Raw genomic sequence first — 57,076 nt, 5'->3', positions numbered from 1 at the left:
AGGCCAAGGCCCGGCGGGTGTCGCTGGGCGTCTCGGCGGTGTTCGGGGCCCTGGGGGCGGTGCTGCTGTTCCAGCACTACATCATCGGGCCGGTGTATGTCATCAAGTAACATAAAGAAAGGAGGCGGCGCCCTTGCCGCTTTTCAGTGGGATACTGGCGCTTGCGGCTGTGAGCCTCTACTGCGCCGCCCTGGCCCGCCGCTTTAAACTGGACGCGGGCCTGCTGGCCCTGCCGGTGATCGCCGGCGCCTCCCTCTGGCTGTGCCTGTGGGGGGGGGTCGGCCTGCTCAGGGCCGGCGGCTGGGCCTTTTATCTGGCCGCCGCGGCGCTGGCGGCGTGGCTGGCGTATAAAAGAGAGCTGGCCGGCGCGCTCAGGGAACTGCTGACCCCCGGGTTTGCGACCTTTGTGCTGGCGGCCGCCTTCTTTTTGGTCGTGTTCGCCGCCACGCAGCCCATGTTCACCCAGACCGACGAGTTCAGCCTCTGGGGCTCGGCGGCCAAACTCACCAAACTCCACGACATGCTGCACCCGGCGGCGCCGGGCAACCTGCTGGCCCGCACCGCCACCCCGGCGCTGATGCTGGTGAGCTACCTCTTCCAGTTCTTTGGCGCGGGCTTCTCCGAGTGGTCGGCCTATTTCGCCGTCGACGCGCTGCTGGCCGCCGCGGTGGCCGCCGTGGCCAGCCTGCCCTGCCTTTCCAAAGCGGGGGCCGCCGTGGCCGCCGCCTGCGGCTTTCTGGTGCCCTACTTCTTCAGCGCGCCGTCCCTGGGCGGCATCTCCAACATCTATCTCTCCTTCATGGGCGATCTGCCCCTGGGGTTTGTGTTCGGGGCCACCCTCTGCGTCTATTTTTCGCTGCGGGAGCGCCCTGTCGCGGCCCTCGCCCTCACCGCGCTGCTGGCGGCCTTCCTGGTGCTCACCAAGGACGTGGGCCTTGCCTACGGGTGCATCGCCGTGGGGCTGGTCTGCGCCGACCGGCTCTTCTGCGCGCCCAAACGCCGGCTGCCGCGGCGGCTGAAGGACGCCGCCCTCGCCCTGCTGACCATCCTGCCCGGCGGCCTTGCCTACCTTGGCTGGAGCCGCTATGTGGCGGCGGTGACGGGTCTCGGCAAGACCACCGTGGGCAGCGAGATCCACGAGGTCACCCAGGGGCAGGCCATGGCCGAGGGGGTGGCGCAGCTGCTGGGCCTTATGGAGCCCACCGAAAAGTTCGCCCAGGTGCGAAACGCGATGCTGGCCAGCCCCTTCACCATCCCGGTTTGCCTGCTGGGGGGCGGCGCGCTGGCCCTTGCCCTCATCTGGCTGGTGCTGGCCGCGGCGGCGCTGGCGGCGCCCAAAGGCGAACGGCTGCGCCCGGTGTGCCTGGGAGTGTTCGGCACCCTGGCGCTGGGGGCGTTCCTCGTCTTCCATCTGTTCCTCTATGTCTACAACTTCCGGGAGACCGACGCGGCCAACCTCCAGGACTACATCCGCTACATCGGGCCCTATTACATGGGCTTTTTCCTGATGGCGCTGGGCCTGCTGGCCCGGTACGCCGCCGCCGAAAGCCGGATGGCGAAGCTGGCGGGGGCTCTGCCCGCGGCGGTGCTGGCGGGCTTCTGCGTACTCATCGCCTGGCGGGGCCTGCCCACCGCGGGCTTCTGGAACTACCCCCGCTCGGTGTACTCGGTGCGCCAGGATGTGAAACAGCGGGCCGAGGCGGTGAACGGCCTTCTCGACTGGTCGGACACCGTGCTGCTCATCAGCCAGGGGGATACCGCAATCCGCTGGAACTACTACGGCTTTGAACTGAACGCCACCCTGGCCCGGGGCTTCGGCGGCTTCGGCTACGGCCACGAGGGTGACTATAACTGGGACACCACCCACATGAACCTCGTTCCGCCCGAGGCGGCGGGGGAGGGGGTGCCGGAGGTGTACAGCTATCAGACGGTGGCGGACGCCGACGACCTGCGTCTCTTCCTGCTGGACAAAAAATACACGCACATCCTGGTGGACGCCAGCGACGACTACATCGCCGACGTGATCGGCCCCGCTTTCGGCTGCGAGGGCCTGCCGGACGACAAGCCCGACGAGCCGGTGCTGCTGTCCATCCAGTACGACGGTGACACCGTGCGCTGGACACCGGTGGAAGGAGGCGCGGCATGAAAAAACTGAGACCTCTCCTCCTGGCCTGGGCGGCGGGCCTTGCGATCTGGCTTTTGCTGGGCTGCGCCAGCCTTGCAAAGACCGCCTGGCACGCCCGGCAGGGCCTGGCGGCCACCCAAAGCCTTTCGCTGGAGGACTTCACCCCTGTGGGCATCGAGCCCTACGACGCGGGGGAGGAGGGCCCGTGGTACATCTCCACCGACGGCGACGCCCAGCTGCTGTGGCAGGGGGATGCCTATCTCAACACCGTCTGGCTTTTTATCGAGCACGAGAGCCCGCCCCAGGCGGTGATGCTCTACTGGAAAACGCCGGGCCAGGCGGACTTTTCCCCCCGCCAGTCGGTCTACGGCACCCTGACCGCCCCCGACGTCTACACCTTCGATCTGGGCGGCGTGCGGGTGAGCGAGGTGCGCATCGACCCGGACAGCCAGGGCGGCGTGGTCACCCGGCTGGACGGGGTGGTGTTTAACCCCGATCAGTGGCCGCTGGCGGCCTTCGTGCCCGGCCGGGGCGCGGCGCTGCTGCTGCTTTTGGCGCCCCCGGCGGCGCTGGCGGCGGCCTGCCAGCTGCGGCGGGCGCTGGGCGCACTTCTGAAAAAAGACGATGAAACTAAATAAAAGCGAGGTCTTAACGATGAGCGAGTTCATTCCCCTTTCGGTGCCCAACTTCTGCGGCAACGAGCGCAAGTATGTGGACGAAGCGCTGGAGGGCGCCTGGGTGTCCACCAGCGGGGCCAAGGTGGGCGAGATGGAGCAGTGCATGGCCAAATACCTGGGTATGCCCGAGGCGGTATGCTGCGCCTCCGGCTCGGCGGCGCTGCATCTGGCGGCGCTGGCGGCGGGCATCCGCCCCGGCGACGAGGTGATCGTGCCGGCGCTGACCTTCATCGCTTCGGTGAACCCCACCACCCGGTATGTGGGGGCCGAGCCGGTGTTCTTCGGCTGCGACGAGACCGCCACCATGGACCCGGACGCGGTGGAGGACTTCTGCGCAAACCGGTGCGAACTGAAGGCGGACGGCCTGTACAACAAGCGCACCGGGGCCAAGGTGTCGGCGCTGGTGCTGGTGCATGTGTTCGGCAACATGGCGGACATGCCCCGCTTTTTGCGCATCGCGAAAAACTATAAACTCACCCTCATCGAGGACGCCGCCGAGGCCCTGGGCACCAAATACACGGAAGGGGAGTTTGCGGGCAAATTCGCCGGCACCATGGGCGACGTGGGCGCCTTCAGCTTCAACGGCAACAAGATCATCACCACCGGCAGCGGCGGCACCCTGGTCTCCAATCACCCGGAGTGGGCGGCGCGGGCAAAGCACCTGTCCACCCAGGCCAAGACCGACCTGTTGCAGTTCAGGCACGACGAAGTGGGCTACAATTACCGCATGACCAACATCGACGCCTGCCTGGGCCTTGCCCAGATGGAGCTGCTGGAGGGCTTCATCGACCACAAGACCGTCCGCTATGAGCAGTACAAGGCTGCCCTGGACGGGGTGAAGGGTTTTTCCATGCTGCCCTTCCGGGCGGGCACCCGGTCGAACCACTGGTTCTACAGCCTGCTGCTGCCCGACCGCCTGGAGCGGGACGATGTGATCGCCCGGCTGCAGGCCCAGGGCATCCAGACACGCCCGGTGTGGTCCCTCATCAACGAGCAGTGCGACTATGGCCGCAACGAGACGCACGCCATGGGCATCGCCCGGGACTACCGCCGGCGCATCGTGAACATCCCCTGCTCCACGAACCTCACCGAGGCCCAGTGCGACCGGGTGATCGAGGCCATTCTGGCCCTGTGAAAAAACACAACGAAGGAAGGGAGGGCCTGCCGTGGCCTGGGGCGAACTGATCGGCCTGCTGGTGATGCTGGCGGCCCTCTTCGGCGGCAGCGCGCTGCTCACCCGCCGCGGGGGACTTCCCACCGCCGCCGCGCCGCTGGCGGCGCTGGCCCTGGCGGAACTCTGGCTGCTGGCGGCGGGGATGTTGGGCGCGCTGCGCCCGGCGGGCCTTGCGCTGGCGGCGCTGGGCATCCTGGGCGGCGGCCTCGAGGCCGCGCTGGCAAGGAAAAAGGGGCAGCGCTGCCCGCTGGCCGGGGCGCTGGCAGACCCCGCCGCAAAGCTGTTCTGGGCGCTGGCGCTGGCCCTGGCCGTGGGCCTTTTTGCCCTGCGGCCGGAGTTTTTAAACTTTGACGAATACTCCTTCTGGGGCACCGCCGCGAAACTCACCAGCGAGACGGGCGCTCTTTACACCGTCTGCGACACCGGCCTGCCCTGGCAGATGACCGAACTGGCGGCGCTGCCGCTGGCCAGCTTCTTCTTCCAGCTGTTCGGCTCGTTCGCCCCCTGGCGGGCCATCTTCGCCGCCGACCTTTTGCTGCTGGCCGCGGTGGCCGCCGCAGCGGGCTGCGCGAAAAAGGCCCGGCTGGCCGGGCCGCTCTTTCTGGCGGGCCTGACGGTGCCCACGCTGGTGACGGTGGCGGGCCATACCGCCCTGTTGAACACCTCCTGGCTGGAATTTCTGGGTGACCTGCCCGCCGGCATGCTCTTTGGCGGGGCCGTGGCCTTCTGGCTGGCCGCGAAGGAACAGGGCCCCGCCGCCCGGTGGCTCACCCTGCCGGTGCTGCTGCTGGCGGCGAACGTGAAAAGCAACACCTTTGTGCTGGGCCTTGCCGCGGCCGGGCTGGTGGCGCTGGACGCGGCGCTGTTTGCCGCCGGAGAGCAGCGCGGGAGAAAAGCCCTGACCGCCCGGCTGGGCTTTGCCGCCGCCTGCCTTGCCGCGCCCGCCGCCCAATACCTGCTCTGGAACAACTACATCACGGGCCTGGTGCGGCGCAACGCCGCCGCCGGCGGCATGGGCGACACCGCTTCCGCCAGCCTGCCCGCGGTGGTGGCCAATGGACTCAAACTGCTGCTGGGCCTGCCGGCGGAGAGCTACTTCGAGGCCCGGCGTGACCTGTTCTGGCAGTACGGCGGCGCTTTGGCGGACGCCTTTTTCCACCGCAAGGTGTCGGTGTTTGGCACCGGCGCGGCGGTGGCGGCGCTGACGCTGGCCGTCTTTCTGGCCGCGGTGCTGCTGGCTCCGGGCAAGCGGGCGCGGCTGCGGGCCACCATCTTCGCCGCGGGCAGTTCCTTTTGCTTTGCGGGCTATTGGCTGATGCTCTGGCTCAGCTACGCCTTCCTTTTAAAGGACTCCACCCCGGAAAATCTCGCCAGCTATCCCCGGTATTTCGCTTCTTATTACAGCGGCTGGCTGCTGCTGGCCCTGGCGGTGCTGGCCCTCAGCTGCGCGGCGGCGGCGCGCCCGGTGCTGGGCCGGGCCGCGGCGCTGGCGGCGGGGGCGGTGTTCGCCGCGGCGCTGGCCGTGGGGGTCGAGCCCCAGTTCACCCTGCTGGGGGTGGGCGGCGGCGAGTACGCGGCGGTGCGCGGCGAACTGGCGGTGGCAAAGGCCGCCAAAGAAGCCATCGAGCCGGGGCAGAAAGCCTTCCTCATCCGCCAGGGGGACGAGGGCTTTTCCTGGTTTTTGTTCAACCAGCAGCTCTGCCCCGCCCTTGTCTACGGCGCGGGGGGCGCCACCTACGGTGCGCCGGCCCTGGTGGAGGGCATGGCATACAGCGCCCCCTACACGGCGGAGGAATTTGCCGCCCTGCTGGAAGAGGAGCAGGTGGACTGCCTTGTGGTGGCGGCCATCGACGACATTTTTGAGGAGAGTTATGCCGCCCTTTTCGCCGACGGCCTGGCCGCCGCGAAGGGAGGCCCCGCCCTCTACGAAAAAAGCGAAGCGGGCTGGGCGCCCGCCGCGTCTTTGAACGGGGAGGTGACGGGATGAAGGCGCTCAAAACTCTTTGGGCGACGGCGCGCCGCCGCCCCTTCCGGGCGCTCTACGCCCTGGGCGTCTGCCTGCTGGCGCTGACGCTGGTTGAAAATTTCGCCCTGGACCAGGCACTCTATGCCGCCGGCCTTTTGGAAGAAAAGACCGTCACGCTGGCGGATGCCGGGCAATATACCCTTGTGAACATGGAAAACGCCGACGGGACGCTCACCAGCACCACCGGCGACGCCCAGCTGCTGCTGCAGCCCGGCACGCTGGTGCGGCGGCTGCGCCTGGTGGCCCGGTACGACAGCGAGGCCGGCAACGAAAAGGATCTGTACTACCATCTGCCGGGCTTTGGCTACACGCCCCTTCTGCGGGTGTGGCCCAAGGCCCGGGCGGACGGCAGCGTTTCATACACCCTGCCCCGTGTTGCCGGGCGGGGGCTGCGGCTGGATCTGGCGGACACCGCCGGCGTGGCGGTGGAACTGGACGCCATCGTGCTCAACGAGCGGCCGGCGTGGCAGCAATACTTCATCCCGTCGGCGTGGCAGCTGTTCTGGCTGGCGGCGCTGCCCGGCCTTGCCGGGTGCGCCGTGACGCTGAAACGGGAAAAGGGGGAAGACGAGTGAAACTGGAAGAACTGTTCATCGGCGAGGAGGCCACCATCCTCGAGACCATGAAGCAGCTGGACGAGACCGGCCAGCGCATCCTGTTCATCGCCCCGCAGGGCAAGCTGAAAGCGGTGCTCACCGACGGCGACCTGCGCAAGTTCCTTTTGCGGGGAGGCAGGCTGGAGGACCCGGTGCGCCTTGCGGCGAACTATTCGCCCAAGAGCCTGCCGCTGGAGCAGCGGGGCGCGGCCCGGGCCATGCTGGAAAAATACACCATTGACGCGCTGCCCCTGCTGGACCGGGACGGAAAGGTGGCGGACGTGGTGTTCGCCACGGGCCTCGATGTGGACAACCGCAAGCAGGCGAACATCCCGGTGGTGGTGATGGCGGGGGGTCTCGGCACCCGGCTTTACCCCTACACCAAGATCCTGCCCAAGCCCCTGATCCCGGTGGGGGAGAAACCCATCTGTGAGCTGATCCTGGAGCGGTTCTCCGATTTCGGTTGTCGGCGGATGGTTTTGGTGGTAAACTACAAAAAGAATATGATCAAGTCCTACTTCAGCGACCTGGAGGACCTGCGCTACCAGGTGGAGTATGTGGATGAGACGGAATTTTTGGGCACCGGCGGCGGCCTGAGCCTTTTGAAGGGCAAGCTGGACAGCACCTTCTTCTTTTCCAACTGCGACACCCTGCTGGACGTGGACTACGGCGATGTGTACCAGTACCACAAGGCCCACGGCAACCTCATCACCATGATCTGCGCCTACAAGCACTACACCGTGCCCTACGGCGTGGTGGAGATGGGGGAGAACGGGGCCATCGCCGCCCTGAAGGAAAAGCCGGAACTGAACTTCCTCACCAACACCGGGGTCTATGTGGTGGAGCCCCGGGTGGTGGAAGAAATGGAGGAAGGCCGCAAGGTGGGCTTCCCCGACGTGATCGACGAATACCGCCAAAAGGGCCTGCCGGTGGGGGTGTACCCCATCAACGAGTCGGCCTGGATGGACATGGGCCAGATGGAAGAACTGGAAAAGATGCGCCGCCGGCTGGAACAGCAGGCGTAAGCGGCGCAGGGAGCTTTTGCGTATGGAACTTCTCTTCAGCTATCTGTCGCTGGCGGCGCTGGCGGGCTTTGCCGTGCTCATGGTGCGGCGTACCGCCCTGCCCGCGCCGCTGGCGCCCTTCGCGGCGCTGTGCGCCACGATGCTCTGGTTTTCCGCCGCGGGGATGCTGGGCGTGCTGGTCCCCGCCGGCTGGGCCTATTTCGCGCTGGCGGCGGCGGCCTGGGTGCTTTCGGTGCGGCCGGCGGGGGCAAAACAGCCCGCCGCCGCGCTGGGCGCGCCCGGCTTTGCCGCCTTTTTTGTGCTGGCGGCGCTGCTGCTGGCCTTCTTCGCCTGGCGGCAGCCCATGTTCTCCACCTGGGACGAGTTCTCCTTCTGGGGCACCGCCGCCAGGATCGTCAAGACCAGCGGCGGCCTGTATGTGAACGCCGACATCGGCTGGGCCTGGGTGGGCACCCACCGCCCGGCCCTGGTGGTGCTGGGGTGGTTCTTCCAGTTCTTCGGCGGGTACGCCGAATGGCGGGTGCTGGCGGGGTACGACATCCTGCTCATCGCCATCTTCGCCGCCCTCACCGCCGGCTGCAAAAAGGGCGCGCCCCGGCAGTGGGTGCCGGCGCTGGGCTTCGGCTTTTTGCTGCCCTTCGTGGTCACCCTCTACGGCAGCGTCACCCGCCCCACCGACCTCTACGCCTCGGCCCTGTCGGACATCCCCCTGGGCCTCACCTTCGGCGGGGCGCTGGCGGTGTACTATATCAATGAAAAGAAGGCGCTGTGGCCCTCGGTCCTGGCGCTGGCCGCCCTGTGCCTGGAAAAGGACACCGGCTTTGCCCTGGCGCTGGTGGCGGCGGAGCTCATCGCCGCCGACGGGCTCCTGGGACTGCTGGCGGAAAAAGCCCCCCTGCGCCGCTGGGCGCGCCCCGCGGCGGGCTGGGCCGGGCTCTTTATCGCCTGCGGCCTCTCCTTCCTATCCTGGCAGAAGTATCTGGCGGTGGCCAGCACGGCGGACACCTCCAACGTGGGCGGCACCGAACAGATGGGCATGGCGGAAATGGTCATAACCGGCGTGAAGGAACTGCTGGGCATCGGCCGCACCGAGAAGTTCTCCACCATCATGGGCGGGCTGGTGCGGGCGCTCTTTGCCTCCAAAACCACCATGGTGGGCCCCTTCGCGGTGGTCATTGCCCTGGCCTTTGCCATGGCGGCGGGGGCGGCCATCCTCACAAAGGACAAAACCCTGCGCCGGCAGGCGGGCCTTTTCGCGGTGCTGGGCACCGCGGGCTTTGCCGCCTACTTCTTTTTCATCGGCCTGACCTATGTCTATGTCTTCCGGGACGAGGTGTCCGACGGGCTGGTGGGCTTTGAGCGGTATATGTACCCCTATCTGCTGGGCTGGCTGCTGGCCGCGGCGGCGCTGGTGCTGCGGGCCATGGGCTTTGAGCGCATCCGGGGCCTTTTGCAGACCGGCTTTGCCGCCCTGACGCTGGCGCTGGCGGCGCTGGTGTGGCTGCGGCTGCCCTTCAGCCTCACCGTGTTCGGCGGGGGCAATGCGGCCTACGCCCAGCGGTGGGCCACCCGGGACGAGGCGCGGCAGGTGCAGGCGGCGGTGCCCGAGGACGCCCATATCTTCTTTGTCAGCCAGGGGGACGACGGCAGCCGCTGGTTCCTCTATTCCTATGAGCTCTACCCCTGGTATCTGGATTACAGCGGCACCGAGGGCCAGGGCGGCGGCGGCACCTTCGCTGTGCCGGGGGCGCTGGAGGAGGACACCCTCTACTACCACCCCTACACCGCCGAAGAACTGCTGGCCTGCATCCGCGAGCGGGGCTGTGATTATGTGTTCATCGAGCGCAGCGACACCCTTTTTGCCGCCGGCTACGCCGCCCTCTTCAGCGACGGGCTGGCGGGCTGCGAAAACCAGTCGGCGGTGTACGCCTGGAACGAGGCGGAGGGCCAGTTTGACTTTGTCTGCAATGTGGGGGCCAAAGGATGAAACGAGTGTTTGCATGGGCGGCGGCGCACCTGGTGGCCGCCTGTTATCTCCTGGCCCTGGCGCTGTGGGCGCTGTGGGCCTTTGGCAGCGCCGGGTGGGACGCCCTGGGCCGCGCCACCGGGCGGCTGGCGGGGGGAGATATCCCTCTCGCCACCCTGCAAAGCCAGGACATCGCCCTCACCGACGAGGGCCTCTGGGTGTCCACCGGGGCCGACCCCCAGCTGATCTTCAACGGCGGGCGGCCGGTGCGCAGCGTGTTCCTTGCCACCGACGCCGACCCGGCGGGCTTTGAGGGCTACTGGGCCGCCGCCGGGCAGGACTTCAGCCTGCGCCGCCGGGTGTTTGGCGAGGCGGTGGACGGAGGCGTGCTGCTGGTGCTGCCCGCCGCGGCGGACACCATCCGCATCGACCCCGCCGCCGGGGCGGGGGTGGTGCTGGCGGAGGGCGAAAACGCGGCCCTCTCGGTGAACGTGGCGGTGCCCCTCTGGCGGTATTTCGTGCCCCGGGCCGAGCAGGGGCTGGCGCTGGCGGCGCTGCCCGCCGCGGCGGCCGTGCTGGCCGACCTGGGCCTTTTCTGGAAGGGGCGTCTGAAAAAGCGGGGCTGAGCGCCCCGCCTTTTGCGAGAGGTTTGGAATGGAACGAGCAAAACGCTTTTTACAAAGCCGCCGGGGGCGGCTGGCGCTGGCGGCGGGGGGCATGGCGGTCATTTTGTGCGCCGTGTACGCGGCCTGCCGCTTCTGGCCCTTCGGCCCGAACTCGGTGATGACCGGCGATCTCAACAGCCAGTACATCCCCTTCTACGCCCATTTTTACGACGCGGTGCGCAGCGGCGGCAGCCTTTTCTACGCCGACGACCTGGGGATGGGCGGCGGGGCCTTTGCCCTCTTCGCCTACTACTTTGCCAGCCCCTTCGCCTGGCTCTATCTTGTCATCGCGCCGGAATTCTACGGCCAGCTGTGCTGCATTGTCTACGCCGCCAAGGTCATCCTGGCGGCGGCGGCCTTCTGTTTTTACCTGGAGCGCCGCTGGGGCGGCGAAAAGGCCCTCTGGCTGCCCCTGTGCTGGTGCTACGGCCTGATGGGCTATTCGCTGGCCTACGCCCAGAACGTCCTCTGGCTGGACGCGGTGATCCTGCTGCCCCTGGTCTGCGCCGGCCTCGACCGGCTACTGGCGGGCAGGGGAGCCGTGGGCTTCTGCCTTGCCCTGGCCGCGGCCATCTTCACAAACTTTTACATGGGGTATATGCTGTGCATATTCTCCGGCTTGTATTTCGTCGCGGGCCTGGCGGTGCGCACGCCCCGCCCCGGCGCGAAGGTGGCGCTTTCGGCCTGCGGGCGCTTTGCGGCGGCGGGGGTCACGGCGGCGGCGCTGGCCGGCGCGGTGCTGGTGCCGGCGGTGCGGGAGATCTTGCAGGTGAAGAGCACCGGCCTGGACCTCTCCGGCGGCGGGCAGTTCTCGCCCCTGGATCTCATTCAAAAATTTTTCACCGGCAACTTTGTCTGGTCGGACGTGCAGACCGGTCTGCCCCCGGTCTACTGCGGCATGCTGGGCCTCGGGGCGGCGCTGCTCTACTTTTTCTCCGCCCGGCCCCGGCGGGAAAAACTGATTTACGGGCTGTTCGCCGCCCTGCTGCTGGTCAGCCTCTGGTGGCGGCCGCTGGACCTTGCCTGGCACGGCTTTGCCGCCCCCAACTGGTTCCCCTATCGGGAGAGCTTTTTGCTGGTGTTCCTGCTGCTCTCCCTGGGCGCGGGGGCCCTCACGGGTCCGGTGCGCCTCAAACGGGGCCTCGCCGCCGGGGCGGTGGCGGCGACCCTGGGGGTGCTGGTGTACTTTACCCGCGTCGAGACCTACGGCCGGCGGCGCTGGCTGCTGGCCTGCTGCCTGCTGGCGGCGGACATCGGCCTCGTCTGGCTGTGGGGACGGCTGCAAAGCGGCAAAAAACGCCTGGCCGCCCTGGCCCTGGCCGCCCTCACCGCCGGGGAGCTGGCGCTGAACGGATATTGGGCGCTGCGCCTTTTCGAGGTCTATCCGGTGGCGGAATACGTCGATTTTGTGCGGGCCGGGCGGGCCACGGTGCGGGCGGTGGAGAAGGAGAACCCCGAAAATTACCGGGTGGAAAAGACCTTCTTCCGCACCCTCAACGACCCGATGCTGCTGGGCTACGAGGGCCTCACCCACTTCAGCAGCGTGCAGGACGGGGCCTCCTCCATCCTGCTGATGGCCCTGGGCTACCGCAACTTCGGCTCCAGCTACGGCTACCTTTCGGGCAGCACCGCCGCCGCCGACAGCCTTTTGTCGGTGGGGTGGTTTTTGGCCCGGGAGGGGGGCGCGGTGCCCACGCATTTTGAACAAACGGACATCGCCGCCCCCTGGCAGGTGTATAAAAACCCCAATGCCCTGCCCCGGGCCCTCTGGTCGCCCTCGGACGCGGCGGCCTTCGACCTTGCCGAGGGGCTGGACGCCTTTGAGGCGGCGGAAACCCTTTACACCGCCCTGCTGGGCAGGAAAGCGGCTCTGTTCACCCCGGTGGAGAGCGCCGGGAGCGGCGAGGAGTTCCAGCTGACCATGCCAAAGGGCGGCATCCTCTACGCCGTCTTTTCCGGCCAGGAGGCGGGCGTGTCCCTGGAGGTAAACGGGCAAAAGAAGGGCGCCGTGTTCTCCACCGATCGGTCGGCGGACGCGGCGGTGGACCTGGGCCGCTTTGAGGCGGGGGAGGCCGTGGAAGTGACGCTGGACACGGCGGTGGATGCCCGCTTCGCGGTGCTGGACGAAGAAACTCTGGCCGCCGCCTGCGAAGCGCTGCGAGAGGCGGCCCCCACCGTGACAAGCTGGAAGGACGGGGCCGTCACACTGGAAACGAGCGCGCAGGCCGACGGCCTGGCGGTGCTCACGGTGCCCTGGGATGAAAACTGGCAGGCCGAAGTGGACGGCGCGCCCGCCGAAATTCAGAAGGCGGCGGGGGCGCTGCTGGCGGTGGAGCTGCCGGCGGGCAGCCACACCCTGCGCCTGCGCTATACCCAGCCGGGCGCGGCGGCGGGCCTGGGCCTGACGCTGGCGGGGGCGGTGGCCCTGGCGGCGCTGGCAGTCTGGCAGAAGAAACAAAACGGTAAGGAGCGATAAACTATGCGGGACGTTCTCATCATTGCCGAGGCGGGGGTCAACCACAACGGCAGCCTGGAGATGGCGAAAGAGATGGCGCTGGCGGCAAAAAACGCCGGGGCGGACGTGGTGAAATTCCAGACCGCCGTGCCGGAACTGGTGGTGTCGAAATTCGCGCCCAAGGCCGAGTATCAGAAGGCCCAGACGGGGGACGGGGAGAGCCAGCTGGAGATGGTCCGCCGGCTGCACTTCGATTTTGAGGGCCACCGGCAGCTGAAGGAGTACTGCGATTCCATCGGCATCCAGTACCTCTCGGCGGCCTTTGACCTGCCCAGCGTGGAGTTTCTGAAGAGCCTGGACCTGCCCTTTTTTAAAATCCCCAGCGGCGAGATCACCAACCTGCCCTATCTGGAGGCGGTGGCGGCGGCCAAAAAACCGGTGGTGCTCTCCACCGGCATGAGCACCCTGCCGGAGATCGAGGACGCCCTCTCGGTGCTGGAGGACGGTGGCTGCCCCGGGGTGACGCTGCTCCACTGCAACACCGAGTACCCCACCCCCTACGAGGACGCAAACCTTTTGGCCATGCTGGAGCTGGCCGACCAGTTCGGCGTGCCGGTGGGCCTTTCGGACCACACCCCCGGCTGGGAGTGCGACGTGGCCGCGGCGGCCCTGGGGGCGACGGTCATCGAAAAGCACTTCACGCTGGACAAAAACCTCCCCGGCCCCGACCACAAGGCCAGCCTGGACGTGCCGGAACTCACCGCCATGATCAAGGCCGTGCGCCACACCCAGGCGGCCCTGGGCACCGGGCGCAAGGCGGTCACCGCCAGCGAGGCGAAGAACAAGCCGGTGGCCCGCAAGAGCATCGTGGCCGCCAAAGACATCAAACAGGGCGAAATCTTCACCGCCGAGAATCTCACCACCAAGCGCCCGGGCACCGGCGTTTCCCCGATGCGCTGGCATGAGGTGCTGGGGATGGCGGCCAAGCGGGATTTTGCCGAGGATGAACCCATCGAACTGTAAGGAAAAGGAGGAAAGGGCCATGGAACAGCCCCTTATCGCCGTGGTCACCGGCACCCGGGCGGAGTATGGCCTGCTGCGGCCTGTGCTGCAAAAGCTGGCCGCCCGGCCGGACGCGCGGCTGGCCCTGCTGGTCACCGGCGCGCATCTCTCGCCGCGCCACGGAGCCACCGTGAGCGAGATCGAGGCGGACGGCATGCCCATCGCGGCCCGCATCCCCATCCTCTTTGAAGAGGACGAAGGGCCTCTTTCCACCGCCCGGGCGGTGGAAAGAGCCATCCGGGGCTTTTCGGAGTGGTTCGCGGCGAACAAGCCCGCCTGCTGCCTCGTGCTGGGCGACCGCTACGAAATTCTGGCCGCCGCCGAAGCGGCGGCCTTCACCGGGGTGCCGGTGGCCCACATCAGCGGCGGCGACGTGACCCTGGGCGCCCAGGACGACTGGTACCGCCACTGCCTCACCAAGATCGCCCGGCTGCACTTTCCCAGCTGCGCGGAATCCGCCGCCCGCGTCGTGCGCATGGGCGAGGCGCCCGCCACGGTGTTCAACGTGGGGGGCCTGGGGGACGAGAACATCCGCACGATGGAAAAACTGACCCCCGCGCTGCTGAGCGAGAGCGTGGGGTTTGACCTGACCCGGCCCTTCGGCCTGGTCACCTTCCACCCCCAGACGGCGGGGGACGCGGACGTGGCCGCCCAGATGGGCGCCCTGCTGGAGGCGATGGACGAGGTGAGCCGCACCGAGGGCCTTGTGTGGCTGGTGACCAAGTCCAACGCCGACGCGGGGGGCCTTGCCATCAACGCCATGTGGGACGAATGGGGCGAACGCCACCCGGGCACGGCGGCGGTGCGCTCCAGCCTCGGCGTCAAGCGGTATCTCTCCGCCATGGCTGTCGCCGCGCTGGTGCTGGGCAACTCCTCCAGCGGGGTGGTGGAGACCCCCTCCTTCGGGGTGCCCGCCGTCAACGTGGGCGGGCGGCAGGAAGGGCGGCCCCTGTGCGAAAATGTCCTCTGCTGCCCGGCGGAGAAAGGGGCCATCGCCGCGGCGGTGCGCAAGGCCCTCAGCCCGGAATTTGCCGCCGTTGCAAAGGGGGCCAAAAGCCCCTATAATGGGGGAGATACCAGCGGCAAGATCGTGGACATCCTGCTCAAGGCGGTGCGCCGGCCGGAGTTCGGCGCGCCCAAGGTGTTTTACGACGGCCCGGCGGGCCGCCAGGACGGATAAAATGAGGTGGAATCTATGGAACTTCTGATCGTGGGCCTGGGCAGCATGGGCAAGCGCCGCGCCCGGCTGTTGAAGGGCATCGACAAGACCATCGCCCTCTCCGGGGTGGACACCGCCCCCTCCCGCCGCCAGGAGGCGGCGGGGCTGGGCGTGGAGGGCTTTGAGAGCATCGAGGCGGCGCTGGCGGCAAAACGCTTTGACGGTGCGCTGGTGTGCACCGCGCCCCTCTCCCACGCCGGCATCATCCGCCAGCTGCTCCAAGCCGGCCTGCCGGTGTTTACTGAGCTGAACCTGGTGAGCGACGGCTACGCCGAAAACATGGCGCTGGCAAGGGAGAAGGGGGTGCCCCTGTTCCTCTCTTCCACCATGCTCTACCGGGGGGAGACCCGGTATATCAAGCGCCGGGTGGAAGAGTTCGCAAAGCCGGTGAACTACATCTACCACATCGGCCAGTACCTGCCCGACTGGCACCCCTGGGAGAACTACAAAAACTTTTTTGTGGGGGATGCGCGCACCGGCGGCGTGCGGGAGATCTTCGGCATCGACCTGCCCTGGCTGCTGGACACCTTCGGCCCGGTGAAGGGCCTGCACGCCGAGAAGGACAAGATCAGCGGGCTGGAAATTGCCTACCCGGACAGCGTCTTTGTCACCCTGCGGCATGAAAACGGCGTCAAGGGCATGCTGGCGGTGGACGTGGTGAGCCCCAAGGCGGTGCGCAACTTCGAGTGCTTCGGCGAGGGGCTGCACCTCTTCTGGGAGGGCAACCCGAAGAGCCTCTACGACTTCGACCACGCCACCGGCGAAAAAAAGGCCGTGAACACCTACGCCAGCGTGGAGCACGACGCCAGATACAGCGACAACATCGTGGAGAACGCCTATGTGGACGAGCTGCAAAACTTTTTGGGCGTGCTGGCGGGCAGGGAAGAAGCGCGTTACAGCTTTGAAAAGGATCTGGAGACCATCCGGCTGATCGAGGCCATCGAGGAGGCGTAAGGCATGGAAGTTTTGTTTGTGGGCCTCGGGTCCATCGGCACCCGCCACCTGCGCAATCTCTTCCAGGTGGCGAAGGAAAAGGGCATCGAAGTGCAGGCGGACGCGCTGCGCTCCTCCATGCGGCCGCTGGCCGCCGACGTGGAAGGGCTGCTGCGGGCCCAGTATGTCAGCTACGACCAGCTGGGCCACTACGACGTGGCCTTCATCACCAACCCCACCCACCTGCACGCCCACACCCTTGCGGAACTGGCGGGCAGGGCGGACTGCTTCTTCATTGAAAAGCCCATCTTTGAGGGCACCGGCTACGACCTGGAGCAGCTGGGTCTGGGGCCCGGGCAGAAGGCCTATGTGGCCGCGCCGATGCGCTGGTGCGGCACCTTTCTGGCCCTCAAGGAGCGGATGAACACCCTCGCGCCCTATTCGGTGCGGGTGATCTGCTCGTCCTACCTGCCGGACTGGCGCCCCGGGGTGGACTACCGCACCGTCTACTCCGCCCACAAGGAGATGGGCGGCGGCGTGACCATCGACCTCATCCACGAGTGGGACTATCTGGTGGACCTGTTCGGTGCGCCGCTGGAGATGCACAACTTCAAGGGCACCTACTCCCGGCTGGAGATCGACTCGGACGACCTGTCGGTCTACATCGCCCGGTATCCCAGCCTTTTGGCGGAGGTGCATCTGGACTACTTCGGCCGCACCTACCGCCGCAGCATCGAGTTGTTCTGCGAGGAGGGCACCGTGACGGCGGATTTCGGCGCGGGCACCCTCACGCTGGCAAACGGCGATGTCATCCACTGCGAGGAGCCGGTGAACCAGCGCTATCTGCGGGAGATGGACTATTTCCTGGACTACGCCCGCGCAGGCGCGGGGGAGAGCGTCAACAGCCCCGCCATGGCCCAGAAGGTGCTGGGCCTGACCCTGGGCGAAACACTGTGAGGGCCGCCCCCGAACGGGCGGCAAAAAGGAGAAGATCATGAAAAAACTGCTCATCACCATCTGCGGGCGGGCCGGCAGCAAGGGCTTCAAGAACAAAAACCTCAAGACCTTCTGCGGGCACCCGCTGGTCTATTACAGCCTGGCGGCGGAGGGCCTTTTCTGCGACGCCCGGCCGGACGTGCAGGTGGATCTCTGCCTGAACACCGACAGCGAGGCCCTGGCGAAGCTGGTGGCGGAAAAATACCCCGAGGTGGTCTATCTGCCCCGCTGCGAGGAACTGGGGGGCGACCGGGTGCCCAAGATGGCCGTCATCCAGGACAGCCTTGCCCGCATGGAGGAGAAAAACGGCCCCTACGACTTTGTGATGGACCTGGACATCACCAGCCCCCTGCGCACCGCCCGGGACATCCAGAACGCCTTTGAACTGGCGGAGGGCCGGGAGGACCTGGACCTGGTGTTCAGCGTCACCGAGAGCCGCCGCAACCCCTACTTCAACATGGTGCGCCGCTGCGGCGACCATGTGGAGAAGGGGGTGGAGAACGCCCCGGGCACCCCGGCCTTCACCGCGCGGCAGATGGCGCCGGAGTTCTACGACGTGAACGCCAGCATCTACGTTTACCGCCGGGCCTTCCTGGCCGATAATACCACCGGAATCCTGTGGGACGGCAAGATCGGCGCCAGCCTGATGATGGACACCGGCATCCTGGACATCGACAGCGAGGAGGACTTCAAGCTGATGGAGGTCATCGGCGCCCACCTCTACGCCACGCTGGAGCCCTTCGCCTTGGTGCAGGGGGCCATTCGGGACTGAAAAGCCCGCGGCAACAAACAAAAAACAAGGGAACGCATAAAAAACATGACAAAAACGCAAAATCCTCTTGCCGGCGCGCAGCGCCGGAACCTGCTTTTAAGTTTCGGCCTCGGCGCCGCGCTGGTGCTGGGCATCTATCTGGTGCTGGGCTTCTGGCCCTTCGGCGACGGCACCATGCTCACCGGCGATCTGAACGGGCAGTATGTGGCCTATCTGGCCGACCTGAAACGGCGCCTGGCGGAGGGCGGCTTCTTTTACAGCTTTTCCAAACTCTGCGGCGGCAGCACCCTGGGGCTCTTCGCCTACTATATGGCCAGCCCCTTCAACCTGCTCATCCTGCTGGCCCCGGTGCGCATGATCCCCCAGATGGTGCAGCTGATGTTCCTGCTGCGCACCGCCTGCACCGCCGCCGCCTTCTGCTTCTTTCTGCAAAAGCACTTTGACAGCGCCAGCCCCCTGCTGCCCTTTTTGAGCCAGGGCTACGCGCTGTGCGCCTTCTGTGTGGTGTACAGCCAGAACGTCATCTGGATGGACGTGGTGCTGCTGGCGCCCCTGGTGCTGTGGGCGCTGGAACTCCTGGTGGACACCGGCCGCCACTGGCCGCTGTTCTGGCTGGTGTTCGCCTGCATCCTGCTGAACTTCTACACCGCCTGGGAGGTGTGCCTGTTCAGCGTGCTCTACTTCTTCTGGTACTGGGCCACCAGCCCCCGCCGCGTCGCGGGCGGCGGCCGGCTGCTGGGGCGGCGCTTCGCCGCCTTTGCCGCCTCCGGCGCGCTGGCGGCGGGCCTTTCCATGGCCCTTTTGTACCCCGCGCTGGTGGAGATCGAGGAGTCGAAGGGCGCGTTGTTCGGCATGGACTTCACCCTCGGGGTGAACTTTTCGCTGCCGAGGCTTTTGTACCAGTTCTTCTTCGGCAATTTCTTCTGGGAGGACGTGACGAACGGCCTGCCCAACGTCTACTGCGGGGTGTTCTGCGCGGCGCTGGCGGTGCTGTTCTTTTTGTCGGGCAAGGTGGCCCGGCGGGAAAAGCTGGCCGCCGCCGGGGTGCTGGCGGCGCTGGTGCTGAGCTTCTGGGTGAACGGCGTCGACCTTATCTGGCACGGCTTCAAGGAGCCGGTGTGGTTCCCCTACCGGTACAGCTTTTTGTTCAGTCTGTTTTTGCTGCTGCTGGCCGCGCGGGCGCTGCTGGCTGCCCCGCCTCGCCTGTGGGCGCTGGGGGGCGCCGCCGCCCTGGGGGCGGTGTGGCTGGCGGGCTACCGGTTCACCGCCGGCGAGACCTTCTCGGTGCTCAAGCTGGCCATGTGCGCCGGGCTGTGGTTCGGCACGCTGGCCTGCCTGTGGCTGCTGGGTACCAAAAAGACCGGCGCGCTGCTGGGCGCGGCGGGCCTGTGCGCCCTCGCCTGCGGGGACATGGCCGGCAACAGCGCCCTGGCCCTGCGCAAGTTCGAGGCCTATACCAAAAGCGGCTATGAAAGTTTTTACGATGAGAACACCGCCGTGGTAAACGCCGTGCGCGCGCTGGACGACGGGGAGTACCGCATCGAGAAGAACTTCATGCGCACCCTCAACGACCCCATGCTGCTGGGCTACTGGGGCATCAGCCACTACTCCTCCACCAAGGCCAGCACCGCCAAACCCATGCTGGAGCAGATGGGCTATGTGAACTACACCGTCTACGGCTGGGGCTCCACCGCCGTGGCGGACAGCCTTTTGGGCATCAAGTACCTCTACACCGACGGCAGCCGCCCGCTGCCCGCCGGCTACGAGCCGCTGGAGACGGGCACCGCCCTGGCGGTGCAAAAGAATCCCTGGGCCCTGCCGCTGGCCTACGCCGGCAGCGACGCCGCCCTGGGGGTGGACGTGGAGGCCAGTTCCAACACCTTCACGCTGCAGAACGAAATGCTCTCGGCGCTGGTGCCCGGCACGCCGGACGCGCTGCTGGCGGCGGAGGACGTGGAATTTGACGACGAGGCCAGCGGCATCGGCCTGTGGTTCACCGTGCCGGTGAGCGGGCCCTGCTACCTGGCCGTGCCGGACACCGGCAACTTCATGCCCGGCGACGTGAAGGTGGACGGCGAACTGCTGGGCGAGTATTTCCAGGGGGATTCCCTGGGCGGGGTGTTCCCCCTGGGCAGCTTTGAGGCGGGCCAGCGGGTGTACTTTGAACTGGGCGTGGAGGATAAGCCCGAGTACCGGGAAAAAATTCAGATCTACAGCCTGGATGCCGGCGTGCTCACCGCGGCCGCCGATGCCCTGAAAGCCGGCGCGCCCGCCGAACTCTCCATCCGGGAGGGCGGCGCCATCGACGTCACCGTGGAGGGCGGCGAGGGCCGGGAACTGCTGGTGCTGCCCTTCGCCTACGAGGACGGCGGCCGCTGGACCGCCGAGCGCGGCGGCGAACAAGTGCCGGTGGAGCCGGTCTTTGAGGGCATGATGGGCGTGCGGCTGGAAGAGGGCGAAAACCGTGTGCGGCTGCGCTACCACCACCCCGGCGCGGGCGTGGGCGCGGCGGTGAGCGCGGCGTCGGCGGTGGCCGCGGCGGCGTGGCTGGCCGTGGAAAAGCGGCGCGGCAAGGGAGGAAAAACGGCATGAATGAATCCCAGAGGGTGCTGGAACTGGTCACCGAGGCCGGGGAACTGATGCTCAAAAACGGCGCGGAGGTCAGCCGCACCCAGCAGACCATGGAGATCATGGCCAAAAGCCTGGGCGTGGCGGATTTCCACGGCTATGTGCTCACCAACGGCATCTTCACCAGCATCGGCCCCGAAAACGCCATGCCCGCCCAGGTGCGCAGCGTGCCCGCCAGCACGGTGCATCTGGGCCGGGTGGAGGCGATCAACCAGCTGTCCCGGCGCATCGCCGCCGGCGCGGTGGGGCTGGACGAGGCCTATGCCGAACTGGAGCGCATCCGCCAAATGCCCTGTGCCCCGGCCGTTCGTCAGGTGCTGGCCTGCGGCTTTGGCAGCGCCTGCTTCGCCATCCTGTTCGGGGGCGTGTGGCAGGACGGAGCGGTGGCGCTGGCGGTGGGCCTGGGCCTGCAGCTGGCGCTGCTGGGGATGGACCGCTGGGGCGTGGGCAAGCTGTTCACCCGCTTTCTGGGGGCGGCCTTTGTGGCCCTTGCCACCCTGCTCATCTTTTCCACCGGTTTTGGCGTCAACAGCGACAAGGCCATCATCGGCGCGCTGATGCCGCTGGTGCCGGGCATGGCGCTGACGCTGGGCATCCGCGACCTGATCGACTCGGACTTTCTCTCCGGCGTCATCCGCATGCTGGACGCCCTGCTCACCGCCGCCTGCATCGCGCTGGGGGCGGGCCTGGTGCTGGCGCTGGCAAATCTCATCGAGGGGGTGGCGCTGTGACCGGGCCGCTGTTGATCCAACTGGCCACCGCCTTTTGCGGCACCGTCTGCTTTGCGGTGTTGTTCCATGTGCCGCCGCGCCATCTGTGGTGCTGCGGCATCTGCGGCATGGCCGGCTGGCTGGTCTACTGGGTGAGCCTGCAGTATCAGCCGGACACCGTGGTGGCCAGTTTTCTGGCGGTCATCCCCATGGCCGTTTGTGCCCGGGCCTGCGCCATCCTGCGCAAAGCTCCGGTCACTTTGTTCCTCATTCCGGGCATCTTTCCACTGGTGCCTGGCGCGGGCATCTACTACACCGCCTACAGCTTCATCCTGGGCGACTCGGCGGCGGCCGCCGCCAAGGGCGCCGAGACGCTGAAGATCGCCGTGGCCCTGGCCTTGGGCGTGGCGGTGGTGGTGGCCATCCCCCTGCGCTGGGGCGCGGGGGCCCGCAGCCGCCAAAGATAAAATGCAAAAGCCCGCCGGGAAGCGCTCTGCGCCCCGGCGGGCTTTTTTGAGTGCCGAAAGATTTGCAACTCCGATACGCTTTGCTGTATACTCCTTGCCCCGCACGGTGGGATACTCAACCTGTGGCAGGCGTCTGCCACAACACAGGATAAAGGAGAGTAGAACACCATGAAGATGAGACTTGCCGCTCTGGCGGCGCTGTTTGCCCTGACAGCGGCGCTGACCGCCTGCTCGGGCAGCGACGGATCCGCCCTGCCCCAGAGCACCCCGCCCCAGCCTGAAAGCGGGGCGGAAAGCGCCGCCCCCGCCAGCGAGGTCCCGCCCACGCCGGAGCCGGCCGTCGGAGAGGAGCCCGAGACCAAAGGCGTGGGCGAGAGCATTTCAGGCTATAAAAGCTTCACCATCCATTACGAGGACGGCACCGAAAGCGCCATCCAGCGGGGCGTGGAGGGGCTGACCTACACGCTGCAAGGGGCGAAGGTGTACGATTCCATCGCAAGCGCCGGGGTGGATCTGTACGGCTGCACGGTGGACAGCGAAGATATTCTTGCACGGCCCTTTGTGCTGGTGGAACTGAAGGCGGAGTACGCCGCCCCCGCCGGGGCGCCGGAGGAGGTCATCGCGGACGCCAACGACCTGACGCCTTTGCTGCTGACGGACAAGATAGAGGAGGGCAGCCAGCCCAACTTCCCCGTGCTGGGGTATTTCAGCCTGCGCCCCAAGGAGGGCGACGCCAAACTGGACAGCCAGCACCAGGCTTATTGCTACATCATCAGGGACGGTGAGAGCCTCACGATGCAGCTGGGCATCTTTTGCGATCAGACGCTTATCGACGCAAAGAATCTTTACCTTGAGGTGAACGCGGTGCCCGCACCCCCCGACGACGGCACCGTCACCGGAGACACCGCCCGCAGGATGTTCGACCTGCTGGGAGAATCGTAAAAAAAGAGGCTGCTGCTCAACAGGTTTGAGCAGCAGCCTCTTTTGAGGGAAACATTCTTACGCGGTCTCGGCTTTGGCGCACACGGTCAGCTCATGCTGGCTGGCGTTGTAGACCTCCGTGTTGAGCAGATTCTCCGACTTGGCCACATACAGGCAGGTGCAGGAGTCGCCCACCACATTCAGCGCGGTGCAGAGCATCTCGATGGGGCGGTTGATGGCCAGGATCAGGCTGTAGGCCATCAGGGCGCTGTCGTTGGTCATGCCCACGCCGGACAGGATGGTGAACAGGATGATGGCGCCCGCGCCGGGGGCGGCAGGGGTGCCCGCCGAAGCGATGAGCGCCAGCACCATGATGACCAGCAGCGAGAGCGGGGTGATGTCATATCCGCCGCAGCCCGCCACAAACAGCGTGGCGACGACCTGCATGATGGCGGTGCCGTTCATGTTCACGGTCATGCCCAGGGGCAGCACAAAGGAGGCGACCGACTCGTCCACACCCAGTTCCTGCGAGGTGACTTCCATGTTCAGCGGCAGGGCCGCGGCGCTGGAGGAGGTGGAGAAGCCGAACAGCGCCACCTTGAAGATCTTCTTGACGAAGGGGATGGGGTTCAGCTTGGTGCCGAAGCGGATGATCAGCGCATAGCCGAACACCAGGTACACCAGCAGCAGCACCACGGTGGTCAGCATATAGAAAGCCGCCGGGCGCAGGTAGTCGATGCCGTAGGTGGCGAAGGTGCGGGTCAGCAGCACGAAGATGGCCAGCGGGCCCACCTTGGAGACCACAAAGTTCAGGAACACCACGCAGAGGTTGTCGACCTCGTTGAACAGCTTGGTCAGCGTCAGGCAGCGGTCCTCGCCCACGGCGGTGATGCACAGGCCCGCCGCCGCGGCGATGAACACGATGGCCAGCACGGAGGTGTTGCTGCTGAACGCGGTGGCGATGTTGGAGGGCACAATGTTCAGGATCACGTTCAGGGGGTTCGAGCCGGAGGCCCCGGTGCTCGCCTGCAGCGAGCCGATGGAGGTGGTGAACAGCCCGGCCTCAAACATCCAGAGCCCGACGATGGCGGCCAGCACCAGCGCGAAGAAGGAGCAAAGCAGGAACCAGCACAGGGTCTTGACGGAGATGCGCCCCAGGGTGCGGGTGTCCGAGATGGTGCCGATGGCCAGCGCGATGGAGGTGAACACCATCGGGACGATGACCAGCTGCAGCGCGCGGATGAACATCTGGCCGATGATGTAGAACAGGCCGATGGCGTTGGTGGCCCCTTCCGCGGTGATGTCCTGGAACAGGATGTTGTTGATCGTGCCCCAGAGCGCCGCGTTGCCGGAAGCGTTCAGCGTTTCACGCAGCCACATAAAAAAAGGCCTGCAACGCATCCAAACAGAAGCGCCAGACCCATTCTTGCTGCCAGGGAACGAGAAGTTTTTGCTTTTTTCATGTCAATACCCCCACCACATCAAATTGCGCAGGGCTGCCCGCGCGCAGGCCGTCAGGGGGCGGGTGCAGGGGGCGGACAGCTGACTGCTGAAACCAAATGGAACGGCGCGGCGGGGCCGCGTGACCGCGTCCCGGCACACCTTAAATATCATACTCAAAGATTCGACAGGTTTCAACTGTCAATTCTGTAGAAAAATGGCGGGTAATTCCAAGCAAAATGGTCGAAAGTGCAAGAAACCCGCCGGCGGGAGTGGGGTATTCGGACAAAATGCCGAAGAAGTCGTACTAATTCCGTCGTCCGCCCTGGGGCGCATCGGCAGAAAATTATGCAAAACAGCAGCAACGAAAAACCGGGCTTCCCCTCCCGGAAAAGCCCGGCTGTGCCGTGCCCGGTCCGCGTCACGCCCGGTGTTTGTCGCCCCAGTCGCACATGCTGTCCAGAATGGGGATCAGCGACCGGCCCCGCTCGGTGAGGCTGTACTCCACCTTGGGCGGGATCTGGGGGTACTCCTCCCGGTGCACCAGGCCGTCCGCCTCCAATTCCTTCAGGGTGGCGCTCAGCGTTTTGTAGGAGATGGTGCGGATGTATTTTTTCAGTTCGTTGAACCGCACCACCTTGTACTCCATCAGGGCATACAAAATGAACATCTTGTACTTGCCCTGGATCAGCGACATGGTGTAGTTGAAACCGGTCTGCTGCAGATCCGCGTCCTTGATGCAGGCAAAACTCATAATACACTCTCCTGAAGGTTAGTACATTACCACAATGTGCGTACTTGTTTTCATGCGTGTGCTTGCTAAAATTATATTGTAAGAGGCGGCGGAAGTCAAATCCGCCGGCAGCGAAAGGAGCGCGCGGAACAATGATGAAGGATTTTGGCGTAGAACCCTATCTTTATCCCATGCCGACCTACATGATCGGCACCTACAACGAGGACGGCACGGTGGACGTGATGATGATGGCCTGGGGCGGCATCTGCGCCGAGGACATGGTGGCGCTGAACCTGGAGGCCGAGCACAAGACGGTGGCAAATCTTAAGGCGCGCAAGGCGTTCACCCTGGCGGTGCCGGGCATCGACACCCTGCCCCAGTCGGATTTTCTGGGCATCGCCAGCGCGGGCAAGGTGGCGGACAAGTTCGCCCGCACCGGGCTGCACGCCGTCAAGAGCGGGCGGGTGGACGCGCCGGTGATCACCGAGTATCCGCTGACGCTGGAGTGCGAGGTGGTGGAGATGCAGAACCAGCCCTACGGCCTGCGGGTGCTGGGGCGGATCGTCAACGTGATGGCGGACGAGAAGGTGCTGGACGAGGCGGGCAAAATCGACGCCGGAAAGCTGCAGGCCTTCGCCTTTGACCAGATGCGCAACGGCTACTATGCTGTGAGCGAAAAGGTGGGCCAGGCCTGGCACAGCGGCGCCGGCCTGATGAAGGGCTGACCCGTGCGCCGCGGCAAAACGGAATGATGGCGAAAGCGGCAGGTTTTGAAGCGGCCTGCCGCTTTTTTTGACGCTGTGGGTATCGGATCGGCGAATGGCGGAATATACTGATGCAGAGAAGCAAGGGCGCTTCCCGGACGGGGGGCGCCCTGTATTTTTTGCAGCGAGGTGTATGTTATGTGCGGGATCGCGGGGTTTTGTGACTTCAAAGGGGAATTTCTCCAGGACGCCGGGCGCTGGACGCAGGTGCTGGTGAAGATGCGGCAGGCCATCGCCCACCGGGGCAGCGACCAGACGGGGGAGTACCTGCAAAACTGTGTGGGGCTGGCCCACACCCGCCTGTCCATCCGGGACCTGGCCGGCGGCGCGCAGCCCATGGTGCGCCGGCAGGGCGGGCGGGAGTGCGCCATCGTCTACAACGGCGAGGTGTACAACGCCGAAGAGATCAAACAGGACCTGCTGGCCCGGGGCTGGCGTTTTGAGACCACCTGCGACACCGAGGTCATCTTGCTGGGCTACATGGAATACGGCATGGCGGTGGCCGAAAAGCTCAACGGCATCTACGCCTTCGCCATCTGGGACGGCCGGCGGCAGGCGCTGTTCCTCTGCCGGGACCGGCTGGGCGTCAAGCCACTCTTCTACACGACGGAAGGGGGCCGGCTGGTGTTCGGCTCGGAGCCGAAGGCCCTGTTCGCCCATCCCCGGGTGCGCCCCGCGGCGGACGCGGACAGCTTCCGGGAGATCTTCGGGCTGGGGCCGGCCCGCACCCCGGGCTGCGGGGTGTTCCGCGGCCTGCGGGAGGTGAAGCCGGGCTGCATCCTGGAGTATTCCCGGCAGCGGGTGGAGGAACGGCCCTACTGGTCGCTGGAGGCCCGGCCCCACACCGACAGCTACGCCGGGACGGTGGAGAAGGTGTCCTTCCTTTTGCGGGACGCGGTGGAGCGGCAGATGGTGTCCGACGTGCCGGTGTGCAGTTTTCTGTCCGGCGGCATCGATTCCACCGTGGTCACCGCCCTGGCCAGCCGGCGGCTGGCGAAGGAGGGAAAGGCCCTCAACACCTTCTCCTTCGACTTCGCCCGCAACGACGACTGCTTTCAGGCCAACGCCTTTCAGCCCAGCCGCGACCGGCCCTATGTGGATCAGGTGCTGGGGCTCTACCCGCTGCACCACACCTATCTGGAGTGCGACGAGGCCACCCTGGCCGACCTGCTGGGGGACGCGGTGCGGATGAAAGACCTGCCGGGCATGGCCGACGTGGACGCCTCGCTGCTGTATTTCTGCGGGAAGGTCAGCCGGTACAACAAGGTGGCGCTCACCGGCGAGTGCGCCGACGAGATCTTCGGCGGCTATCCCTGGTTCTACCGGGAGGAGCTGCTGCACGCCGACGGGTTCCCCTGGTCGGCCGACCTGTCGGCCCGCACCGCCCTGCTGAGCGAGGAGACGCTCCGGGAACTGGATCTGGAGGAGTATGTGGGGCAGCGATACCGGGACACCCTGGCCGGCACGCCGGTGCTGCCGGGGGAACAGGGCGCGGACCGGCGCAGGCGGGAGATGAGCTGGCTGAACCTGCGCTGGTTCATGCAGACGCTGCTGGACCGGATGGACCGCACCAGCATGGCCTGGGGCCTGGAGGCCCGGGTGCCCTTCGCCGACCACCGCATCGTGGAATATGTGTACAACGTGCCCTGGGAAATGAAATACCGGCAGGGCATGGAAAAGCGCCTGCTGCGGGACGCCTGCAGCGACCTGCTGCCCCCCTCGCTGCTGTACCGCAAAAAAAGCCCCTATCCCAAGACCTACTCGCCGGTGTACGAGGCGCTGCTGGCCAGGCGGTTCCGGCAGGTGCTGGAGGACCCCGTCGCGCCGGTGAACCGCTTTGTGGACCGGGAGAAGGCCGAGCGGTTTCTGGCCCAGCCCAAGGACTACGGCCGCCCCTGGTTCGGTCAGCTGATGGCCGGGCCGCAGATGCTGGCCTATTTTTTGCAGATCAACGACTGGATGCGGATGTACCACATCGGGTGAGACAGAAAGAGGCCGCCGCGGGAACAAACGTTCCCGCGGCGGCCTCTTGCGCGTTTTGTAAAGGGGAGGGCAAAACTCCCGCCGGCCAGGGAGCCCGCCCTCCGCTTTCGGCAAAAGACAGGCGGTTCAAAACCAGCCCATCCAGACCCCGGCGGCCATGGTGGCAATGCCCAGGGCGCGTCCCACCCGGTGAGCGGTGCGTACACCCAGCAGCGCGCTGGTCTCGGGCGTGACCAGGGGAAAGAACAGAATGTCCAGCCCCACAAGCAGCATGCCGCCGCCGGCCAGGGGGGCCCGCCCGTAAAGCGCGCCGGCGAACAGCGTCAGTACGCCTGCGGCCAGCAGGGGGAAAAACCATTTGATACAGCGCTGGTCACGCAGAGCAGTGCGCTCATAACGTTCCTTGCAGGCGTCGCAGCAAAAGCGCTGCCCGCGCGGCAGTTTTTTGCCGCACCATTCGCATCGTTCCATGGCATGCCCCCCTTCCGGACGGGCCATTTGACGGGCCATTTACAGCTTTGCCAGTTCCACGGCCACCTTGGCGGCCAGGCGGGCGTTGTTGTAGGCCAGCTGGATGTTGGTGGCCAGGCTCTTGCCGCCGGTGTACTCCACGATGTGCGCCAGCAGGTAGGGGGTGATGTTCTTGCCGTGGACATGGTCCTTTTCGGCGGTGGCCAGGGCCTTGTCGATGACGGCGCTCATCTCGTCAAAGTCCAGGGCGTACTCCTCGGGCACCGGGTTGCCGATCAGCATGCCGCCGGCAAGGCCCAGATCCCACTTGGTGCGGGCGATCTTGGCGATCTCGGCGGGGCTGGTGGCGGTGTAGTCCACCCCGAAGCCGCTCTTGCGGCAGTAGAAAGCGGGGAACTGGTCGGTGTTGTAGCCCAGCACCGGCACGCCCATGGTCTCCAGATACTCCAGCGTCAGGCCGATGTCCAGGATCATCTTGGCGCCCGCGCACACCACCGCCACCGGGGTGTGGGCCAGTTCCTGCAGGTCGGCGCTGATGTCCATGGTGGTGGTGGCGCCCCGGTGCACGCCGCCGATGCCGCCGGTGGCGAACACCGGGATGCCCGCCAGGCTGGCCAGGATCATGGTGGAGGCCACGGTGGTGGCGCCGGTGCCGCCGGTGGCCAGGATGATGGGCAGGTCGCGGCGGCTCACCTTGGCCACATTCTCGCCCTTGCACATCAGTTCCAGCTCCCCGGCGGACAGGCCCACCTTCATCCGGCCGTCGATGATGGCCATGGTGGCGGGCACCGCGCCCTCGGCGCGGATGATGCGCTCCACCTCGGCGGCGAAGGTCAGGTTCTCGGGGTAGGGCATCCCGTGGGAGAGGATGGTGCTCTCCAGCGCCACCACAGGCTTGCCCGCCTCCACGGCGGATTTTACTTCGGGTGCGATGTCCAGATAGTTCTTCAGATTCATACCACATACTCCTTTATCATAGTGTGAACGGCTTGCTCGCTCATCGCTTCGTTGATGGTGTCCGGCGCGGCGATGGCCACCAGGCCCGCCCCCAGCGCGAAGTTCAGCACCTCGCTCTCGCTTTTGCCCGCCAGCGTGGCGTGGATGATGCCCGCCATGGTGGCGTCCCCCGCGCCGGTGGCGTTCACCAGCTTGTCAAAGGCGCGGCTGCGCCGGTGGACGCTGCCCTCGGGGCCTTTATAATAGATACCGTCCGCCCCCAGGCTCACGAACACCCGCCGCACCCCCGCGGCCAGCACCCGGGTGCAGGCTTCCTCCAGGTCGGCGTCGGTGGCGATGGACATGCCCGCCAGCACCTCCATCTCCAGCCGGTTGGGCTTGATGGTGTCAAAGCGGCCCAGCACCGGCAGCAGTTTTTTGGCCCAGGTGGTGCTCACCGGGTCGACGTAGAGGGGGGCGGTGCAGTGCTGCGCCAGATACTCCAGCGCGGGGGCGGGCAGGTTGCCGTCGCACACCACCGGCGCGGCGTTCAGGAACTTCAGCCGATGGGCCACAAAGGCCGCGTCCATGGCCGAGAGCACCCGCATGTCGCTCATGGCCACCAGCATATCGCCCGCGGAGTCCATGATGGAGATGTAGCTGGAGGAGGGGTGGTTTTCGCGCACCGTCAGCTGCGACGTGCCGATGGACAGCGCCGCGCAGGAATCCAGCAGCATCCGGCCGTAGACGTCGTCGCCCACGGCGCTCACCAGTTCGCACCGCTCGCCCAGCCGGGTGAGATTGTCCAGAATGTTGCGGGTGACGCCACCCACCGACACATGCAGCCGGCCGGGGTTGGAGTCCCGCATGATGAGGGGGGCGAGGCTCTGGCCGTGGATGTCCACATTGGCCCCGCCGATGCCCGCCACATAGCTTTGATCCAAGAAAACACCTCCCGAAAAAAGCCCTGTTTGGAAAATATCATTTTACTACATCCGTCTTCAAATAACAAGGGGGTGGCCAAAAAACGCCGCGGGTGAATAAAACCCACCGGCGCGCTGCAAACTAAGGGCAAAGCGATGACCCGCCGCCCCGGCCGCTTTCGGCCCGCGCGGCCGGCAGCAGAAAAAAGCAAGGAGCGATAGCATGAACAGGATCATCTCGTTTTTTAAAGGCAAGGGCTTTTATCTGGCCCTGGCCCTGTGCATCCTGGCGGCGGCGGCCAGCAGCTTTTGGGCCATCCGCAACGTGATGCAGCGGTTTGGGCCGAACGCCACCAGTGGGATCGAACAGGAGGGAACACAGGAATGGGATTTGCCGGACGTACAGGTGGAGCAAAAGGTGAACGATGTGCCCGTGCAGTCGGACAAGCAGTCACAGCCGTCGTCCTCGGCGTCTGGCTCTGGCGCGCCCTCCGAAGCGGCTGGCGACTCTGGCGAGGCTGCCGCTGTGCCCGAACCCTCCTTTGTGCAGCCGGTCGAGGGGCAGATCTCGCAGGTCTACTCCGGTGACGAACTGGTCTACAACGAGACGCTGAAGGACTGGCGCACCCACAACGGCGTGGACATCGCCTGTGCCGAAAACGCCACGGTGAAGAGCGCGGTGGCGGGCACCGTCTGCAACATCTATGAGGACGGCATGTGGGGCCAGATCGTGGAGGTGGAGGCCGGCGAACTGACCTGGCGCTATGCCGGTCTGGACGGTTCCAGCCTGCAGGTGGCGGTGGGCGACGCGGTGAGCGTGGGCCAGACCCTCGGCAGCGTGGGCGAGGTGATGGCCGAGACCGCCGCCGGCCCTCACCTGCACCTGGAGGTGCTCAAGGGCGGCAACCGGGTGGACCCGGAACACTATTTCGGATAACAAAAGGAAGGACCCCCGCCGCCCGGCGGGGGTCCTTTTGCGCGTTTTCGGGCTCAGACCGTCTGGCCCAGGGCGGCGGCCCGGCGGCCCGCCGCGGCCTCGGCGGCAAGGTCGCCGGCAAGGCGGCCCCGGCTGCGGGCGGTGAGCAGTTCGTTCGCGAAGAGCAGAAGATCCGAGCGCAGCAGCACCGTCTCGCCGGCCTCGCCCTCGCCCTTCGCCGGGCGGATGGACGCGAGGCCCGCCTGGCAGAGCAGGGCGCACAGCCGCTCGTAGGCGGCCAGGTCCGCCCGGGGCGCGGCCAGGCTGTACCCCTCGGCCAGGGTGGCGGGGCTGGCGGCAAAGCGGCTCAAAAACAGTTCCAGCTCGTCCAGCGGGTCCCGCCCGGCGGGCAGGCAGGCACAGATCTGCGAAGCCAGCGCGTCGCCGTTCTCCGCCAGCAGGCGGCGGGGGCTGCGGCTCTTCAGCAGGGTGGGCCTGCGGCGGCAGGCGATGCTGAACACCAGCGTGAGGCCGTCCATCAGCGCCGCCAGAAACAGGCAGAAGAGGGCCATGCCCCGCTGGGCGGGCGCGGCCAGGGCCAGCAGCGGCTTCAGGTGCAGGTCGGTGATCTGCAAAGCCGGGTCGTCGGCGCTCCGCACCTCCTCGCCCGCCACCTCGTTCACCCGCAGCACCGCGTTCAGGATCTCCGAGGTGAGCAGCGTTTTCATCTCCTGGGCGTTGGCCCGGGTGACCGCCCCGCCGGGCAGCCGGGCGGCCAGCTGGTCAAAGGAGGCCATCAGCCCCTCGCCGGTGCCGGACAGGGCCGCGTCCACCGGGCGCAGCAGATCGTCGGTGGAGAGGGTGCTGCCGGTCTGGGAGGCGGCCAGCTGCGCCAGCCGGCCCGCCGCGGCGCGGGCCTCGGCGGAAAGGGCGCCCTCCGCCTCGGCGGCGGTGAGGGCGTCCAGCAAAGCGGCACGGACGCTCTCCAGCTTCGCCGCCACCGTTTCGCCCTCGGCGGAAAGTTCGCCGGCCGCCGCCGCAAAGGCGGAGAGGTCCGACGCATTCTGCGCCGCGGCCTCGGCCAGGGCGCTTTCACTGTCGAAGCCGTAGCGGGTCAGGATGGCCTGGCGGGCCGCCGCCTGCTCGGCGGGGGCGCTTTGGGTGATGCTGGCCAGGTAGGCGTTGTAGGCCGCCACATAGTCCTCGTAGTTCGCGTAACTGCTCCGGCTGGGGGCGCGCAGGCCGCCGGAATATTCGGCGCTCACCTCTTCCAGCTCTTTGGAGCAGGCGGCCAGGCGGGCGCTCTCCTGCTCCAGCAGGCTGTACCGCTGGGCCAGGTCGCTCACCAGGCCGTTGACCTGGTCCTGGGCGGTGCGGAAGGCCTGGGCGCGGCGGGCGGCATAGTCGCCGTCCAGTTCGCTGCGCACCTGGGCGTACTCCGCCGCCAGGTACATGGCGGGCGGGTTCACCGTGTTGTAGATGCCCACATAGGAATAGTAGGTGGAGCAGCACAGCGCCAGCCCCAGCGCCACGCAGCGCAGCGGGGTGACGCGCACCCGCAGGCTGCCCGCCAGGAACCAGGCGGTGGCCTGCACCGCCAGCGCGAAGAAGAGGGGCGCCAGCACAAAGATGCCCCCCAGGAACACGGTGGCCCCCTGCAGGGTGGTGATGAAGCTGATGGCCTGCAGGAGCAGCGTCACGAAGGTGACAAGGCGCAGCAGGTTCTCCTCGCCGAAGAAGCCCCGGCGGCGGCCCAGCAGCATCAGTTCGGCCCCCTCGGGGGCCCGGGCCGGCGCGGCGGGGGCGAAAAGTTGAGAAAAACTGGACATAGAAAAGGACCTCGTATCTGAAAAGTTCGGCGCGGCGGGTCACAGGGCCCCGGCGGCGCATTCCTCGGACGGTTCGGCTCCATCCCCGGCATCTTCAGGGGCGGGCTTTTCGGTGAGGGGCAGCGCCACCTGCACACAGAACAGGTCGGCGTCCACCCGCACCTCCAGCGTGCCGCCGCAGGCCTCGGTGAAACTCTTGGCGATGGACAGGCCCAGCCCGCTGCCCTCGCCGGTGCGGGAGGGGTCCCCCCGCACAAAGCGCTCGGTGATCTCGCCGGGGTCAAATTCCATCTCATAGCCCGCCACGTTCTTCACCCGGGCCACGGCCTGTCCGTTTTCGGCGGTCAGTTCCACATACACCCGGCTGCCCGCCAGCGAGTAGCGCAGGGCGTTGGAGAACAGGTTCTGGAACACCCGATACATCCGCTCGCCGTCCGCCAGCACCCAGGCCTCGGGGGCGAGGGAGGTGCGGAAGGTGAGGGGACTGGCGGCGATGGCCTCGTCCATGTCCGCCAGGGTCTGCCGGATGAGTTTCGCAAGGTCGATGGGCGCGGGGGCCAGAGGCAGGCTGCCGCTGGCCGCCTTGGACAAATCGAACACGTCCTGCACCATGTGCTTGAGCCTGTCCGCCTTGCGCTGGATGACTTTGGCGTAGTCCGCCGCCGCGCCCTCCAGGGGCTCGGCGCAGAGCAGGTCGGCATAGTTGATGATGCTGGTCAGCGGCGTTTTCAGGTCGTGGGAGACGTTGGTGAGCAGTTCCATCTTCATCCGGTCCGCCCGGCGCTGCTGCTCCACCGCCGCGTCGATGCCCTCCCGCAGGGCGTTCAGGTCCTCCGCCGCGTCGTGCAGCGGGGCGGACGCCTTGAAGTGCAGGGGCCGGGCCGCGCCCTCGCTGCGCAGGGTGTGCAGCGCGCCGGTGAGGCGGCCGGCGTCCCGGCAAAAGCGCAGCTGAACAACGAGGCCCGCCAGCGCCACCGCCAGCGCGGCCAGATGGCCCAGCACAAGGGCGAACAGCACAAGGCCCGGGGCCGCCCAATAGCAGGAAAAGAACATCAGCCACAGCAGCGGCACCATCGCCGCCGGCACCAGCCAGCACAGCACCGCCGGCCACGCCACCCGGGCCTGCCAGGGCTGCCCCAGCCAGGCGGCGCGCACCAGGCCCCCCAGCCGGGCCAGAAGGCTGCGGCGGAACACGCCCGCACCGCCCTGGCGCAGGTCCACGGCGGTCAGCCACACCAGCGGCCAGCCCAGAACGGGCAGTACGGTCCAGAGGGGATCGGGGAAGTAGATCACGCGCCAGCACCAGAAGCAGAAGAGGGCCGCCAGCCAGATAAGCAGCTTTGCCTCCAGCCACACCCGGCCGGTGAGGGACGCGGCCCAGGCCCGGGCGGGCTTTGCCCGCCGGTGCCACACAAGACACACCACACCGCACACAAGGGCCGCGGCGCTGCCGGTGAGGATGAGCAGCAGGAAGGGCCGCAGGTCGGCCGCCTGCACCCGCCCCTCGCTGACGAATCCCGGCTGCCACAGATCGCCGCTGTTGCGCACCGCCAGCACCACCACGGCGCTTTCCAGCCCCTCGGCGCTGGGGTGCACCGTCTGGCCCGCCAGCAGCTTGTCGTAGGCCGCCAGCAGCGCCCGGTTGCCCCAGGAACTGCCGTCACTGTAAGCCAGCGCCACCGAATAGCCCAGGGGCGCGGCCACCCGGCCGTCCTCCCAGAGGGCAAAATCACTGTTGGTGAAGGCGGCGCCGGTCTCCGTGTCGGGCAGCACGGCAAAGAGCACCTCCCCGCTGGCCAGCGCCCCGTCGTCACTGCCGATCGCCTGCCGCGCCTGGGTGCGCAGCTGGGTGTTCTGGCTCTCGGTCAGGGTCTGGCCGGTGGGGCTCGCGCCCCCGGCGGCCATCAGCGAGCAGTTGTAGAACAGGTCGGCCATGCGCTGCTGGTAATACACCGAGCCGCTCACCTGGCCGGCCAGCAGATCGCCCATGCCGGCGGCGCTGCCGCCCAGCACGGCGGGCCCGCACGCCAGCAGGCTGAACAACGCCGCCAGCAGGCCCATCATCCCCAGCCAGCCGCACAAAACGCGGGCGGCCAGCTTACTTTTTTTCCAGTCGGTACCCAAGACCCCACACCACCTTCAAGTATTCCGGTTCCTTCGGATTCAGTTCGATCTTTTCGCGGATGCGCCGGATGTGCACCATCACCGTGTTTTCCGGCGCGAAGGCCGCCGCCTCGTTCCACACCCGGGCGTAGATCTCTTCGGCGGAAAAGATGCGCCCGGGGTTTTTCATGAACAGTTCCATGATGCGCGTCTCGGTGGGGGTGAGCTTCACCGGCGCGCCGTCCGCCGCGAGGGTGTGGGCGTCAAAATCGTATTCCAGCCGCCCCACCCGGCGCACCGAGCCCCCGGCCCCCGCGCCGCCCAGTTCCAGATACCGGCGCAGGTGGCTTTTTACCCGCGCCACCAGCTCGATGGCGCTGAAGGGCTTGGTGATGTAGTCGTCCGCCCCGATGGAAAGCCCCAGCACCTTGTCCGAGTCCTCGGTCTTGGCGCTCATCACCAGAATGGGCAGGTTGCGCTTTTGCCGGATGCGCATGATGGCGGAAAAGCCGTCCAGCCGGGGCATCATCACGTCCATCAGGATGAGATGCACCGTCTGCCGTTCCAGAATGTCCAGCGCCTCCAGCCCGTTGGCCGCCCCGTGCACCGTGAAGCCCTCCTTTTCCAGATACAGCCGCACGGCGTTCACGATGTCCGCGTCGTCGTCGGCCACCAGGATACAAAGCGGTTCCATCCGTCTGCGCCTCCTTTCCGTCTTTGCCTTTATTGTACGCGATGGCAAAGACCTTGCCAACCGTCTGCCAGTATATCCTGTAAATCTTACGACACGGCCGCCCTTTTTCTTACAAATTTCTTAAAGGGCGCGTCGCGGCAGATCCGGCATGCGATGCGCGGAAAGAGGGGCCCGAATGCCGGAGCAAGAAGGGCCCCGCCGCCGGGCGTGGTCGGGGGGGCGTTCCGCCCCGCTTGTTTGTCAGGAGTTCGCCGCCCCGGCAGGCGGCCGCCCCAACGGAGGACCCGCCTTTTCCGCTCCCCGTGCCCGGCAGCCGGTCCCGCGCGGGAGCCTCTCCCGGTTTTGCCCGGAGAAAAAGAAAGGAGCGGCTGTTTTCCCGGTCGAAAACAACTGCTCCTGGCTATGCTCTTGCCGCGGCTTTGGCCGCTGCCGGCCGCCCATTCAACGTTTTCACAGGCTGACCGCTGTATCCGCGCCTGGCTCACGCCTCCCCGGCGGGGAAGTCGGCCTCTGAAATGATCTCGTACCACGCGGCGGGGAAAGGAAACCACTCCCCCAGCGGGGATGTCCGATAGCAGGCCGTCTTTTGCTCCGGAGAATAGTAACACTCGATTTCGTACTGGAGAAAAGGATACTCCTTGTGGCGCATTATTAAGGAGCAGCCCCGCCAACCCGCGCCGTCTTCGATGTCCGCCGGCGGTTGTCCATCGCTGTGATAGACCTCCATGAAGGCGGCGATCAGCGCGGGGTCGTCCACCTGGAAAAGGGAGTCCTCCTGGCAGATGAACGAAATGGAAGCCACCGTTTCCGCGCTCGGCGCCCCCAGCGTCACGCCCTCCCGCCGCCAGAGGCTGTAATCCGGGCCGCCGATATAAAAGTGGACGGGATATGTGTAGAGAAAGGTTCGCTCCTTGTCGCCCGCCACCTCATAGATATTTAATGCAGGCGTTTTATCGGCGTCCTCGCCGCAGACCCCGATCTGCGGCCCATACTCCGCCTCTGTGGTCGTCCAGCAATACCGGCTGCCGCTGTAGCGTATGTATGCCTCTTCATCCTCACGAGGATAGCTTCGCTCGTATCTGACGCCGTCCACGCAGAGGACCTGGGAATTGCCCTCGCTCTCCATCCGATAAAACGGAAGATCCTCCCGGGACCGGCACCCGGCCAGCGAAACAACGGCCAGCCCCAAAAGGAGCGGCAGAAAGGCCCGGCGGATTTTTTCCCTGTTCATGGCACCATCCTCTTTTTCCCTGGTTCAAGAGTCGCGCGGCACACCGCCCCGCGGGGCGGGAGCCGTTGAGTGTTTCTGCCGCGGCCTGCTCCGGGGCCATGGGCAACGCGCAAGCGGTCAGCGGGGATGGACGGCACCCGCCGCTCTGCGATGGCCCCCGCGCTTTTTTGAACTGCTGTGATAAAAAATATAGCACAAAGGGATGCGCAAGTCCATGTTGTTGCAGCCGGTCCGGGGCGCCGCCCGGCACAGGCGTTCGGGGACGCGGGCAACCCCGCGCCCCCCCGGCCTTGTATGCGGGGGGCTTTTTGTGTATAATGTATTCTGTATTGCTATGACTGTTGGAAAGGGGCGAAGAGGATGGGGCGCACCGTTCTTGTGGGCAGCACCGGCTTTGTGGGGGGCAACCTTTTGGCCAGCCACGCCTTTGACGCGGCCTGCCACTCCACCGATGTGGCCGATCAGTTCGGCAAGGACAACGACCTGGTGGTCTACGCCGGGGTGCCGGCGGCCATGTATCTGGCCAACCGGGACCCGGAGGCGGACCTTTCGGTGATGCGCGCCGCGCGGGAGAACCTGCGCCGCCTGAACGCAAAGCAGACGGTACTCGTCTCCTCCATCGCCGTCTATGCCGACAGCCGGGGCAGGACCGAGGCGGACGAGCCGGCCGGCGCGGGCCTTGCTCCCTACGGCGCCAACCGCCTGCGGCTGGAACAGTGGGTGCGCGAGGATTTTGAAAACGCCCTCATCGTCCGGCTGCCAGCCCTCTACGGCAGAGGGCTGAAAAAGAATTTCCTTTACGATCTGCACACCGTCGCCCCGGCGATGCTGCGGCCGGACAAATACCGGGAACTGGCGGCAAAGAGCGACCTCGTGGCCGCCGGCTACGCCGACGGCGGCAACGGCTTTTACAAACTCACCGGGGCGGTGGACGCCGCGGCGCTGCGGGCGTGGTTTTCGCAGAACGACTGGAACGCCCTCCACTTCACCGACAGCCGCTCGGTGTATCAGTTTTACGACCTGGCGGGGCTGTGGAGCCACATCGAAACGGCCCTGGCCGCCGGGCTGCGGGTGCTGAATCTGGCCACCCCGCCGGTGAGCGCCGCCGCCGTCTACCGGGCGGTGAGGGGAGGCACCTTCAAAAACGAACTGCCCGGCGCGCCCTTCGACTACGACATGCGCACCGAACACGCCGCCCTGTTCGGCGGGGCGGGCGGCTACCTCTGCACCGAAGAGGAGGAACTGGCGGGCATCCGCCGCTTCATGAAAAGCTGGGAGGGACAGGCATGAGACTTTCCGCTTCCAACATCGGCTGGAGCGCAAGCCAGGACGAGGCCGTCTGGGCGAAGATGCGCCAGCTGGGCTACACCGGCCTTGAGATCGCGCCCACCCGCGTCTTTCCGGAAAGCCCCTACGACAACCTGCCCGGCGCGGCGCTGTTCGCCGGGGTGATGTGGCAGAAATACGGCTTTTCCATCCCCAGCATGCAGAGCATCTGGTATGGCCAGACCGGCAGCATCTTCCAGCCGGAGGAGGCCGCGGCCCTGGCGGACTACACCGCCGAGGCGCTGGAGTTCGCCTATGCCTGCCACTGCAAAAGCCTCGTGTTCGGCTGCCCCCGCAACCGCACGATCCCGGAGGGCCACACCGCCGCCGAGGCGGACGGCTTTTTTGAACAGCTGGCCTATCTTGCCTGGCGGCGGGGCGCGGCGATCGCACTGGAGGCGAACCCCCCGATGTACAACACCAACTTCCTCAACACCCACAAGGAGGTGTTCGCCCTGGCAGAGCGGCTGGACCGGCCAGGCCTGGCGGTGAACCTGGACGTGGGGGCCATGGTGGCAAACGGCGAGACGGCGGCGGAGGTGGCCGCCCATCTCCACCGGGTGAACCATGTGCACATCAGCGAGCCGGGCCTTGCCCCCATCCGGCCGCGGCCGCTGCACCGGGAACTGGCGCTGCTGCTGAAAGGGGTGGGCTACCAGGGCTTTGTGTCGCTGGAGATGAAGGCCGCGGGCGAGGAGGAACTGACCCGCAGCCTGGAATATGTGGCGGAGGTGTTCGGCTGAGCGATGGAAGGGCGAAAGAACATTCCCGGCGTGCCGGACTATACGGTGGAAACGCTGGCGGAAAAGCGCAGCGATTACTGCCTGCTCATCCCCATCATCAACGAGGGCGGGCGCATCCTGAAGGAGCTGGACCGGGCGAAAGCAGCCGGCGTGTGCGGCCTGGTGGATATCATCCTGTGCGACGGCGGCAGCACTGACGGCAGCATGGCGCTGCCGGGGCTGAAAAGCCGGGGGGTGAACTGTCTGCTCACCAAAAAAGGCCCCGGCAAGCAGGGGGCCCAGCTGCGCATGGGGCTGCACTTCGCGCTGGAGCGGGGATATGCGGGCGTGCTCACCATCGACGGCAACAACAAGGACTCCATCGAGAGCGTGCCCCTTTTTATCGAAAAGCTGAAAGAGGGCTACGACCTGGTGCAGGGCAGCCGCTTCATCAAGGGGGGCAAGGCGGTGAACACCCCGCCCGCCCGCTGGCTGGCGGTGCGCCTCATCCACGCGCCGGTCATCAGCCTGGCGGCCCGCCACTGGTTCACCGACACCACCAACGCCTACCGGGCCTACAGCCGGGCCTACCTGACCCACCCGGCGGTGCAGCCCCTGCGGGACATCTTCCCCGGCTACGAGCTGCTGGCCTACCTGAGCGTGCGGGCCACCCGGCTGGGGCTCAAGGCCTGTGAGGTGCCGGTGGAGCGGACTTATCCCAAAAACGAGCCCGCCCCCACCAAGATCAAGGGCTTCAAGGGCAACTCGAACCTTTTGAAAATTCTGTTCGCGGCGCTGGCGGGCCGGTATGACCCGGAATAAGGGAGGCAGGGCATGACCTACGACAAGATCATCCTGGGCGCGGGGCTCTACGGCCTGTACGCCGCCGAAAAGTGCGGCGGGGCGGGCCAGCGGGTGCTGGTGCTGGAAAAGGATCCCGGGCCTTTTTTGCGGGCCACCTACATCAACCAGGCGCGGGTGCACATGGGCTACCACTACCCCCGCAGCTACTCCACCGCCATCAAGAGCGCCCACTACTTCCAGCGCTTCTGCCGGGACTACGACTTCTGCCTTTTGCGCCAGTTTGACCAGGTCTACGCCACCAGCGCCCACTTCTCCTGGACCAACGCCGCCGAGTTCCGGCGCTTTTGCGCGGCGGCACACATCCGCTGCGACGACGTGGCCCCCTCGAAATACTTCAACCCCGGCCAGTGCGACGGGGCGTTCCTGACCACGGAATACACCTACGACGCGAACATCTTAAAAGAGCACTTTTTAAAGCGCATCGCGGGGATGGAGAACGTCACGGTGCTCTACTCCCGCAAGCCCGATTCCATCGAACAGGCGGGCGGCGTCTGGCGGGTGAAGGCGGGGGACGTGAGGGCTGAAGCGCCCTTTTTGCTCAACGCCACCTACGCCGGGGTGAACGAAGTGCACGCCATGCTGGGCTTTGAGCCCTTCAAGATCAAGTACGAACTGTGCGAGATCATCCTGTGCACCGTGAGCGACGCGCTCAAAAACACCGGCATCACGGTGATGGATGGGCCCTTCTTCTCCATCATGCCCTTCGGGCGCACGGGGTACCACAGCCTCACCGCGGTGGCCTTCACCCCCCACCTGACCAGCTACGACGGCCTGCCCGCCTTTGACTGCCAGGCGAAAAGCGGCGGGCGGTGCCGCCCCGGCGACCTTGCGAACTGCAACGACTGCCCGGCAAAGCCCGCCAGCGCCTGGCCCCAGATGAGCCAGCTGGCCCGCAAGTATCTGAAAGAGGAGTACGCCTTTGCCTACGCCGGCAGCCTGTTCAGCATGAAGCCCATTTTGAAGGCCAGCGAGATCGACGACTCCCGCCCCACGGTGATCCGCCGGTACTCCGACGCGCCGGCCTTTGTGAGCGTGCTCTCCGGCAAGATCAACACGGTATACGATTTGGACGAGGTGCTGCAAGATGGCCCAGAACAATAAAGAGAGCAATTTCGTCTCGGCGGTGGTCTGCCTGCACAACGCGGGCGGGGCCGCGGCGGACTTTTTTGCCGCCCTGGACGGGGTGCTGGCGGAGCATTTCGCCCACTATGAACTGATCGCGGTGAACGACGGCTGCACCGACGACACGGTGCCCGCCCTGAAAAAGTGGGCCGCCGCCAGCCTCACCGCGCCCCTGACGGTGGTGAACATGAGCCTGCGGCAGGGGGTGGAGCGGGCGATGAACGCCGGGCTGGACGCCGCCATCGGCGACTTTGTGCTGGAGTTCGACCGGCCGGCGATGAACTACGACCCCGACCTCATCTGGCAGGCCTATCAAAAAGCCCTCACCGGCTTTGATGTGGTCACCGTCTGCCCCAGCCGCCAGCGGCTGACCAGCAGGGCGTTCTACCGGGTGTTCAACCGGTTCAGCAACAGCCCCTATAAACTTTCCACCGACGCCTTCCGGCTGGTGAGCCGCCGGGCGGTGAACCGGGTGAAGGCCATCAGCGACGATCTGGCCTACCGCAAGGCGGCCTACGCCGCCAGCGGCCTGGCCTGCGCCAGCCTCACCTTCGAGGGGCGGGCGGCGAAGGACGACGGCCCCCGCCTGGACAAAGCGGTGGACAGCCTCGCCCTCTACACCGACGCGGGCTACAAGCTGAGCCTTGGCATCAGCCTGGGCATGATGTTCCTCACCCTGCTGGCGCTGGTGTACACGGTGGCGGTGTTCTGCCTGGGCCAGCCCATCGCCGGCTGGACCACCACCATGCTGCTGCTGTCGGCGGGGCTTTCGGGCCTGTTCTTCATCCTCACCATCGCGGTGAAGTATCTGAACCTGCTGGTACGTCTCACCTTCAAAAAGCAGAGTTACCTCATCGAGGGCGTGGAGAAACTGCAAAAATAAGCAAGGGGGCCGGTTTGGCCATGAAACACGTTCTGAAAAAAGACATGAGCCGCCGCGCCTTCTGGATCGCCGTGGCGCTGGTGGTGCTGGCCAAGGTGGCCGTCAGCCGGTTCCAGATGATCTGGGTGTGGGTGGACGGCGCGCCCATCGACGATGAGCTGATGTTCCGGGCGGCGCAGAGCATCTCCGCCGGGCAGTGGCTGGGCGCCTACGACTGGCTCACCCTCTCGAAGCACATGTTCTTCGCGGTGTGGCTGGCGGTGTGCAACGCGCTGCACGTCCCGTATCTGGCGGCGGGGCAGCTGCTGGCCTGCGGCGCGTCGCTGGCCTCGGCGCTGGCCTTCGCCCCGGTGCTGCGGCGGTACAAAAGCCGCTTTCTGGTGTTCGCCCTGCTGGCCTTCAGTCCGGCGGTGAGCGCCAGCTTCACCCTGCGCGTTTATCGGGACAACATCTTTCCCGCCCTGTGCATGTTCTTCTTCGCGGGGCTGTGCGGCTGGGCGCTGCGCTGGCGCGGGCCGCTGGCCAAGGGCCTGCCCTGGCTGGGAATGGCGGGGGTGGGCCTCGCCCTGGCCTGGCTGACGAGGGAGGACGGCATGTGGCTGCTGCCCTTTGCCGCCGCGGGCAGCCTCATCCTGCTCATCACCGCCCTGCGGGCGGCGCTGCCCGCCGCCCAAAAACTGGCCCGGTGCGCCGCGCTGGCCATCCCTTTCGCCCTGCTGGCGGCGGGGCTGCTGGCCTTCAGCGCGGTGAACTACGCTTACTACGGCGTGTTTACCGTGAGTGATTTTTCCTCCGGCGGCTTTTCCGCCGCCATGGGCGCCATGACGCGGGTGGAGGCGGGCCAGTGGCAGCCGCTGGTGAGCGTGAACGCCGCGGCGCGGCAGCTGCTCTATGAAAAGGTGCCCGCCCTCGCCCCGCTGGAGAAGTGGCTGGAAGAGGACGACGATTTGCAAAACAGCTACCGCAACCCCAAACTGGACGACTACCAGTCCGGCAGCTTCTACTGGGCCATCCGCAAGGCGGCCTGGTACGAGGGCGTGTATGACAGCGCCCAAAAGGCGGAAGCATACTGGCAGGGGGTGGCGGACACCATCAACGAACTGTGCGACGCGGGCGAACTGCCCGCGCGGGGCGGCAAACGCAGCGGCACCACCCCCCCCATCCGGGCGGAGTATGTGGGCCCGGTGCTGGCCGAGGGGGTCCGCAGCCTGTGGTACTCCCTCACCTTCGGCGGCTGCGAGCCCTACGACGCCGAGAATCTCTCCATCGGCCCGGTGGAAGACCTGGCGGTGTGGGAGAATTATCTGGGCCAGCGCACCAATTCCGCCGCCCAGGCGGGCACCGCGCTGCCCTATTACAGCCCGGCGCAGCGGCTGGTGTATCTGGGGCTGGAGACCCTCCGGATGGCCTACGCCCTGGCGCTGCCGGTGGCCTTTGTGGCGGCGGTGGCGCTGCAGCTGCGGGCGGTGCCCGGCCTGGTGGCTGACCTGCGCCGCAAAAAGGCCGCCCCGGGGCGGGGGATGCTGGCGCTGCTGCTGGCGGGCCTCTTCGCCATGGCGCTGCTGCGCTGCTTCATGATCGCCTTTGTGGAGGTGTCCAGCTTCAACATCGGCACCTACGCGATGTATCTCTCCACCGTGCACCCGCTGCTGCTCCTGTTCAGCGCGGCGGGCATCCTCACCCTCTGGAAGGAGAACGTGCCATGGCAGAACTGATCGTGGTGGGCGCGGGCGCCGCCGGGCTGATGGCGGCGGGCGAAGCCTGCCGGCGGGGGCATCGGGTCACGGTGCTGGAGCACAGCGAGATGCCCGGCAAAAAAATTCTCGTCACCGGTAAGGGTCGGTGCAACGTCACCAACAACTGCGACGAGGCCACCTTTTTGCAGAACGTGCGCACCAACCCCCGGTTTTTGTTCTCCTCCATCCGCGCCTTTCCGCCGGCGGCCACCATGGCGCTGTTCGAGGAGCTGGGCGTGCCCCTCAAGACCGAGCGGGGCCGCCGGGTGTTCCCGGTGAGCGACAAGGCCGCGGACATCCGCGCCGCCCTGCTGCGCTGGGCCGACGGCGCGAACGTCGTGATGGACGGGGCAAAGAGTCTCGTTCTGGAAAACGGGCGCTGTGCCGGCGTGGTCACGGCCGGCGGGCGTCGCCTTTTGGCGGACTGCGTGCTGGTGGCCACCGGCGGGGTGTCCTACCCCGGCACCGGCTCCACCGGCGACGGCTACAAACTGGCAAAACAGGCGGGCCACTCCATCGTGGAGCCGGTGCCCAGCCTGTGCAGCCTGGTCAGCCCCGACCCCGCCTGCAAAAAGATGATGGGCCTCTCGCTGCGCAACGTCACCCTGACGCTGCTGCGGGACGAAAAGCCCGTGTTCCGCGAACTGGGGGAGATGCTGTTCACCCACTTTGGCATCTCCGGGCCGCTGACCCTCTCCGCCTCCAGCTACATCCGGGAGATGGAGCAGCACCGCTGGACGGCCGAGATCGACCTGAAGCCCGCCCTGGACGAGGACCAGCTGTACCAGCGGGTCTGCCGGGATTTTCAGCTGCTGGGGGCGAAAAGCGCCCAGGGGGCGCTGGCAAAGCTGCTGCCCGCCAGCATGCAGCCGGTGATGGTGGAGCGCTGGGGCGTGGACCCGGCGACGAAAGCCAGCCAGATCGACAAGGAGAGCCGCCGGAAGCTGGTGAAGCTGATGAAGCACTGGCAGGTGCCCGTCAGCGCCCGGGGGGACCTGGCCCACGCCGTCATCACCAGCGGCGGGGTGAACGTGAAGGAGGTGGACCCCCGCACTATGGCCTCCAAACTCTGCCCCGGCCTGTATTTCGCCGGCGAGGTGCTGGACGTGGACGCCTACACCGGGGGCTACAATCTGCAAATTGCCTTCTGCACCGCCCAGGCGGCGGCGCGGGCGTTTTGAATGTTTGAAACCGGGGCGGCGGTGTCCGCCCAATTTTGAAAAGCAAGGAGCATGTGAAACGATGATCTCTGTGGCCATCGACGGCCCCTCCGGGGCCGGCAAATCCAGCCTGGCGAAGCGCCTGGCCAAGGAACTGGGGTATCTCTATGTGGACACCGGCGCCATGTACCGCTCCATCGGCCTGTACGCCAAACGGGCGGGGGCGGACACGAAGGACGCCGCCGCCGTGGCGGCGCTGCTGCCGGCCATCCGGCTGGAACTGAAGTATGTGGACGGCGCCCAGCGGGTGCTGCTGTGCGGCGAGGATGTGAGCGAGTCCATCCGCGCCGAGGCCATCGGCATGGCCGCCAGCGACGTGTCCGCCCATCCGGCGGTGCGCCAGTTCCTGCTGGACACCCAGCGCCAGATGGCCCGCACCCACGACCTGCTGATGGACGGGCGGGACATCGGCACCGTCATCCTGCCGAACGCCACCGTGAAGATCTTCCTCACCGCCTCCCCCGAGGCGCGGGCGAAGCGCCGGATGCTGGAACTGCGCCAGAAGGGCCAGCCGGCGGACTACGACACGGTGCTGGAGGACATCCGCCAGCGGGACTGGCAGGACACCCACCGCGCCGCCGCGCCGCTGAAACAAGCCCCGGACGCGGTGCTGGTGGACACCAGCGAGATGGATTTTGAGGAGAGTTTCCAGACGCTGAAAAATCTCATCCTGCAAAAGGTGGGACAATCAAAGGATCAGGCGCCGTGCGCCGAAGTGAGGTAAGCAATGTTTTACGCAATCGTACTGCGCGCGGCGTGGCTGCTCTGGCACCTGGGCTTTTCCATCAAGGTGGTGGGCCGGGAAAATCTGCCAAAGGACGGCCGGGGCTTTGTGCTGGCCCCGAACCATCTGTCCGCCATCGATCCGGTGTTCGTGGTGATCGCCCGGTTCCACGGCCAAAAGATGCTGGTGATGGCAAAGGAAGAACTGATGCACGTCAACCCCTTCTTCACCTGGTTCTTTCACAAGGTGGGGGTGTTCGGCGTGGAGCGCGGCCGGGGCGACACCACCGCGGTGGACGACGCCATCGAACAGGTGCGCGGCGGGCGGGGGCTGCTGATCTTTCCCGAGGGCACCCGCTCCAAGACCGGCGAGCCGGGCAGGCTGAAAAGCGGCGCCTTCGTGGTGGCCAGCGCCGCCGGGGTGGACATGATCCCCTGCCGCATCATCTACCGCCACGGCCACATGCGTCTGTTCAGCGGGGTGCGCATCTGCTTCGGCGAGCCCATCCCCGCCGAACAACTCTACCTGGGCGAGCACAAGAGCGCGGCGAAGCTGCGGGCCAACAAGCAGCTGCTGCTGGACGCCTGGCAGAAACTTTACGACGCCAACCGGTTTGAATGAGGAGAGAGCCATGAAGATCATCAAGGCAAAGACCGCCGGCTTCTGCTTCGGGGTGGACCGGGCGGTGAAACTCACCGCCGAACTGGCCGCAAAGGGTCACAAGGTGGCCACCCTGGGGCCGCTGATCCACAACCCCCAGTGCGTGCGCCAGCTGGAGGCGATGGGCGTGGTCACGGCCGGGGGCCTGGAGGACGTGCCCGCCGGCTATGAACTGGTCATCCGCAGCCACGGGGTGCCCCAGTCGGTGTACGATCAGATCGCCGCGGCGGGCATCGTCTGCCACGACGCCACCTGCCCCTTCGTGGCCAAGATCCACCGCATCGCCCGCCAGGCCAGCGAGGAGGGCGCCGTGCTGCTGGTGGCGGGGGACGCTTCCCACCCCGAGGTACAGGGCATCGTGGGGCACACCGACGGCGAGGTGTTCGTTTTCTCGGATCTGGCCCATCTGGAGGGGTGGAAAGGCCCTGAGACTCCGGACAAACCGGTATACGCGGTGGCCCAGACCACCTTTCAGGTTACAAAATGGCAAGAATGTGCCGCGTTTATAAAAAAAGGGTATACAAACGCCAAAATATTTGATACAATATGTAGTGCGACGTGGACGAGGCAACAGGAAGCGGAAGACCTCAGCCAGAAATGCGACCTGATGGTCGTCATTGGTGGTCATCATTCTTCCAACACCCAGAAGCTGGCAGCAGTCGCCGCAAAGCACACCCGGTGTGTTACGGTGGAGACGGCCAAGGAGCTGGATCCCGCCTGGTTTTCCGGGGTGCAAACGGTGGGTGTTACGGCCGGGGCTTCCACGCCATCGTCTATTATTGAGGAGGTACTTAACAGTATGAGTGAAGAAATTCGTGACGAGATGAGCTTTGCCGAGATGTTTGCCGAGAGCGAAGCAAATCTCAAGCCCGTCTACGCAGGCAAGGTTGTGGAGGGCACTGTTACCAGCATTACGCCCAACGAGGTGCAGGTGGACATTGGCACCAAGCACACCGGTTTCGTGAAGCTGAGCGAACTCACCGATGATCCCGCCGCCAAGGCCGAGGATCTGGTCAAGGTTGGGGACAAGCTGGACCTCGTCGTCGAAAAGGTCAACGATCAGGAAGGCGTCGCCTACCTGTCCCGCAAGCGTCTGGAAGCCATGAAGGGTCTGGAGGAGGTCCGCAAGGCCGCCGAGGACGGCACCGTGATGGAAGGCGTCGTCACCGAGACCAACAAGGGCGGTGTGATCGTGCTGGTCAAGGGCGTGAAGGTGTTCGTGCCCCGCAGCCAGGCCACCATGCGCCGCGACGAGGACATCAACGCCCTGGTCAAGCAGAATGTGAAGCTGGTCATCACCGAGTGCGCCGGCCGCAAGATCGTGGGATCCATCAACAAGGTCACCGCCGAGGAGAACGCCGCCAAGCGCGAGGCCTTCTGGGCCAACGTGGAGGTGGGCAAGACCTACACCGGCGTGGTCAAGAGCCTGACTGCCTACGGCGCCTTTGTGGACGTGGGCGGCGTGGACGGCCTGTGCCACATCAGCGAGCTGAGCTGGAACCGCATCAAGCACCCCAGCGAGGTGGTGAACGTGGGCGACACCATCGAGGTGTACGTCAAGGCGCTGGACACCGAGAACCACAAGGTCTCCCTGGGCTACAAGAAGCCCGAGGACAACCCCTGGGTCAAGCTGCAGAACGAGTATCCCATCGGCAGCGTGTTCACCGCCCCCGTGGTGAGCATCACCAAGTTCGGCGCCTTTGTGCGCATCTTGCCCGGCATCGACGGCCTGGTCCACATCAGCGAGATCAGCAACGACCGCGTGGAGAAGGTCAGCGACGTGCTGAAGGTGGGCGACGAGGTCAAGGTCAAGCTGCTGGACGTGGACTTCGACAAGAAGCGCATCAGCCTGTCCATGAAGGCCGTGCTGAACGACGAGGCCGAGGGCTCCGACGCCGAGTAAATCTTTTGAACAAAAAACACCGTCTGCCCCACGGCAGGCGGTGTTTTTCTATCTGTGCGCCGGGGCAATGCGGGCGCTTTCCAGTGCCGCCGGGGCGAAAGGCGGGCTTGTGCCGCGGGTTCCGGGCCAATCGCGCCGCCGGAACAGGTCAAAAAAGGGGCAGGGCCAAAGCGGGCCGCCCGCGGGCGGCGGGCCGGCAGGAAAGGGGACGGAAGGAAATGCGGCTGAACAGTGGGCAGCACAAGGCGCTCTACCAGGCGATGAAGGCCGCCGCGAAGGCGCGGAAGATCAAGCTTTCCGCCGAGCGTGACCTGTACAAAAGGACGGATCCCTATTTTTATGACACCTTCTGGTGGCCGGAGGAGATGGCCAGCGGCCGCATCGGCATGACGCTGGACATCACGGTGAAGTACTGCCGCTTCGACGAGCTGCAATACGGCATCCTGTGCCCGGGCGAGGAGGCCCGTTTCACCGACAAGCTGCGGGCCAACAGCGGCATGCTGTGTCGCGCGGCCTTTCCGCGGATGACGCAGCACTTCGATTTTGACGGCAGCGAGGCGGCCATGCCGGGGCTGTGCGAGGACCTGCTGGACTTTCTGCGAGACTACTGCGCCGGTTTTTTGGCCATGGTGGAAGAGACCTACGGCGACCTGGACGGCTACTACATCGCCCACCGGGACACCATGCCCCGGCTGGCGGGCCTCGCCTTTCTGGACCGGGGCGACGCGGCGGGCGCGGCCGACTGCTTTTCCCAGCCCAACATGGACGGGGAGAACAGCACCTGGTGGGTGCCGGTGGAAACGGAGGAGCAGCGCCGGCGGGCCCTGGCCAGCGGGATCTGTCTCTGTGAGCACCCGGGGTACACCGCCGTCTACCGCCACCGCAAGGACCAGTTCCGGGACTATGCCGCCGCCCTGCGCGCCGGGCTGGAGTGGACGCGGGACCGGGCGATGTTCGGCCTGCTGCCCGAGGAGCGGGCCGCGGGCGGGCTGAACGGGTGAGCCCGCCTCAAAAAAGGCTGGGCAAACGGCGGCCGGTATGGTATACTGAGAGCAAAGACAAACCGCGCCGCCCCCCGGCGGCGGGACAGGAGGTTTTGATTATGAAAGGTTCCGCGTTTCGGTTGGCCGGCCTGATCCTGGGCATCGTGGCCTCGGTGGCCGCGGTGGTGGCCATCGTGCTCAGCGCCATCGGCATGAGCAAAGCGCGCCAGTGCAAACAGTGCAAGTTGGGAGGCGGCGTGAAATGATGGACAATGCCGCGATCCTGGCAAAGGTGGACCACACCCTCCTGAAACCGGAGGCCACCTGGGCCGACATCAAAAAACTCTGCGACGAGGCCATGGAGTACCACACCGCCTCGGTGTGCATCAACCCCTGCTTTGTGAAGCAGGCCGCGGAGTACATGAAGGGCGCCGTGCCGGTGTGCACCGTGGTGGGCTTCCCCCTGGGCGCCACCGACACCGCCACCAAGGTGTTCGAGGCGAAGACCGCCATCGAGAACGGCGCCTCTGAAGTGGACATGGTCATCAACATCGGCCGCCTGAAAGAGGGGGACGTGGCCTTCGTCACAAACGAGATCGCCGCCCTCAAACAGGCGGTGGGCGACCATGTGCTGAAGGTCATCGTGGAGACCTGCCTGCTCACCGAGGCCGAGAAGGAGACCATGTGCCAGGCGGTGATCGACGCCGGGGCCGACTTCATCAAGACCAGCACCGGCTTTTCCACCGGCGGGGCCACCTTCGCCGACATCGAGCTGTTCGCCCGCTGCTGCGCCGGCCGCTGCAAGATCAAGGCCGCCGGCGGCATCTCCACCCTGGACGACGCGGTGCGCTTCATCGAACTGGGGGCCGACCGTCTGGGCACCAGCCGCATCGTGAAGCTGGTGCAGGGCCAGGAGGCCCAGGGGTACTGAGCGCCGGTTCATAAGTGAAAAACGCCTCCCATATCTTTGTAAAAAAGGATAGGGGAGGCGTTTTTGTATGTGGTATGCGATGGTGGCCACCACGCTGGCGGGCCTTGCCACTGCTCTGGGCGGGGTGCTGGGGGCGCTGTACCGCCCCGGGCGGCGGGGCATGGCCTTCGCCATGGGGTTTGGGGCGGGGGTGATGCTGTCCATCAGCCTGATGGATATGCTGCCGGCGGCCCTGGGGCGGTATCTGGCCGCCTTCTCCCCGCTGCGGGCGGGGGCCATGGCGGCGAGCCTCGTCCTCATCGGGCTGGCGGCAGGCGCCCTGCTGGAAAAACTGCTGCCGGAGGAAAAGGCGTTTGCCGGCGGCGGCGAGGAGGGGCGGGTGCTGCGCAGTGCCCTGGTCACCGCGCTGGCGCTGGTGGGCCACAACCTGCCGGAGGGGGTGATGACCCTGTTCGCCTCTCTGGAGGACCCGGCGGTGGGGGCGCGGCTGGCGGTGGCCATCGGCCTGCACAACCTGCCCGAGGGGCTGGCGGTGGCGCTGCCGGTGTTTTACGCCACCCGCAGCCGGGGCAAGGCCGCCGCGGCGGCGCTGGCCTCCGGCCTGGCGGAGCCGGCGGGGGCGCTGCTGGCCTGGGGCGCCTTGGGCGGGCACATCACCGCGGGTCTGGTCACCGGCATGGCGGCGCTGGTGAGCGGGGTGATGTGCTGGGTGAGCGTCTGCGAACTGCTGCCTACCGGCCTCTCCATGGCCCGCCGGGAGACGGCGGCGGCCGGTTTCGGCGCGGGCCTTTTGACCATGACCCTTGGAATCGCGCTCCTTTCGTGATATAATAAACTTCGTATATACAAAAGGGAGGTGGCAGCTGTGGGATGGCTCAAAACGGCCGCGGCGGTGGCGGCGGTGTGCTGCCTGGCCGGGTGCGGCGCCGCGCCCGCCGGCGTGGAAGACCTGCTGCGGGCCCCCCAGCTGGACGGCCAGCAGAATCAGGTGGAAAAGGCGCTGGTGGCCTACCTGGGCGAGACGCCCCAGATGAAGTATCCCACCACCGGCGACAATCTGTCCCCCTTTGTGTTCGACGACTGGGACGGCGACGGCGACACCGACGCGGCCGCCCTCTATGTGAGCAGCGCCAAGGGGCAGAACGTCCATCTGGCGGTGCTGGAATCGGTGGACGGGCAGTGGGTGGTCACCCAGGAGCGGGAGGGCCTCTCCACCTCGGTGGAGAGCATTGAGACCGCCAGTCTGCGGGGGGCTCAGGGCACCCAGCTGCTGGTGGGGTACGCCGCCGCCTCGGGGGAAAAATATCTGGCGGTCTACTCCTACCGGGACGAGACCCTGAACGAGGTATTCCATCAGGCGTATTCCCAGTATGAACTGCGGGACATCAGCGGCAGCGGCGGCAACGACCTGGTGATCATCGGCCCCGAGACCGAAAGCGGCCTGCAGCTGCAGATGCTCACCGCCCAGGACGGCCAGTTCATCCCGGTGATGCCGCCGCTGGCGGTGGGCAACCAGTTCACCAGCTGCGAGGGCCTGTATACCAGCCGGGGCGACGACGGCAGCTATTACCTGATTCTGGACGGCCAGACCGGCAGCGCCAACACCCTGGCCAGCATGATCCTTTACTACGACGCCCGCCAGCAGCAGCTGGTGACCTACCATCCCATCACGGTGGAGAATCTGTTCACCGCCACCCAGCGGTATTCCAGCCTGCTGAAGAGCCAGGACATCGACGACGACGGCACGGTGGAGATCCCCGTGCAGCTGGACGGCGCCGGCATGGAGAACCTGGCGGTGAACCGGCTGAGTTTTGTGGCCTGGATGGACTACACCACCGAGTACGACCAGGTGAAGAGCTTCGGCGTGGCGGATCTGGAGTACGGCTATTATCTGCGCCTGCCGGACGAGTGGCAGGGGCAGGTACTGCTCACCGACGGGGACGAGGCCGACAGCTGGCAGGTGCGCAGCGCCGACGGGGAGACCCTCTTGCTGACGGTGCGGGTGGTGGACCCCAACGCCCAGAGCGGCGGGTATTTCCAGCTGGGCAACCTGGGCGCTCAGAAGGTGCAGGCGCGCATCGGCGCCCAGGGGGAAAACGTCCAGTCCGGCGAGTTGATCCGCGGGTTCCGGCCTCTGTGAGGCCCCGCGGCAGTGCAAGATGAAGCGGGCCCTTCGGGCCTGTTCCAAAGGAGGTCAAACCATGAGACGAGTTCTGGTAGTGGAAGACGAGGACAGCATCCGCGAACTGATCGCCCTCAACCTGCGCATGGCGGACTACGAGGTGCTGGAGGCGGAGAGCGCCGAAAAGGGCCTGGCGCTGCTGGGCAGCGAGGGCGGCTGCGACGCCGCGGTGCTGGATGTGATGCTGCCCGGCATGAACGGCTTTTCTCTGTGCGAGGCCATCCGCCGGGACGATCCGAACATCGGCATCATCATCCTCAGCGCCAAGAGCATGGAACAGGACAAGATCCGGGGCCTTTCCATCGGGGCGGACGACTATATGACCAAGCCCTTCAGCGTGTCGGAACTGCTGGCCCGCATCGACGCGCTCTGCCGCCGGGTGCAGCGCACCGGGCAAAGCGCCGCCGAGACGGACGACTCCCGCCTGGTGAGCGGCCAGTTCGTGCTGGACCAGAAGAGCCGGGTGCTCTATAAAAAGGGCGAGCCCATCGACCTGACCCAGGTGGAGTTTCAGATCATGGAACTGTTCTTCCAGAACCCCGGCACCGCCCTTGTGCGGGAGAAGATCCTGGAGGGCGTGTGGGGCGAAAATTACTACGGCGACGTGAAGATCGTGGACGTGAACATCCGCCGCCTGCGCATGAAGATCGAGGACGAGCCCTCCAGCCCCAAGCACATCCTCACCGTCTGGGGCTACGGCTATCGCTGGAACGGCTGAGCGCCGCACCCATCCCGCAGAAAGGAGGCAGGCTGTGAGCAGTATCACCAGGCGCTGGCTGAAGGGCAGCCTGCTCGTGACCCTGCTGCTGGTGGCGCTGGCGGAGGGGCTTTTCATCTACGCCAGCTATTCCGGCTACTACAACGCCGCGCGGCAGGCCATCGTCAGCCGCATCTCCAGCATCAGCGGCCAGCTGAACATCGTCACCGGCGCCAACCCCGCCCTCACCGCCTCAAGCCGCAGCCAGCTGCTGCACCGTGCGGTGGAGCAGTTCGACGCCAAGGACAAATTCGAATTCATGCTGCTGGATTCCTCCGGCCAGCCGCTGATCACCTCCTCGGGGGCGCTCATCCGCTACAGCGAGGCGCCGGGGGATTTCACCTCCGCCCTCTCCAGCAGCAGCGGCCGGGGCGAAATGATCTACACCGACTCCAGCGGCCACCGGGTGATGGCCATTACCGTGCTGGTGCCCTACGCCTGCGAGGACGCCGCCGCCATGCGGATGCTCACCAGCCTTGCCCTGGTGGACGAGGCGCTCACAAAGCAGGTGCTGATCGCGCTGGGGGTGGGCGCGGTGATCCTGCTGGTCAGCATCTGGAGCGGCCTGTTCTTTGTGAGCAGCATCGTCAAACCGGTGCACCAGATCGAGGAGGCCGCCACCGCCATCGCCCGGGGCGATCTGTCGGTGCGGCTGCCCGACACCCCCTACGACGACGAGATCGGCCGGCTATGCCAGCGCATCAACGAGATGGCGGGGGAGTTGAGCAAGACCGAGCGGCTGCAGAACGAGTTCATCAGTTCGGTGAGCCACGAACTGCGCACCCCTCTCACCAACATCCGGGGCTGGGTGGAGACCATCGCCGCCATCCGCGACCCGGAGGACGAAAATTACCGCAAGGGCCTGTCCATCATCGGCCAGGAGACCGAGCGCCTGTATACCATGGTGGAGGAACTGCTCAGCTTCTCCCGGCTGCAGAGCGGCGTCAAACTGGAGTGTCAGCCCCTGGACCTGGTGGCCGAAGTCACCGACGCGGCCCTCTTCATGCAGCCCCGCATCGAGCGGGAGGGCCTGCACCTGGTCTATGAGGAACCGGAACTGCCGCTGCCCATCTGGGCCGACCCGGGGCGGCTGCGGCAGGTGTTCGTCAACGTGCTGGACAACGCCGTCAAATATTCCCGCCCCGGCGGAACCATCACCATCGACCTGTTGCAGGAGGGTGAAAACGCCTACGTCACCATCGCCGACCAGGGCCGGGGCATCCTGCCCGAGGATCTGGCCAACGTCAAACTCAAGTTTTTCAAGGGCAAGGGCGCGGTGCGGGGCAGCGGCATCGGCCTGGCGGTGGTGGACGAGATCATGACCGCGCTGGACGGCGCGGCGGACATCGACTCCAAACCCGGCGTGGGCACCACCGTGACCCTGCGGCTGCCGCTGTACAGGCCCGCTCCGGCTGGGGAAGAACGACCGGAATCTTAACGGAAAGGAGGGGCGTCCGGCCCGGTGCCGGAGGCATGCCTATGCTGATGTTCCTGGCAATGCTGTGCCTGCTGGTACTGACGGCGTGCATACTGACCTGGGTGGCAGACGCCCCCTTCGCCCAGACACTGCCGCTGACCATCACAGCGGGCACGCTGGTGACCTACCTGTTCACCGCGGCGGGCGAAAAGGAGTGGCTCGTGCCGGTGCTGCCCGTGGTGGTGCTGGTGCTGGCGTTCCTGGCCTGGCGCCGGCGGGACGGGGAAAAAGCCCCGCGCTTCGGCCCCGCTTTTTTCGCTTTTGTGCTGGCGATAGCGGCGGTGGCGGCCCTCAGCGGCCACCTGCAGCTGACCATCTTCGACGACCTCTCCCACTGGGGGCTGTTCACCCGCCAGATCTGCGGGATGGACAAGTTCCCCGCCGCCGCGCAGAGCGCATCCACCTTCAGCGATTATCCACCCGGGCTCCAGATGCTGGCGGCCCTGCTGAACCTTGGCGCTGGCCGGGCCAGCGTGAGGACCATGTTCATCGCCCAGATCCTGTGGTACGTTGGTCTGACGCTGCCGCTGCTGGCGGACTTCGGCTGGCGGCGCACCCGTTGGGCCGATCTGCCGCTGGTGGCCGGGATGAGCGCCTTTCTGCTGATCTTTCCCGCCTTTTACACCAAATACCACCAGATGAGCCTGGTGGTGGAGCCGGTGATGGCGCTGCTGCTGGGCTGGGCGCTGCTCACCGCCTGGCGCAGCCCGCGGCCCGGCTTTTGGGACCTGGCGGCGGTCGGCTGCGGGCTGTCGGTGCTGGTGATCTCCAAGAGCACCGGACCGCTCTACGCGCTGGCGGGCGCGGCGGCGGTACTGGTGCTGTGGCGCGAGCCGCTCTGGCAGCTGATCCGGCGGGGCAGCTGGCCGGCCCGGTGCACGGCGCTGGCCGCGGCGCTGGCGGCCCCCGCGTTCTGGTACAGCTGGAAACTGCTCTGCCGGCTCAAAGGCACCAGTTCCTACTTCACGCAGGACGTGGCGGAGGGTGCGCTCAGTTTGGAGAACCTGCGGGCCTTTTTCGCCGGGCAGGGGCAGTCAAGACCGGTGATCGCCCACTTTTTCCGCTTTTTCTGCATCGAACCCCTCAATCGGGCGGCGGGACTTTCGGCATTGGGATTCCTTTTGGTGTTCTGGCTGCTGGCGTGGCGCCTGGGCCGCCTCGTGCCCGCAAGGGCCCGGGCCCTGCGGGTGGCGGGCGTTATCCTGACGGTCGTCTTTCTGGCATACGCGGTGGGGCTGTGCTTTTCCTATGTGTACCTGTTTGATGCGGATGAGGGAGAGCAGCTGGCGGCCTACCACCGCTACATCGCGCCGCTTCCCGTGGCCATGCTTTACCTGGCGCTGGGGGCTCTGGCCCCCTTCACGGGACGGCTGCGCGCCGCAAAACGCCGGTGGCTGGCTCCGGTTTGCGCGGCGGCCGTCTTTGCCGTGGGGATCAATTGGACGGCGGCCACCGAACTTGTGCCGGGCTTTTTTCTCCCCCATCGGCAGCTGGACCCCCAGGAGGCGGTCTGGGCCCAGGAACAGACCGAACTGCAGCCGGTGTTCGACTCCCTCCCCGACCAGCTGCGCCGTGATGACGCGGCCACCCTGGTGGTCACGGATGCGCCTTCGTGGGACCACGACTGCCGGCTGTACAAATTCGACCTGACGCCGGGGCAGACCTTGTCCCTCAACCCGGTGGAGTTCGGCGGCAGGATGGCCGAGGCCTATGCCGCCTGGGCGGCGGAGGAGCAGCCCCTCAAATATGTATTCTGTGCCTGGAACGGTGAGGCGGCGGCCGCGCAGGCGGCGCTGGCCGACACCGACGGCGCGCCGCTGCGGGCCAACTGCCTGTACCGGCTGGAAGAGGACGGCGGCCTCGTGTTGGAAAAGGAGCTGGCCGCCCCGGCCCGCTGACCGGCCAGGAAAAACAAAAACCGCGGGCCGACGGGCCCGGCAAAAGGAGCAACATGGAAAAAACCAAGGAATGTTTTAAGACCAGCGTGGGCGGGCAGGCCCTGATGGAGGGCATCATGATGCGCGGCCCGAAAAAGATCTGCGTGGCGGTGCGCCGGCCGGACGGCACCATCGATCTGACCTACGAGGACGTGAAGCACCACCGCTGGCAGAAGATCCCCCTGGTGCGGGGGGCGGCGGCGATGATCGAGAACCTGGTGCTGGGCTACCGGTACCTGATGCACTCCGCCGAGGTGAGCATGCCCGAGGAGGCCGAGGCCGAGCCGGGCCGCTTTGAGAAGTGGCTGAACGAGCACACCGGCCCCGCCTTTCAGAACTTCTTCATGGCGCTGGCGGCGGTGTGCGGCGGCATGCTGGCCATCGTGCTGTTCATGGTGCTGCCCACCGCCATCGTGGGCCTTGTGAACGACTTTGTGCCTCTGGGCTGGGGCAAGGTGGTGCTGGAGGGTGTGCTCAAGATCACCCTCTTCGTGGGCTACCTGTTCCTGTGCACCCGCATGAAGGAGATCCACCGGGTGTTCGAGTACCACGGCGCCGAGCACAAGACCATCGCCTGTTACGAGGCGGGGGAGGAGCTGACGGTGGAGAACGTGCGCCGCCACCGGCGCTTCCATCCCCGGTGCGGCACCAGCTTCATGATCCTGGTGCTGATCGTGAGCATCCTGCTGTTCAGCATGCTGCCCTGGGGCAGCACCGGCCTGCGGGTGCTGCTCAAACTTTTGCTGTTGCCGCTGGTGATGGGCATCAGCTACGAACTCATCAAGCTGGCGGGCCGCTACGACAACCTCTTCACCCGCATCATCAGCGCGCCGGGGCTGTGGCTGCAGCGGCTGACCACCTTCGAGCCGGACGACTCCATGATCGAGGTGGCCATCGCCGCCGTGAAGCCGGTGCTGCCGGAACACCCCGACGAGGCGAAGTGGTGAGGGCGCGGGCTGCCTTTGAGGAGACCCGCCGGCGGCTGACGGCCGCGGGCGTGGAGGACGCCGCCTTCGACGCGGCGGCCCTGGTGGAGACCGAGGCCGGCGAGGGCTGGCGCTGGCAGGACCCGGAACTGGACGCGGCGGCCCTGGCCCGGCTGAAGGCCCTTGCCGCCCGCCGCGCGGCCCGGGAGCCGCTGCAGTACATCCTGGGCCGCTGGCTCTTCCTGGATTTTGAACTGCGGGTGGGCCCCGGCGTGCTCTGCCC

The 57,076-nt window shown here is 66.4% G+C and carries 51 protein-coding genes (2 of these 51 only partly in view); 42 read left to right on the top strand and 9 right to left on the bottom strand.

Annotated features, from left to right (window positions below; translation table 11 throughout):
* From ACH2A7_RS04045 to ACH2A7_RS03955, 19 genes are all read left to right on the top strand, one after another.
* On the top strand, positions 1–110 hold the 3' portion of the coding sequence (locus ACH2A7_RS04045; RefSeq protein WP_394960329.1) for a DUF2142 domain-containing protein. Its footprint begins 1,552 nt before the window's first position; 110 of the gene's 1,662 nt are visible here — the last part of the coding sequence; its start codon lies beyond the left edge, outside the window; it ends in the stop codon at positions 108–110.
* A gap of 23 nt (positions 111–133) precedes the next feature.
* Complete coding sequence (locus ACH2A7_RS04040) at positions 134–2,146, top strand: hypothetical protein (RefSeq protein WP_394960327.1); 2,013 nt, start codon at positions 134–136, stop codon at positions 2,144–2,146.
* Positions 2,143–2,763 carry a hypothetical protein gene (locus tag ACH2A7_RS04035; protein WP_394960325.1) on the top strand — a complete coding sequence of 207 codons (621 nt, stop codon included), beginning with the start codon at positions 2,143–2,145 and terminating at the stop codon, positions 2,761–2,763. The genes ACH2A7_RS04040 and ACH2A7_RS04035 overlap by 4 nt, the downstream gene beginning before the upstream one ends.
* Positions 2,764–2,779: 16 nt before the next feature.
* Positions 2,780–3,937: a LegC family aminotransferase gene (locus ACH2A7_RS04030; RefSeq protein ID WP_394960321.1), complete on the top strand. Its 1,158-nt coding sequence runs from the start codon at positions 2,780–2,782 to the stop codon at positions 3,935–3,937.
* Between the two features lie 31 nt (positions 3,938–3,968).
* Positions 3,969–5,963, top strand: a complete 1,995-nt coding sequence (locus ACH2A7_RS04025; protein ID WP_394960319.1) for a hypothetical protein — start codon at positions 3,969–3,971, stop codon at positions 5,961–5,963.
* Positions 5,960–6,577 (top strand): hypothetical protein, encoded by a 618-nt coding sequence (locus ACH2A7_RS04020; RefSeq protein ID WP_394960317.1) that lies wholly within the window; start codon positions 5,960–5,962, stop codon positions 6,575–6,577. Before ACH2A7_RS04025 ends, ACH2A7_RS04020 begins: the two co-directional genes overlap by 4 nt.
* Positions 6,574–7,623: a sugar phosphate nucleotidyltransferase gene (locus ACH2A7_RS04015; RefSeq protein WP_394960315.1), complete on the top strand. Its 1,050-nt coding sequence runs from the start codon at positions 6,574–6,576 to the stop codon at positions 7,621–7,623. Before ACH2A7_RS04020 ends, ACH2A7_RS04015 begins: the two co-directional genes overlap by 4 nt.
* Before the next feature lie 22 nt (positions 7,624–7,645).
* The gene (locus tag ACH2A7_RS04010; protein ID WP_394960313.1) at positions 7,646–9,610 is read left to right on the top strand and encodes a hypothetical protein; all 1,965 of its coding nucleotides are present in this window, start codon (positions 7,646–7,648) and stop codon (positions 9,608–9,610) included.
* Entirely contained in the window at positions 9,607–10,215 is a 609-nt protein-coding gene (locus ACH2A7_RS04005; RefSeq protein WP_394960311.1) for a hypothetical protein, read from the top strand. The genes ACH2A7_RS04010 and ACH2A7_RS04005 overlap by 4 nt, the downstream gene beginning before the upstream one ends.
* A 28-nt stretch (positions 10,216–10,243) precedes the next feature.
* Positions 10,244–12,730, top strand: coding sequence for a YfhO family protein (locus ACH2A7_RS04000; RefSeq protein ID WP_394960309.1), 2,487 nt, complete (start codon positions 10,244–10,246; stop codon positions 12,728–12,730).
* A gap of 3 nt (positions 12,731–12,733) precedes the next feature.
* Positions 12,734–13,732 (top strand): N-acetylneuraminate synthase, encoded by a 999-nt coding sequence (neuB, locus tag ACH2A7_RS03995; protein ID WP_394960307.1) that lies wholly within the window; start codon positions 12,734–12,736, stop codon positions 13,730–13,732.
* 19 nt (positions 13,733–13,751) lie between these two features.
* On the top strand, positions 13,752–14,951 hold the full coding sequence (gene neuC, locus ACH2A7_RS03990; protein WP_394960306.1) for a UDP-N-acetylglucosamine 2-epimerase: 1,200 nt from the start codon (positions 13,752–13,754) through the stop codon (positions 14,949–14,951).
* A gap of 15 nt (positions 14,952–14,966) precedes the next feature.
* A complete protein-coding gene (locus ACH2A7_RS03985) occupies positions 14,967–15,944 on the top strand; it encodes a Gfo/Idh/MocA family protein (protein WP_394960304.1) in 978 nt (325 codons plus the stop codon).
* Between the two features lie 3 nt (positions 15,945–15,947).
* A complete protein-coding gene (locus ACH2A7_RS03980; protein WP_394960302.1) occupies positions 15,948–16,880 on the top strand; it encodes a Gfo/Idh/MocA family protein in 933 nt (310 codons plus the stop codon).
* Positions 16,881–16,917: 37 nt separating this feature from the next.
* The gene (locus ACH2A7_RS03975) at positions 16,918–17,691 is read left to right on the top strand and encodes an acylneuraminate cytidylyltransferase family protein (protein ID WP_394960300.1); all 774 of its coding nucleotides are present in this window, start codon (positions 16,918–16,920) and stop codon (positions 17,689–17,691) included.
* A 45-nt stretch (positions 17,692–17,736) separates the two neighbouring features.
* On the top strand, positions 17,737–20,283 hold the full coding sequence (locus ACH2A7_RS03970; RefSeq protein WP_394960298.1) for a YfhO family protein: 2,547 nt from the start codon (positions 17,737–17,739) through the stop codon (positions 20,281–20,283).
* Positions 20,280–21,050, top strand: coding sequence for a threonine/serine exporter family protein (locus ACH2A7_RS03965; RefSeq protein ID WP_394960296.1), 771 nt, complete (start codon positions 20,280–20,282; stop codon positions 21,048–21,050). Before ACH2A7_RS03970 ends, ACH2A7_RS03965 begins: the two co-directional genes overlap by 4 nt.
* The gene (locus ACH2A7_RS03960; protein ID WP_394960294.1) at positions 21,047–21,496 is read left to right on the top strand and encodes a threonine/serine exporter family protein; all 450 of its coding nucleotides are present in this window, start codon (positions 21,047–21,049) and stop codon (positions 21,494–21,496) included. Before ACH2A7_RS03965 ends, ACH2A7_RS03960 begins: the two co-directional genes overlap by 4 nt.
* Positions 21,497–21,664: 168 nt before the next feature.
* On the top strand, positions 21,665–22,438 hold the full coding sequence (locus ACH2A7_RS03955; protein WP_394960292.1) for a hypothetical protein: 774 nt from the start codon (positions 21,665–21,667) through the stop codon (positions 22,436–22,438).
* Positions 22,439–22,495: 57 nt separating this feature from the next.
* On the opposite strand, the gene ACH2A7_RS03950 is transcribed toward ACH2A7_RS03955, so the two are convergent.
* Positions 22,496–23,797 (bottom strand): dicarboxylate/amino acid:cation symporter, encoded by a 1,302-nt coding sequence (locus tag ACH2A7_RS03950; protein ID WP_394960290.1) that lies wholly within the window; start codon positions 23,795–23,797, stop codon positions 22,496–22,498.
* 481 nt (positions 23,798–24,278) lie between these two features.
* Positions 24,279–24,611: a winged helix-turn-helix transcriptional regulator gene (locus tag ACH2A7_RS03945; RefSeq protein WP_394960288.1), complete on the bottom strand. Its 333-nt coding sequence runs from the start codon at positions 24,609–24,611 to the stop codon at positions 24,279–24,281.
* 131 nt (positions 24,612–24,742) lie between these two features.
* Here ACH2A7_RS03945 and ACH2A7_RS03940 point away from each other — a divergent pair, with 131 nt between their 5' ends.
* Both ACH2A7_RS03940 and asnB read left to right on the top strand, forming a co-directional pair.
* Positions 24,743–25,315: a flavin reductase family protein gene (locus ACH2A7_RS03940; RefSeq protein ID WP_394960286.1), complete on the top strand. Its 573-nt coding sequence runs from the start codon at positions 24,743–24,745 to the stop codon at positions 25,313–25,315.
* Positions 25,316–25,492: 177 nt separating this feature from the next.
* A complete protein-coding gene (asnB, locus tag ACH2A7_RS03935) occupies positions 25,493–27,337 on the top strand; it encodes an asparagine synthase (glutamine-hydrolyzing) (RefSeq protein WP_394960284.1) in 1,845 nt (614 codons plus the stop codon).
* Positions 27,338–27,463: 126 nt separating this feature from the next.
* Here asnB and ACH2A7_RS03930 read toward each other — a convergent pair whose 3' ends face one another.
* From ACH2A7_RS03930 to ACH2A7_RS03920, 3 genes are read right to left on the bottom strand one after another with little or no spacing between them, the layout of a single operon-like run.
* Positions 27,464–27,808 (bottom strand): DUF2116 family Zn-ribbon domain-containing protein, encoded by a 345-nt coding sequence (locus ACH2A7_RS03930; RefSeq protein ID WP_394960282.1) that lies wholly within the window; start codon positions 27,806–27,808, stop codon positions 27,464–27,466.
* A gap of 39 nt (positions 27,809–27,847) precedes the next feature.
* Complete coding sequence (locus tag ACH2A7_RS03925; protein WP_394960280.1) at positions 27,848–28,765, bottom strand: pseudouridine-5'-phosphate glycosidase; 918 nt, start codon at positions 28,763–28,765, stop codon at positions 27,848–27,850.
* The gene (locus tag ACH2A7_RS03920) at positions 28,762–29,688 is read right to left on the bottom strand and encodes a carbohydrate kinase family protein (protein ID WP_394960278.1); all 927 of its coding nucleotides are present in this window, start codon (positions 29,686–29,688) and stop codon (positions 28,762–28,764) included. The genes ACH2A7_RS03925 and ACH2A7_RS03920 overlap by 4 nt, the downstream gene beginning before the upstream one ends.
* A gap of 202 nt (positions 29,689–29,890) precedes the next feature.
* On the opposite strand from ACH2A7_RS03920, the gene ACH2A7_RS03915 reads away from it, so the two are divergent.
* Entirely contained in the window at positions 29,891–30,604 is a 714-nt protein-coding gene (locus ACH2A7_RS03915; RefSeq protein WP_394960277.1) for a peptidoglycan DD-metalloendopeptidase family protein, read from the top strand.
* 53 nt (positions 30,605–30,657) lie between these two features.
* Here the strand turns inward: ACH2A7_RS03915 and ACH2A7_RS03910 are convergent, their stop codons facing one another.
* The 4 genes from ACH2A7_RS03910 to ACH2A7_RS03895 all read right to left on the bottom strand — a co-directional run bounded on the left by ACH2A7_RS03910 (position 30,658) and on the right by ACH2A7_RS03895 (position 36,440).
* Positions 30,658–32,412: a hypothetical protein gene (locus tag ACH2A7_RS03910; protein WP_394960275.1), complete on the bottom strand. Its 1,755-nt coding sequence runs from the start codon at positions 32,410–32,412 to the stop codon at positions 30,658–30,660.
* A gap of 39 nt (positions 32,413–32,451) precedes the next feature.
* Positions 32,452–34,536, bottom strand: a complete 2,085-nt coding sequence (locus tag ACH2A7_RS03905; RefSeq protein ID WP_394960273.1) for a sensor histidine kinase — start codon at positions 34,534–34,536, stop codon at positions 32,452–32,454.
* Positions 34,511–35,209 (bottom strand): response regulator transcription factor, encoded by a 699-nt coding sequence (locus ACH2A7_RS03900; protein WP_394960271.1) that lies wholly within the window; start codon positions 35,207–35,209, stop codon positions 34,511–34,513. The genes ACH2A7_RS03905 and ACH2A7_RS03900 overlap by 26 nt, the downstream gene beginning before the upstream one ends.
* A 481-nt stretch (positions 35,210–35,690) precedes the next feature.
* Positions 35,691–36,440, bottom strand: coding sequence for a hypothetical protein (locus ACH2A7_RS03895; RefSeq protein ID WP_394960269.1), 750 nt, complete (start codon positions 36,438–36,440; stop codon positions 35,691–35,693).
* 360 nt (positions 36,441–36,800) lie between these two features.
* Between ACH2A7_RS03895 and ACH2A7_RS03890 the strand changes: the two genes are divergently transcribed.
* From ACH2A7_RS03890 to prmC, 20 genes are all read left to right on the top strand, one after another.
* The gene (locus ACH2A7_RS03890; protein WP_394960267.1) at positions 36,801–37,730 is read left to right on the top strand and encodes a sugar nucleotide-binding protein; all 930 of its coding nucleotides are present in this window, start codon (positions 36,801–36,803) and stop codon (positions 37,728–37,730) included.
* Positions 37,727–38,509 (top strand): sugar phosphate isomerase/epimerase family protein, encoded by a 783-nt coding sequence (locus ACH2A7_RS03885; RefSeq protein WP_394960265.1) that lies wholly within the window; start codon positions 37,727–37,729, stop codon positions 38,507–38,509. Before ACH2A7_RS03890 ends, ACH2A7_RS03885 begins: the two co-directional genes overlap by 4 nt.
* Positions 38,510–38,512: 3 nt before the next feature.
* Positions 38,513–39,310, top strand: coding sequence for a glycosyltransferase family 2 protein (locus ACH2A7_RS03880; protein WP_394960263.1), 798 nt, complete (start codon positions 38,513–38,515; stop codon positions 39,308–39,310).
* Positions 39,311–39,322: 12 nt separating this feature from the next.
* Positions 39,323–40,453 (top strand): FAD-dependent oxidoreductase, encoded by a 1,131-nt coding sequence (locus ACH2A7_RS03875; RefSeq protein ID WP_394960261.1) that lies wholly within the window; start codon positions 39,323–39,325, stop codon positions 40,451–40,453.
* Positions 40,437–41,357, top strand: coding sequence for a glycosyltransferase (locus ACH2A7_RS03870; protein ID WP_394960259.1), 921 nt, complete (start codon positions 40,437–40,439; stop codon positions 41,355–41,357). Before ACH2A7_RS03875 ends, ACH2A7_RS03870 begins: the two co-directional genes overlap by 17 nt.
* Positions 41,358–41,377: 20 nt before the next feature.
* A complete protein-coding gene (locus ACH2A7_RS03865) occupies positions 41,378–43,072 on the top strand; it encodes a hypothetical protein (RefSeq protein ID WP_394960257.1) in 1,695 nt (564 codons plus the stop codon).
* Positions 43,060–44,274 (top strand): NAD(P)/FAD-dependent oxidoreductase, encoded by a 1,215-nt coding sequence (locus ACH2A7_RS03860; protein WP_394960255.1) that lies wholly within the window; start codon positions 43,060–43,062, stop codon positions 44,272–44,274. The genes ACH2A7_RS03865 and ACH2A7_RS03860 overlap by 13 nt, the downstream gene beginning before the upstream one ends.
* A gap of 61 nt (positions 44,275–44,335) precedes the next feature.
* Positions 44,336–45,037, top strand: coding sequence for a (d)CMP kinase (gene cmk, locus ACH2A7_RS03855; RefSeq protein ID WP_394960253.1), 702 nt, complete (start codon positions 44,336–44,338; stop codon positions 45,035–45,037).
* 3 nt (positions 45,038–45,040) lie between these two features.
* On the top strand, positions 45,041–45,658 hold the full coding sequence (locus ACH2A7_RS03850) for a lysophospholipid acyltransferase family protein (protein WP_394960251.1): 618 nt from the start codon (positions 45,041–45,043) through the stop codon (positions 45,656–45,658).
* Between the two features lie 10 nt (positions 45,659–45,668).
* Complete coding sequence (locus tag ACH2A7_RS03845) at positions 45,669–47,600, top strand: bifunctional 4-hydroxy-3-methylbut-2-enyl diphosphate reductase/30S ribosomal protein S1 (RefSeq protein WP_394960250.1); 1,932 nt, start codon at positions 45,669–45,671, stop codon at positions 47,598–47,600.
* Positions 47,601–47,818: 218 nt separating this feature from the next.
* Positions 47,819–48,601, top strand: coding sequence for a hypothetical protein (locus ACH2A7_RS03840; RefSeq protein ID WP_394960248.1), 783 nt, complete (start codon positions 47,819–47,821; stop codon positions 48,599–48,601).
* Positions 48,602–48,702: 101 nt separating this feature from the next.
* Entirely contained in the window at positions 48,703–48,849 is a 147-nt protein-coding gene (locus tag ACH2A7_RS03835; protein ID WP_394960247.1) for a hypothetical protein, read from the top strand.
* A complete protein-coding gene (deoC, locus tag ACH2A7_RS03830) occupies positions 48,849–49,514 on the top strand; it encodes a deoxyribose-phosphate aldolase (protein WP_394960506.1) in 666 nt (221 codons plus the stop codon). Before ACH2A7_RS03835 ends, deoC begins: the two co-directional genes overlap by 1 nt.
* Before the next feature lie 67 nt (positions 49,515–49,581).
* Entirely contained in the window at positions 49,582–50,340 is a 759-nt protein-coding gene (locus tag ACH2A7_RS03825; RefSeq protein ID WP_394960246.1) for a ZIP family metal transporter, read from the top strand.
* Positions 50,341–50,379: 39 nt separating this feature from the next.
* Positions 50,380–51,654: a hypothetical protein gene (locus ACH2A7_RS03820; RefSeq protein ID WP_394960244.1), complete on the top strand. Its 1,275-nt coding sequence runs from the start codon at positions 50,380–50,382 to the stop codon at positions 51,652–51,654.
* Between the two features lie 61 nt (positions 51,655–51,715).
* On the top strand, positions 51,716–52,414 hold the full coding sequence (locus ACH2A7_RS03815) for a response regulator transcription factor (protein ID WP_394960243.1): 699 nt from the start codon (positions 51,716–51,718) through the stop codon (positions 52,412–52,414).
* A 34-nt stretch (positions 52,415–52,448) separates the two neighbouring features.
* Positions 52,449–53,891, top strand: a complete 1,443-nt coding sequence (locus tag ACH2A7_RS03810; RefSeq protein WP_394960241.1) for a sensor histidine kinase — start codon at positions 52,449–52,451, stop codon at positions 53,889–53,891.
* 41 nt (positions 53,892–53,932) lie between these two features.
* Positions 53,933–55,828 carry a hypothetical protein gene (locus tag ACH2A7_RS03805; RefSeq protein WP_394960239.1) on the top strand — a complete coding sequence of 632 codons (1,896 nt, stop codon included), beginning with the start codon at positions 53,933–53,935 and terminating at the stop codon, positions 55,826–55,828.
* A gap of 53 nt (positions 55,829–55,881) precedes the next feature.
* Positions 55,882–56,814 (top strand): DUF1385 domain-containing protein, encoded by a 933-nt coding sequence (locus ACH2A7_RS03800; RefSeq protein ID WP_394960237.1) that lies wholly within the window; start codon positions 55,882–55,884, stop codon positions 56,812–56,814.
* Positions 56,811–57,076: the start of a peptide chain release factor N(5)-glutamine methyltransferase gene (gene prmC / locus ACH2A7_RS03795; RefSeq protein WP_394960235.1), read on the top strand. Its footprint extends 601 nt past the window's final position; only the first 266 of its 867 coding nucleotides appear in the window; its start codon is at positions 56,811–56,813; its stop codon lies beyond the right edge, outside the window. The genes ACH2A7_RS03800 and prmC overlap by 4 nt, the downstream gene beginning before the upstream one ends.

The organism is Candidatus Allofournierella merdavium (assembly GCF_944382735.1).
Classification (GTDB): Bacteria; Bacillota; Clostridia; order Oscillospirales; family Ruminococcaceae; genus Allofournierella_A; species Allofournierella_A merdavium.
Note: the sequence above shows the minus strand (reverse complement) of the source record. Positions and strands in the feature narration are given on the sequence as shown.

What these genes read in the sequence shown, in the direction of transcription:
- ACH2A7_RS03805 (WP_394960239.1), top strand. Translation starts at nt 53,933, where the DNA reads ATGCTGATGTTCCTGGCAATGCTGTGCCTGCTGGTACTGACGGCGTGC.
- ACH2A7_RS03910 (WP_394960275.1), bottom strand. Translation starts at nt 32,412, where the DNA reads ATGTCCAGTTTTTCTCAACTTTTCGCCCCCGCCGCGCCGGCCCGGGCC.
- ACH2A7_RS03835 (WP_394960247.1), top strand. Translation starts at nt 48,703, where the DNA reads ATGAAAGGTTCCGCGTTTCGGTTGGCCGGCCTGATCCTGGGCATCGTG.
- neuB (WP_394960307.1), top strand. Translation starts at nt 12,734, where the DNA reads ATGCGGGACGTTCTCATCATTGCCGAGGCGGGGGTCAACCACAACGGC.
- asnB (WP_394960284.1), top strand. Translation starts at nt 25,493, where the DNA reads ATGTGCGGGATCGCGGGGTTTTGTGACTTCAAAGGGGAATTTCTCCAG.
- ACH2A7_RS03800 (WP_394960237.1), top strand. Translation starts at nt 55,882, where the DNA reads ATGGAAAAAACCAAGGAATGTTTTAAGACCAGCGTGGGCGGGCAGGCC.
- ACH2A7_RS03850 (WP_394960251.1), top strand. Translation starts at nt 45,041, where the DNA reads ATGTTTTACGCAATCGTACTGCGCGCGGCGTGGCTGCTCTGGCACCTG.
- ACH2A7_RS03975 (WP_394960300.1), top strand. Translation starts at nt 16,918, where the DNA reads ATGAAAAAACTGCTCATCACCATCTGCGGGCGGGCCGGCAGCAAGGGC.
- ACH2A7_RS04000 (WP_394960309.1), top strand. Translation starts at nt 10,244, where the DNA reads ATGGAACGAGCAAAACGCTTTTTACAAAGCCGCCGGGGGCGGCTGGCG.
- ACH2A7_RS03985 (WP_394960304.1), top strand. Translation starts at nt 14,967, where the DNA reads ATGGAACTTCTGATCGTGGGCCTGGGCAGCATGGGCAAGCGCCGCGCC.
- cmk (WP_394960253.1), top strand. Translation starts at nt 44,336, where the DNA reads ATGATCTCTGTGGCCATCGACGGCCCCTCCGGGGCCGGCAAATCCAGC.
- ACH2A7_RS03925 (WP_394960280.1), bottom strand. Translation starts at nt 28,765, where the DNA reads ATGAATCTGAAGAACTATCTGGACATCGCACCCGAAGTAAAATCCGCC.
- ACH2A7_RS03825 (WP_394960246.1), top strand. Translation starts at nt 49,582, where the DNA reads ATGTGGTATGCGATGGTGGCCACCACGCTGGCGGGCCTTGCCACTGCT.
- ACH2A7_RS03840 (WP_394960248.1), top strand. Translation starts at nt 47,819, where the DNA reads ATGCGGCTGAACAGTGGGCAGCACAAGGCGCTCTACCAGGCGATGAAG.
- ACH2A7_RS04010 (WP_394960313.1), top strand. Translation starts at nt 7,646, where the DNA reads ATGGAACTTCTCTTCAGCTATCTGTCGCTGGCGGCGCTGGCGGGCTTT.
- deoC (WP_394960506.1), top strand. Translation starts at nt 48,849, where the DNA reads ATGGACAATGCCGCGATCCTGGCAAAGGTGGACCACACCCTCCTGAAA.
- ACH2A7_RS03870 (WP_394960259.1), top strand. Translation starts at nt 40,437, where the DNA reads ATGGCCCAGAACAATAAAGAGAGCAATTTCGTCTCGGCGGTGGTCTGC.
- ACH2A7_RS03815 (WP_394960243.1), top strand. Translation starts at nt 51,716, where the DNA reads ATGAGACGAGTTCTGGTAGTGGAAGACGAGGACAGCATCCGCGAACTG.
- ACH2A7_RS03885 (WP_394960265.1), top strand. Translation starts at nt 37,727, where the DNA reads ATGAGACTTTCCGCTTCCAACATCGGCTGGAGCGCAAGCCAGGACGAG.
- ACH2A7_RS03880 (WP_394960263.1), top strand. Translation starts at nt 38,513, where the DNA reads ATGGAAGGGCGAAAGAACATTCCCGGCGTGCCGGACTATACGGTGGAA.
- ACH2A7_RS04035 (WP_394960325.1), top strand. Translation starts at nt 2,143, where the DNA reads ATGAAAAAACTGAGACCTCTCCTCCTGGCCTGGGCGGCGGGCCTTGCG.
- ACH2A7_RS03940 (WP_394960286.1), top strand. Translation starts at nt 24,743, where the DNA reads ATGATGAAGGATTTTGGCGTAGAACCCTATCTTTATCCCATGCCGACC.
- ACH2A7_RS03930 (WP_394960282.1), bottom strand. Translation starts at nt 27,808, where the DNA reads ATGGAACGATGCGAATGGTGCGGCAAAAAACTGCCGCGCGGGCAGCGC.
- ACH2A7_RS03860 (WP_394960255.1), top strand. Translation starts at nt 43,060, where the DNA reads ATGGCAGAACTGATCGTGGTGGGCGCGGGCGCCGCCGGGCTGATGGCG.
- ACH2A7_RS04005 (WP_394960311.1), top strand. Translation starts at nt 9,607, where the DNA reads ATGAAACGAGTGTTTGCATGGGCGGCGGCGCACCTGGTGGCCGCCTGT.
- ACH2A7_RS03895 (WP_394960269.1), bottom strand. Translation starts at nt 36,440, where the DNA reads ATGAACAGGGAAAAAATCCGCCGGGCCTTTCTGCCGCTCCTTTTGGGG.
- ACH2A7_RS03955 (WP_394960292.1), top strand. Translation starts at nt 21,665, where the DNA reads ATGAAGATGAGACTTGCCGCTCTGGCGGCGCTGTTTGCCCTGACAGCG.
- neuC (WP_394960306.1), top strand. Translation starts at nt 13,752, where the DNA reads ATGGAACAGCCCCTTATCGCCGTGGTCACCGGCACCCGGGCGGAGTAT.
- ACH2A7_RS03980 (WP_394960302.1), top strand. Translation starts at nt 15,948, where the DNA reads ATGGAAGTTTTGTTTGTGGGCCTCGGGTCCATCGGCACCCGCCACCTG.
- ACH2A7_RS03970 (WP_394960298.1), top strand. Translation starts at nt 17,737, where the DNA reads ATGACAAAAACGCAAAATCCTCTTGCCGGCGCGCAGCGCCGGAACCTG.
- ACH2A7_RS03890 (WP_394960267.1), top strand. Translation starts at nt 36,801, where the DNA reads ATGGGGCGCACCGTTCTTGTGGGCAGCACCGGCTTTGTGGGGGGCAAC.
- ACH2A7_RS03845 (WP_394960250.1), top strand. Translation starts at nt 45,669, where the DNA reads ATGAAGATCATCAAGGCAAAGACCGCCGGCTTCTGCTTCGGGGTGGAC.
- ACH2A7_RS04020 (WP_394960317.1), top strand. Translation starts at nt 5,960, where the DNA reads ATGAAGGCGCTCAAAACTCTTTGGGCGACGGCGCGCCGCCGCCCCTTC.
- ACH2A7_RS03875 (WP_394960261.1), top strand. Translation starts at nt 39,323, where the DNA reads ATGACCTACGACAAGATCATCCTGGGCGCGGGGCTCTACGGCCTGTAC.
- ACH2A7_RS03915 (WP_394960277.1), top strand. Translation starts at nt 29,891, where the DNA reads ATGAACAGGATCATCTCGTTTTTTAAAGGCAAGGGCTTTTATCTGGCC.
- ACH2A7_RS03865 (WP_394960257.1), top strand. Translation starts at nt 41,378, where the DNA reads ATGAAACACGTTCTGAAAAAAGACATGAGCCGCCGCGCCTTCTGGATC.
- ACH2A7_RS03900 (WP_394960271.1), bottom strand. Translation starts at nt 35,209, where the DNA reads ATGGAACCGCTTTGTATCCTGGTGGCCGACGACGACGCGGACATCGTG.
- ACH2A7_RS03950 (WP_394960290.1), bottom strand. Translation starts at nt 23,797, where the DNA reads ATGTGGCTGCGTGAAACGCTGAACGCTTCCGGCAACGCGGCGCTCTGG.
- ACH2A7_RS04030 (WP_394960321.1), top strand. Translation starts at nt 2,780, where the DNA reads ATGAGCGAGTTCATTCCCCTTTCGGTGCCCAACTTCTGCGGCAACGAG.
- ACH2A7_RS03965 (WP_394960296.1), top strand. Translation starts at nt 20,280, where the DNA reads ATGAATGAATCCCAGAGGGTGCTGGAACTGGTCACCGAGGCCGGGGAA.
- ACH2A7_RS03945 (WP_394960288.1), bottom strand. Translation starts at nt 24,611, where the DNA reads ATGAGTTTTGCCTGCATCAAGGACGCGGATCTGCAGCAGACCGGTTTC.